This is a genomic window from Domibacillus antri (assembly GCF_001936625.1).
Lineage (GTDB): Bacteria > Bacillota > Bacilli > Bacillales > Domibacillaceae > Domibacillus > Domibacillus antri.
Genome location: NZ_MSDU01000008.1, coordinates 227,643 through 284,153, shown reverse-complemented (window position 1 = coordinate 284,153; position 56,511 = coordinate 227,643). Strand labels below are relative to the sequence as shown.

Annotated in this window: 67 protein-coding genes (2 of these 67 running past the window's edge); 57 read left to right on the top strand and 10 right to left on the bottom strand. The window is 45.2% G+C overall.

Annotation, left to right across the window (positions count from 1 at the left end; all coding sequences use genetic code 11):
* The 5 genes from BTO30_RS05595 to mtnN all read left to right on the top strand — a co-directional run.
* Positions 1–462: the 3' end of a peptidase U32 family protein gene (locus BTO30_RS05595; protein WP_075397725.1), read on the top strand. The gene continues 810 nt to the left of window position 1, outside the view; the window shows 462 of its 1,272 coding nt (coding positions 811–1,272); its start codon lies beyond the left edge, outside the window; it ends in the stop codon at positions 460–462.
* A gap of 4 nt (positions 463–466) precedes the next feature.
* Positions 467–1,102: a uridine kinase gene (udk, locus tag BTO30_RS05590; RefSeq protein WP_075397724.1), complete on the top strand. Its 636-nt coding sequence runs from the start codon at positions 467–469 to the stop codon at positions 1,100–1,102.
* A 107-nt stretch (positions 1,103–1,209) separates the two neighbouring features.
* Positions 1,210–1,686 carry a transcription elongation factor GreA gene (gene greA, locus BTO30_RS05585; RefSeq protein WP_075397723.1) on the top strand — a complete coding sequence of 159 codons (477 nt, stop codon included), beginning with the start codon at positions 1,210–1,212 and terminating at the stop codon, positions 1,684–1,686.
* Positions 1,687–1,795: 109 nt separating this feature from the next.
* Complete coding sequence (locus BTO30_RS05580; protein ID WP_075397722.1) at positions 1,796–2,398, top strand: DUF1510 family protein; 603 nt, start codon at positions 1,796–1,798, stop codon at positions 2,396–2,398.
* A 60-nt stretch (positions 2,399–2,458) separates the two neighbouring features.
* Complete coding sequence (gene mtnN, locus BTO30_RS05575) at positions 2,459–3,160, top strand: 5'-methylthioadenosine/S-adenosylhomocysteine nucleosidase (RefSeq protein WP_075397721.1); 702 nt, start codon at positions 2,459–2,461, stop codon at positions 3,158–3,160.
* Positions 3,161–3,298: 138 nt separating this feature from the next.
* Here the strand turns inward: mtnN and sigK are convergent, their stop codons facing one another.
* Together sigK and sda are read right to left on the bottom strand one after the other, a co-directional pair.
* Positions 3,299–4,063, bottom strand: a complete 765-nt coding sequence (sigK, locus tag BTO30_RS05570) for an RNA polymerase sporulation sigma factor SigK (protein ID WP_075397720.1) — start codon at positions 4,061–4,063, stop codon at positions 3,299–3,301.
* Positions 4,064–4,111: 48 nt separating this feature from the next.
* Positions 4,112–4,252, bottom strand: a complete 141-nt coding sequence (gene sda, locus BTO30_RS05565) for a sporulation histidine kinase inhibitor Sda (protein WP_075397719.1) — start codon at positions 4,250–4,252, stop codon at positions 4,112–4,114.
* A gap of 287 nt (positions 4,253–4,539) precedes the next feature.
* On the opposite strand from sda, the gene BTO30_RS05560 reads away from it, so the two are divergent.
* Genes BTO30_RS05560 through BTO30_RS05525 form a run of 8 tightly spaced genes read left to right on the top strand, consistent with a single transcriptional unit; the run spans position 4,540 to position 9,509 of the window.
* Positions 4,540–5,061, top strand: a complete 522-nt coding sequence (locus tag BTO30_RS05560; protein ID WP_075397718.1) for a YqeG family HAD IIIA-type phosphatase — start codon at positions 4,540–4,542, stop codon at positions 5,059–5,061.
* Positions 5,058–6,158, top strand: a complete 1,101-nt coding sequence (gene yqeH / locus BTO30_RS05555) for a ribosome biogenesis GTPase YqeH (protein ID WP_075397717.1) — start codon at positions 5,058–5,060, stop codon at positions 6,156–6,158. Before BTO30_RS05560 ends, yqeH begins: the two co-directional genes overlap by 4 nt.
* A gap of 17 nt (positions 6,159–6,175) precedes the next feature.
* The gene (gene aroE, locus BTO30_RS05550) at positions 6,176–7,018 is read left to right on the top strand and encodes a shikimate dehydrogenase (protein WP_075397716.1); all 843 of its coding nucleotides are present in this window, start codon (positions 6,176–6,178) and stop codon (positions 7,016–7,018) included.
* Positions 7,012–7,305, top strand: coding sequence for a ribosome assembly RNA-binding protein YhbY (gene yhbY, locus BTO30_RS05545; protein ID WP_075397715.1), 294 nt, complete (start codon positions 7,012–7,014; stop codon positions 7,303–7,305). Before aroE ends, yhbY begins: the two co-directional genes overlap by 7 nt.
* Positions 7,302–7,874: a nicotinate-nucleotide adenylyltransferase gene (locus BTO30_RS05540; protein ID WP_075397714.1), complete on the top strand. Its 573-nt coding sequence runs from the start codon at positions 7,302–7,304 to the stop codon at positions 7,872–7,874. Before yhbY ends, BTO30_RS05540 begins: the two co-directional genes overlap by 4 nt.
* Entirely contained in the window at positions 7,861–8,430 is a 570-nt protein-coding gene (gene yqeK, locus BTO30_RS05535; RefSeq protein WP_075397713.1) for a bis(5'-nucleosyl)-tetraphosphatase (symmetrical) YqeK, read from the top strand. Before BTO30_RS05540 ends, yqeK begins: the two co-directional genes overlap by 14 nt.
* Positions 8,431–8,781 carry a ribosome silencing factor gene (gene rsfS / locus BTO30_RS05530; RefSeq protein WP_075397712.1) on the top strand — a complete coding sequence of 117 codons (351 nt, stop codon included), beginning with the start codon at positions 8,431–8,433 and terminating at the stop codon, positions 8,779–8,781.
* Positions 8,778–9,509, top strand: coding sequence for a class I SAM-dependent DNA methyltransferase (locus BTO30_RS05525; protein ID WP_075397711.1), 732 nt, complete (start codon positions 8,778–8,780; stop codon positions 9,507–9,509). The genes rsfS and BTO30_RS05525 overlap by 4 nt, the downstream gene beginning before the upstream one ends.
* 54 nt (positions 9,510–9,563) lie before the next feature.
* On the opposite strand, the gene BTO30_RS05520 is transcribed toward BTO30_RS05525, so the two are convergent.
* Positions 9,564–10,406, bottom strand: a complete 843-nt coding sequence (locus tag BTO30_RS05520) for a pyrroline-5-carboxylate reductase dimerization domain-containing protein (RefSeq protein WP_075397710.1) — start codon at positions 10,404–10,406, stop codon at positions 9,564–9,566.
* Positions 10,407–10,492: 86 nt separating this feature from the next.
* Between BTO30_RS05520 and BTO30_RS05515 the strand changes: the two genes are divergently transcribed.
* The 3 genes from BTO30_RS05515 to BTO30_RS05505 all read left to right on the top strand — a co-directional run bounded on the left by BTO30_RS05515 (position 10,493) and on the right by BTO30_RS05505 (position 13,934).
* Positions 10,493–11,122, top strand: coding sequence for a helix-hairpin-helix domain-containing protein (locus BTO30_RS05515; RefSeq protein ID WP_075397709.1), 630 nt, complete (start codon positions 10,493–10,495; stop codon positions 11,120–11,122).
* 87 nt (positions 11,123–11,209) lie between these two features.
* Entirely contained in the window at positions 11,210–11,626 is a 417-nt protein-coding gene (locus tag BTO30_RS05510) for a deoxycytidylate deaminase (protein ID WP_075397708.1), read from the top strand.
* 16 nt (positions 11,627–11,642) lie between these two features.
* Positions 11,643–13,934: a DNA internalization-related competence protein ComEC/Rec2 gene (locus BTO30_RS05505; protein ID WP_075397707.1), complete on the top strand. Its 2,292-nt coding sequence runs from the start codon at positions 11,643–11,645 to the stop codon at positions 13,932–13,934.
* 41 nt (positions 13,935–13,975) lie between these two features.
* On the opposite strand, the gene BTO30_RS05500 is transcribed toward BTO30_RS05505, so the two are convergent.
* Positions 13,976–14,107, bottom strand: coding sequence for a YqzM family protein (locus BTO30_RS05500; RefSeq protein WP_075397706.1), 132 nt, complete (start codon positions 14,105–14,107; stop codon positions 13,976–13,978).
* A gap of 171 nt (positions 14,108–14,278) precedes the next feature.
* Here BTO30_RS05500 and holA point away from each other — a divergent pair, with 171 nt between their 5' ends.
* A complete protein-coding gene (gene holA / locus BTO30_RS05495) occupies positions 14,279–15,298 on the top strand; it encodes a DNA polymerase III subunit delta (RefSeq protein ID WP_083632313.1) in 1,020 nt (339 codons plus the stop codon).
* 28 nt (positions 15,299–15,326) lie between these two features.
* Here holA and rpsT read toward each other — a convergent pair whose 3' ends face one another.
* Positions 15,327–15,581: a 30S ribosomal protein S20 gene (gene rpsT / locus BTO30_RS05490; protein ID WP_075397704.1), complete on the bottom strand. Its 255-nt coding sequence runs from the start codon at positions 15,579–15,581 to the stop codon at positions 15,327–15,329.
* Between the two features lie 180 nt (positions 15,582–15,761).
* On the opposite strand from rpsT, the gene gpr reads away from it, so the two are divergent.
* The 35 genes from gpr to BTO30_RS05310 all read left to right on the top strand — a co-directional run bounded on the left by gpr (position 15,762) and on the right by BTO30_RS05310 (position 49,332).
* Positions 15,762–16,763 carry a GPR endopeptidase gene (gpr, locus tag BTO30_RS05485; RefSeq protein WP_075397703.1) on the top strand — a complete coding sequence of 334 codons (1,002 nt, stop codon included), beginning with the start codon at positions 15,762–15,764 and terminating at the stop codon, positions 16,761–16,763.
* A 58-nt stretch (positions 16,764–16,821) separates the two neighbouring features.
* Positions 16,822–17,910 carry a stage II sporulation protein P gene (spoIIP, locus tag BTO30_RS05480; protein ID WP_075397702.1) on the top strand — a complete coding sequence of 363 codons (1,089 nt, stop codon included), beginning with the start codon at positions 16,822–16,824 and terminating at the stop codon, positions 17,908–17,910.
* Positions 17,911–18,001: 91 nt separating this feature from the next.
* A complete protein-coding gene (gene lepA, locus BTO30_RS05475) occupies positions 18,002–19,831 on the top strand; it encodes a translation elongation factor 4 (protein WP_075397701.1) in 1,830 nt (609 codons plus the stop codon).
* Positions 19,832–19,896: 65 nt separating this feature from the next.
* Entirely contained in the window at positions 19,897–21,033 is a 1,137-nt protein-coding gene (gene hemW / locus BTO30_RS05470) for a radical SAM family heme chaperone HemW (RefSeq protein ID WP_075397821.1), read from the top strand.
* A gap of 90 nt (positions 21,034–21,123) precedes the next feature.
* The gene (gene hrcA / locus BTO30_RS05465; protein WP_075397700.1) at positions 21,124–22,158 is read left to right on the top strand and encodes a heat-inducible transcriptional repressor HrcA; all 1,035 of its coding nucleotides are present in this window, start codon (positions 21,124–21,126) and stop codon (positions 22,156–22,158) included.
* Between the two features lie 34 nt (positions 22,159–22,192).
* The gene (gene grpE, locus BTO30_RS05460; RefSeq protein ID WP_143331915.1) at positions 22,193–22,786 is read left to right on the top strand and encodes a nucleotide exchange factor GrpE; all 594 of its coding nucleotides are present in this window, start codon (positions 22,193–22,195) and stop codon (positions 22,784–22,786) included.
* Positions 22,787–22,824: 38 nt separating this feature from the next.
* Positions 22,825–24,657: a molecular chaperone DnaK gene (gene dnaK / locus BTO30_RS05455; RefSeq protein ID WP_075397699.1), complete on the top strand. Its 1,833-nt coding sequence runs from the start codon at positions 22,825–22,827 to the stop codon at positions 24,655–24,657.
* 129 nt (positions 24,658–24,786) lie between these two features.
* Positions 24,787–25,902 (top strand): molecular chaperone DnaJ, encoded by a 1,116-nt coding sequence (dnaJ, locus tag BTO30_RS05450; RefSeq protein WP_075397698.1) that lies wholly within the window; start codon positions 24,787–24,789, stop codon positions 25,900–25,902.
* Between the two features lie 24 nt (positions 25,903–25,926).
* A complete protein-coding gene (gene prmA, locus BTO30_RS05445; protein WP_075397697.1) occupies positions 25,927–26,871 on the top strand; it encodes a 50S ribosomal protein L11 methyltransferase in 945 nt (314 codons plus the stop codon).
* Positions 26,872–26,888: 17 nt separating this feature from the next.
* Positions 26,889–27,638 (top strand): 16S rRNA (uracil(1498)-N(3))-methyltransferase, encoded by a 750-nt coding sequence (locus BTO30_RS05440; RefSeq protein WP_075397696.1) that lies wholly within the window; start codon positions 26,889–26,891, stop codon positions 27,636–27,638.
* 5 nt (positions 27,639–27,643) lie between these two features.
* Positions 27,644–28,975, top strand: coding sequence for a tRNA (N(6)-L-threonylcarbamoyladenosine(37)-C(2))-methylthiotransferase MtaB (gene mtaB, locus BTO30_RS05435; protein WP_075397695.1), 1,332 nt, complete (start codon positions 27,644–27,646; stop codon positions 28,973–28,975).
* 135 nt (positions 28,976–29,110) lie between these two features.
* Positions 29,111–29,794 (top strand): deoxyribose-phosphate aldolase, encoded by a 684-nt coding sequence (gene deoC, locus BTO30_RS05430; protein ID WP_075397694.1) that lies wholly within the window; start codon positions 29,111–29,113, stop codon positions 29,792–29,794.
* Between the two features lie 109 nt (positions 29,795–29,903).
* Positions 29,904–30,077, top strand: a complete 174-nt coding sequence (gene rpsU / locus BTO30_RS05425) for a 30S ribosomal protein S21 (RefSeq protein WP_039238310.1) — start codon at positions 29,904–29,906, stop codon at positions 30,075–30,077.
* Between the two features lie 14 nt (positions 30,078–30,091).
* A complete protein-coding gene (locus tag BTO30_RS05420; protein ID WP_075397693.1) occupies positions 30,092–30,538 on the top strand; it encodes a GatB/YqeY domain-containing protein in 447 nt (148 codons plus the stop codon).
* 238 nt (positions 30,539–30,776) lie between these two features.
* On the top strand, positions 30,777–31,493 hold the full coding sequence (locus tag BTO30_RS05415; protein WP_245796340.1) for an NfeD family protein: 717 nt from the start codon (positions 30,777–30,779) through the stop codon (positions 31,491–31,493).
* Between the two features lie 16 nt (positions 31,494–31,509).
* Complete coding sequence (gene floA, locus BTO30_RS05410; RefSeq protein ID WP_075397692.1) at positions 31,510–32,505, top strand: flotillin-like protein FloA; 996 nt, start codon at positions 31,510–31,512, stop codon at positions 32,503–32,505.
* Positions 32,506–32,520: 15 nt separating this feature from the next.
* Complete coding sequence (locus tag BTO30_RS05405) at positions 32,521–32,868, top strand: hypothetical protein (protein ID WP_075397691.1); 348 nt, start codon at positions 32,521–32,523, stop codon at positions 32,866–32,868.
* Positions 32,869–32,918: 50 nt separating this feature from the next.
* A complete protein-coding gene (locus BTO30_RS05400; RefSeq protein ID WP_075397690.1) occupies positions 32,919–33,212 on the top strand; it encodes a YabP/YqfC family sporulation protein in 294 nt (97 codons plus the stop codon).
* A complete protein-coding gene (locus tag BTO30_RS05395; RefSeq protein WP_075397689.1) occupies positions 33,205–34,332 on the top strand; it encodes a sporulation protein YqfD in 1,128 nt (375 codons plus the stop codon). Before BTO30_RS05400 ends, BTO30_RS05395 begins: the two co-directional genes overlap by 8 nt.
* A gap of 25 nt (positions 34,333–34,357) precedes the next feature.
* Entirely contained in the window at positions 34,358–35,347 is a 990-nt protein-coding gene (locus tag BTO30_RS05390) for a PhoH family protein (RefSeq protein ID WP_075397688.1), read from the top strand.
* On the top strand, positions 35,331–35,801 hold the full coding sequence (gene ybeY / locus BTO30_RS05385) for an rRNA maturation RNase YbeY (protein ID WP_075397687.1): 471 nt from the start codon (positions 35,331–35,333) through the stop codon (positions 35,799–35,801). The genes BTO30_RS05390 and ybeY overlap by 17 nt, the downstream gene beginning before the upstream one ends.
* Positions 35,779–36,156 carry a diacylglycerol kinase family protein gene (locus tag BTO30_RS05380; RefSeq protein WP_075397686.1) on the top strand — a complete coding sequence of 126 codons (378 nt, stop codon included), beginning with the start codon at positions 35,779–35,781 and terminating at the stop codon, positions 36,154–36,156. Before ybeY ends, BTO30_RS05380 begins: the two co-directional genes overlap by 23 nt.
* A 14-nt stretch (positions 36,157–36,170) precedes the next feature.
* Positions 36,171–36,569: a cytidine deaminase gene (locus BTO30_RS05375; RefSeq protein WP_075397685.1), complete on the top strand. Its 399-nt coding sequence runs from the start codon at positions 36,171–36,173 to the stop codon at positions 36,567–36,569.
* The gene (era, locus tag BTO30_RS05370; protein WP_075397684.1) at positions 36,562–37,470 is read left to right on the top strand and encodes a GTPase Era; all 909 of its coding nucleotides are present in this window, start codon (positions 36,562–36,564) and stop codon (positions 37,468–37,470) included. The genes BTO30_RS05375 and era overlap by 8 nt, the downstream gene beginning before the upstream one ends.
* A gap of 24 nt (positions 37,471–37,494) precedes the next feature.
* Entirely contained in the window at positions 37,495–38,274 is a 780-nt protein-coding gene (gene recO / locus BTO30_RS05365) for a DNA repair protein RecO (protein ID WP_075397683.1), read from the top strand.
* A gap of 283 nt (positions 38,275–38,557) precedes the next feature.
* A complete protein-coding gene (glyQ, locus tag BTO30_RS05355; RefSeq protein ID WP_075397681.1) occupies positions 38,558–39,448 on the top strand; it encodes a glycine--tRNA ligase subunit alpha in 891 nt (296 codons plus the stop codon).
* On the top strand, positions 39,441–41,513 hold the full coding sequence (gene glyS / locus BTO30_RS05350; protein ID WP_075397680.1) for a glycine--tRNA ligase subunit beta: 2,073 nt from the start codon (positions 39,441–39,443) through the stop codon (positions 41,511–41,513). Before glyQ ends, glyS begins: the two co-directional genes overlap by 8 nt.
* 98 nt (positions 41,514–41,611) lie before the next feature.
* Positions 41,612–42,250 (top strand): transcriptional regulator CcpN, encoded by a 639-nt coding sequence (ccpN, locus tag BTO30_RS05345; protein ID WP_075397679.1) that lies wholly within the window; start codon positions 41,612–41,614, stop codon positions 42,248–42,250.
* A gap of 21 nt (positions 42,251–42,271) precedes the next feature.
* Positions 42,272–43,084 carry a pyruvate, water dikinase regulatory protein gene (locus BTO30_RS05340; protein ID WP_075397678.1) on the top strand — a complete coding sequence of 271 codons (813 nt, stop codon included), beginning with the start codon at positions 42,272–42,274 and terminating at the stop codon, positions 43,082–43,084.
* A 237-nt stretch (positions 43,085–43,321) separates the two neighbouring features.
* Positions 43,322–45,133, top strand: coding sequence for a DNA primase (gene dnaG, locus BTO30_RS05335; RefSeq protein WP_075397677.1), 1,812 nt, complete (start codon positions 43,322–43,324; stop codon positions 45,131–45,133).
* Positions 45,134–45,168: 35 nt separating this feature from the next.
* Entirely contained in the window at positions 45,169–46,293 is a 1,125-nt protein-coding gene (rpoD, locus tag BTO30_RS05330; protein ID WP_075397676.1) for an RNA polymerase sigma factor RpoD, read from the top strand.
* A 97-nt stretch (positions 46,294–46,390) separates the two neighbouring features.
* Positions 46,391–46,924: a hypothetical protein gene (locus BTO30_RS05325; protein ID WP_075397675.1), complete on the top strand. Its 534-nt coding sequence runs from the start codon at positions 46,391–46,393 to the stop codon at positions 46,922–46,924.
* A 128-nt stretch (positions 46,925–47,052) separates the two neighbouring features.
* Entirely contained in the window at positions 47,053–47,424 is a 372-nt protein-coding gene (gene cccA, locus BTO30_RS05320; RefSeq protein WP_075397674.1) for a cytochrome c550, read from the top strand.
* 95 nt (positions 47,425–47,519) lie between these two features.
* Positions 47,520–48,236, top strand: a complete 717-nt coding sequence (locus BTO30_RS05315) for a tRNA (adenine(22)-N(1))-methyltransferase (RefSeq protein ID WP_075397673.1) — start codon at positions 47,520–47,522, stop codon at positions 48,234–48,236.
* Positions 48,214–49,332 carry a Nif3-like dinuclear metal center hexameric protein gene (locus tag BTO30_RS05310; protein ID WP_075397672.1) on the top strand — a complete coding sequence of 373 codons (1,119 nt, stop codon included), beginning with the start codon at positions 48,214–48,216 and terminating at the stop codon, positions 49,330–49,332. Before BTO30_RS05315 ends, BTO30_RS05310 begins: the two co-directional genes overlap by 23 nt.
* 30 nt (positions 49,333–49,362) lie before the next feature.
* Here the strand turns inward: BTO30_RS05310 and BTO30_RS05305 are convergent, their stop codons facing one another.
* Entirely contained in the window at positions 49,363–50,319 is a 957-nt protein-coding gene (locus tag BTO30_RS05305; RefSeq protein ID WP_075397671.1) for a 4-hydroxy-3-methylbut-2-enyl diphosphate reductase, read from the bottom strand.
* A 65-nt stretch (positions 50,320–50,384) separates the two neighbouring features.
* Entirely contained in the window at positions 50,385–50,786 is a 402-nt protein-coding gene (gene vrrA / locus BTO30_RS17845; protein WP_083632311.1) for a VrrA/YqfQ family protein, read from the bottom strand.
* 111 nt (positions 50,787–50,897) lie between these two features.
* On the opposite strand from vrrA, the gene BTO30_RS05295 reads away from it, so the two are divergent.
* On the top strand, positions 50,898–52,211 hold the full coding sequence (locus tag BTO30_RS05295; RefSeq protein WP_083632310.1) for a DEAD/DEAH box helicase: 1,314 nt from the start codon (positions 50,898–50,900) through the stop codon (positions 52,209–52,211).
* Between the two features lie 15 nt (positions 52,212–52,226).
* The gene (locus BTO30_RS05290; RefSeq protein WP_075397668.1) at positions 52,227–53,129 is read left to right on the top strand and encodes a deoxyribonuclease IV; all 903 of its coding nucleotides are present in this window, start codon (positions 52,227–52,229) and stop codon (positions 53,127–53,129) included.
* On the opposite strand, the gene BTO30_RS05285 is transcribed toward BTO30_RS05290, so the two are convergent.
* Positions 53,119–53,385 (bottom strand): DUF2624 family protein, encoded by a 267-nt coding sequence (locus BTO30_RS05285; RefSeq protein ID WP_075397667.1) that lies wholly within the window; start codon positions 53,383–53,385, stop codon positions 53,119–53,121. The genes BTO30_RS05290 and BTO30_RS05285 overlap by 11 nt on opposite strands.
* 108 nt (positions 53,386–53,493) lie before the next feature.
* Here BTO30_RS05285 and BTO30_RS05280 point away from each other — a divergent pair, with 108 nt between their 5' ends.
* The 3 genes from BTO30_RS05280 to BTO30_RS05270 are packed head-to-tail and all read left to right on the top strand — an operon-like array spanning position 53,494 to position 55,537.
* Positions 53,494–54,258: a metal ABC transporter ATP-binding protein gene (locus BTO30_RS05280; RefSeq protein WP_075397666.1), complete on the top strand. Its 765-nt coding sequence runs from the start codon at positions 53,494–53,496 to the stop codon at positions 54,256–54,258.
* Between the two features lie 13 nt (positions 54,259–54,271).
* The gene (locus BTO30_RS05275; RefSeq protein ID WP_075397818.1) at positions 54,272–55,102 is read left to right on the top strand and encodes a metal ABC transporter permease; all 831 of its coding nucleotides are present in this window, start codon (positions 54,272–54,274) and stop codon (positions 55,100–55,102) included.
* A gap of 18 nt (positions 55,103–55,120) precedes the next feature.
* Entirely contained in the window at positions 55,121–55,537 is a 417-nt protein-coding gene (locus tag BTO30_RS05270) for a Fur family transcriptional regulator (protein WP_075397665.1), read from the top strand.
* A gap of 12 nt (positions 55,538–55,549) precedes the next feature.
* Here the strand turns inward: BTO30_RS05270 and BTO30_RS05265 are convergent, their stop codons facing one another.
* The gene (locus BTO30_RS05265) at positions 55,550–56,164 is read right to left on the bottom strand and encodes a 5' nucleotidase, NT5C type (RefSeq protein ID WP_083632308.1); all 615 of its coding nucleotides are present in this window, start codon (positions 56,162–56,164) and stop codon (positions 55,550–55,552) included.
* A protein-coding gene (ispG, locus tag BTO30_RS05260) for a flavodoxin-dependent (E)-4-hydroxy-3-methylbut-2-enyl-diphosphate synthase (protein ID WP_075397664.1) crosses the window boundary here: on the bottom strand, positions 56,161–56,511 show its 3' portion. Its footprint extends 753 nt past the window's final position; only the last 351 of its 1,104 coding nucleotides appear in the window; its start codon lies off the right edge, out of view; its stop codon occupies positions 56,161–56,163. The genes BTO30_RS05265 and ispG overlap by 4 nt, the downstream gene beginning before the upstream one ends.

Sequence of the window (56,511 nt, the reverse complement as noted above, 5' to 3'; positions counted from 1 at the left end):
AAATCCATCCATTACATCGCAACGGTTGTCAGTGTGTACCGGAAAGTAATCGATGCGTATTGTGCCGATCCGGAAAATTTCAAAATTCAGCCTGAATGGTTAGAAGAGCTTGAAAAATGCGCCAACCGTCCGGCAGCACCGGCATTTTTTGAGGGAACGCCGGGCGCCGATGAGCAGCTGTTTGGTGTTCACGGAAAAAAAGCATCGCATGATTTCACGGGCCTTGTCGTGGATTACGATGAAGACACACAAATCGTCACGCTGCAGCAGCGGAACTTCTTCCGTCCAGGCGATACCGTTGAATTTTTTGGCCCGAACATGGATACATTTACGCAGGTAGTCGGTACGGTTGTCGATGAAGACGGGAATGAATTGGATGCTGCCCGCCATCCGCTGCAAATTGTCCAGTTTAAAGTGGACCGTCCTGTATCGAAAGACGACATGATGCGGAAAGGGCTGTGACACAATGAAGCAAAAGCCGATTGTGATCGGCGTCGCGGGTGGGTCTGGCTCGGGGAAAACGAGTGTTGCTCGAGCGATTCATGATCATTTTCAAGGCGGCTCCATTATGATGATCGAACAAGATTATTATTATAAAAATCAGTCTCACTTGACGTTTGAAGAACGACTGAAGCAAAATTATGATCATCCCTTTGCATTTGACAATGATTTATTGATCGAGCAGATGCAGGAACTGATGAACGGCCGTCCGGTTGAAAAACCGGTCTATGATTATGTACAGCACACCCGGTCGAACGAAACGGTCCCGCTTGAGCCAAAAGATGTCATTATTTTAGAAGGGATTCTCGTGCTTGAAGATGAGCGTCTGCGCGATTTAATGGATATTAAATTATTTGTGGATACAGATGCGGATCTCCGGTTTATCCGGCGTCTGACGCGTGACATTACAGAACGCGGCAGGTCGCTTGATTCGGTCGTGGATCAATATACAACGATTGTTCGTCCAATGCATAACCAATTTATCGAACCAACGAAGCGGTATGCGGATGTCATTATCCCAATCGGCGGTGAAAACAAAGTCGCCATTGATATAATCATTGCTAAAATCCAAACAATTCTTGAACAAAAAGATATTTTATAGTATGTTTTTATGAAACAGGCATATAATTGGGAAAACGCGCGACCTCTCAAAGAGGGCGCGCGCTCATATTTCAGTGCTTTTTTTGAACATTAAAGGAGTGGGAAAAGTTGTCGAACGAAAAAGTTTACCCGATGACACGGGAAGGAAAAGAAAAACTGGAACAAGAACTTGAACATTTAAAATCCGTAAAACGTAAAGAAGTGGTCGAGCGGATTAAAATTGCCCGCAGCTTTGGTGATCTTTCGGAAAATTCCGAGTATGATTCAGCAAAAGAAGAGCAGGCGTTTGTGGAAGGACGTATCGGTACAATTGAAACAATGATCCGCAACGCAAAAATCATTGAGGAAGATTCGTTGAATTCTGATATGGTTTCGCTTGGCAAAACGGTCACATTTATTGAACTGCCTGACGGCGAAGAAGAAAGCTATACAATTGTCGGCAGTGCGGAGGCAGACCCGTTTGAAGGTAAAATTTCAAATGATTCACCAATTGCTAAAAGCATGATCGGCAAACGCGTTGGTGATGAAGTGATTGTCCAAACACCAGCAGGCGAGATGAACGTGAAAATCGTTTCAATCGGTTAAGTAAAAAAAGCGCTTTAGGCGGATGAGCCTTTTGCGCTTTTTTACGTAAATTCTTTCTTCACATAAAGAAGACGTGTTAAAATGGATGCGTAACGAGGAGGAGAAAGCTATGGAACATACGTCGCGTGCTGAGCGCAAAACGAAGCGGAGAAAAACAAACCGCATTTTAAATACAGCCATCGCGGTTGTCGTGCTGCTCATTATTATTGTCGGATTTACCATTTTTGCAGGTGGGAATGACGAAGAACCAGCTGCTCCTGAAGAAACGAAGCCAGCAGAAGAGCAGACAGCTGATGTACCTGATGAAGTAGAGGAAGAAAATCCGGCTGAAACAGAAGAGCCAGTAGAAGAAAAAGCTGAAGAAGTTCGAGTGGTTACGGAAGGCACAGAGCCAAATGTCGAACAAGACATTGTGGATCCGAACTGGAAAGGCGTTGGAACTACCCAATCCGGTCCTCATACTTCTTCATTTGACACGGGTTCGACGGATTGGCAGGAAAAAGTCAATGCGCTGTCTTATGCAACGGGTATTCCTGTGGATAATATGACCGTCTGGTATATAAGCGGAAACGGTCAGCACGGAGCAATTGGTACGGTGTCGCCTAAAAACGATCAAAATGATGCGTACCGTGTCTTTATTGAATGGGTAGACGGAGAAGGCTGGAAACCGGTCAAAGTACAGAAGCTCGAACGAAATGACAAAGGACGCTGATGATTCCCCGCTTTGACGGCGGGTTTTTTTCGGCATAAAAACAAGAGGGAGCAAATCAAGATGAAAATAGGGATTATTGGTGCAATGGAAGAAGAGGTTCTCATATTACGTGACGAGATGGAAAAGAAAGAAGTCACCACCATTGCGGGAAGTGAATTTACAACAGGCTTGCTGCGGGGTGTTGAAGTTGTATTGCTTCGCTCCGGAATCGGGAAGGTGAACGCGTCAATGACAACTGCTGTATTAATTCATGCATTTAAACCGGATGTCATTATCAATACGGGTTCTGCCGGCGGATTGTCTCCTGAACTTCAAGTGGGGGATGTCGTCATTTCATCGGAAGTACGTCATCACGATGTAGATGTAACGGCATTTGGATATGAGTACGGCCAGGTGCCTCAGCTGCCGGCCGCATTTCAGGCAGACGAGCGTCTCGTTCAAATCGCGGCCGCTTGTGCGGAAAGCATACAAGAAGTAAAAACTGTGAAAGGGCTCATCGCGACAGGTGATTCGTTTATGAACGATCCGGTACGTGTACAGTCGATTGCAGAAAAATTTACTGACTTGCAGGCTGTTGAAATGGAAGCAGCCGCGATCGCCCAGGTAGCGTATCAATTTAACGTGCCATTTGTGATCATTCGCGCCCTTTCCGACATTGCCGGAAAAGAGTCCAACATTTCATTTGAGCAATTTTTGCCAAAAGCAGGACTTCATTCAGCGAATCTCGTGATGAAAATGACGGAAGAGCTGGGAAAAGAATAAGAAAACGATAACAAAGCACATGTTTTATGATAAAGTAATAGTAACAAATGAAGTGAACATAGAGGGAGTGTTGCAAGAATGGTCATGATGATTTTAGGATTGCTGCTGGCAACTGTAACAGGCGTTATGATTTCTGTGTCAATCGACTGATGATTGATGATGAGAAGGGTGCTCCAGAAGAGTTTCTTTTGGGCCCCTTTTTTGTTTTGCTGAAAGACGCTTAAATTCCTGCATCATTTTCGCCAGCGCCCGCTTTTCGATTCGGGACACATAGCTTCTTGAAATGTTCATCTCTGCCGCAATTTCACGCTGCGTTTTATCGCTGCCGGCGCCAATGCCATAACGGGCGGCAATGACAGCCATTTCCCGCGGATCTAACACAGCAAGGCAGCTTTTCATTTGTTCGATATCCATTTCAAGTGACAGACGTGCAGCGACGTCTTCATCTTCTGTTTTCAATAAATCGAGGAGGCTGATTTCGTTCCCTTCTTTATCCCGTCCGACCGGATCGTATAAAGATACGTCTTTTTTCGTTTTTTTCAGTGCGCGGAAGTACATGAGAATTTCGTTTTCAATACAGCGTGCCGCGTATGTGGCCAGTTTTGTTCCTTTTTTTCCGGAATAACTTTCAATGCCTTTAATTAAACCAATCGTGCCGATGGAAATGAGGTCTTCTGTATCTTCATTTGTTTTTTCGAATTTTTTGACGATGTGGGCAACGAGGCGCAGATTATGTTCAATGAGTTTTGTTCGGGCATGACGATCTCCCTGTTCAAGGAGTGCGAGATACTTTTTTTCTTCTTCAGCTGAAAGTGGATGAGGAAAGGCGTTATGCTTTACGTATGACACGAAAAAAACCGCTTCTTTCAATAAAAAAGAGAGAGCGGCGGCAAGTTCAATCATGATGATCCCCCCTTTTAACGCTTATCGTATGCGGGAGATCAGGTAATATTACATTTTTCGGTTTTTTTGCTGACGGATGATCCGTCGTTTCATTTCCTGTTCGATTAAAGCAATAAAGTCGTTGTTCAATTTTAGCTTTGTTGCTTTTTTATAAGAAGAAAGAAGCAATTTGTCTGATAGTGTATGCATCTATATTCATCTCCAAAAAGTAATAGTCCATCTTTTTTTATAGTGTATCAAAAAAACTATAATAGAACAATCGTTCGTTTTTCCACAATGGATCGTGGATAAGTGGCAGTTTTCAGTTTATAAATCGCCATAAACCGCTATTTATATAGTGTGAATTTGTGCATAACGTTATCCACAGAAAGGGAATGCGAAATTTGTCGAAAAGTTTTTGTGCTGATTATTGTTTTGTCTCCTATGAAAAAATGGGCTATGATAAGATAAGCAGACTGAAATTAGAGGTGTAAACTGTGCTGAAATTATTTTTGCCAAATGAGCAAGTGAAAAGCATACTGGAAATTGAACCGGAACGCTTAAAGCAAAAAGGAATTAAAGCGGTTATTACCGACTTGGATAATACGCTTGTCGCCTGGGATCGTCCGGATGCGACACCGGAGCTGTTAAGCTGGTTTAATAAAATGAGCGATGCCGGCATTAAAGTGCTGATCGTTTCCAATAATAATCAAAAGCGGGTGAGTTCTTTTTCTACTCCGCTCGATTTGCCTTACATTTTTGAGGCGCGTAAACCGATGGGGCGGGCGTTCAGAAAAGCGATTAAATTGTTGAACGTACAAAAACATGAAGCCGTTGTGATTGGAGACCAGCTGCTGACGGATGTCTTCGGAGGGAATCGGAGCGGTATTTATACAATCTTAGTCATTCCGATTGCGGCGACGGATGGCTTTTGGACACGGATTAACCGGAAAATCGAACGCCGGTTAATGAACTTTTTCCGCCGAAAAGGAATGATTCAATGGGAGGAAAGACAGTGAGTAATGAACAAATAACGTGCGAGGGCTGCGGCGTTGCCATTCAAACAGTCAATCCGGATGGTCTTGGGTATGCTCCGCTAACCGCACTGGAGAAGGAAGTTATTGTCTGTAAACGCTGCTTCAGACTGAAACATTATAATGAAGTTCAGGACGTCGAATTAACTGACGATGACTTTTTAAAAATTTTAAATACAATCGGAGATACTGAATCACTGATAGTGAAAATTGTTGATATTTTTGATTTTAATGGAAGCTGGCTGCCCGGTCTTCACCGGTTTGCCGGAAAAAATCCGGTCCTTTTAATCGGTAATAAATCGGATCTTCTTCCAAAATCAGTAAAACAAGAAAAACTCATTCATTGGATGCGCCATGAAGCAAGTCAGCTCGGTTTAAAGCCGGTGGACGTTCTTTTAACAAGTGCGGCGCAGGGCAAAGCAGTGCGTGATGCGGCTGAGGCTATTGAGCATTACCGCAACGGGAAAGATGTATACGTTGTCGGCTGTACGAATGTCGGCAAGTCAACGTTTATTAATCGAATCATTAAGGAAATTACCGGTGAAGGCGATCTTATTACGACCTCTCATTTCCCGGGTACAACGCTTGATATGATTGAAATACCGTTATCGGATGGTCATGTACTGGTCGACACGCCGGGTATTATTAATCATCATCAAATGGCTCATTTTGTAGACAAGGATGACTTGAAAGTCCTTTTGCCGAAAAAAGAAATTAAACCGAAAGTGTTCCAATTAAATGAGGAACAGACGCTGTTCTTCGGCGGCCTGGCCCGATTTGATTATATGAGCGGGGGACGCCGGTCATTTATCTGCCATGTGTCCAATGAGATTGAGATTCATCGGACCAAAATGGAAAAAGCGGATGAATTGTACAGAAACCATGCGGGCGAATTATTAAAACCAGCTGGAAAAGACGGTGAACCGCTTGAATTTGTCCGGCAGGAATGGACAATCAAAGAACCGAAAACCGATATTGTATTTTCCGGACTCGGCTGGATTACCGTAAACGAAGCGGGAGCCAAAGTGGCGGCATACGTGCCAAAAGGAGCAGCAGTTACACTTCGGAAGTCGTTAATTTAAAGGTGGGGGAAAGTCAGATGAAAAATTTGTACGGAGTGATCGGGGATCCCATTGCTCATTCTATGTCGCCGGCGATGCATAATGACGCCTTTTTATCACTTGGGATGGATGCGCATTATCAGCCATTCCTCATTAAACGTGAGGATTTACCAGTGGCCATTCCTGGAATGAAAGCAATTGGTATTTCCGGATTTAACGTAACGGTGCCGCACAAAACAGCGATTATGCCGCTGCTTGATGAAGTGGATCCGCTTGCGTCGGCAATCGGTGCTGTTAATACGGTTGTGCATGAAAATGGAAAGCTGATCGGTTATAATACAGACGGAGCAGGCTTCATTCGCGGTCTGCATGAGGAATATGGACAGCCTATCCTAGATAAACGTATTTTAATCATCGGAGCTGGAGGAGCGGCCCGGGCGATTTATTTTACACTTGGCCAACAGGGTGCAGAGTATGTCGATATTGCCAATCGCACACTTGATAATGCGGAACAGCTGAAAGCACGCTGCCCGTATCCGGTTGAAACATTTATTTTCACATTGGAAGAGGCGGAAGAAAAGCTTGCCGATTATGATGTGATCATTCAAACCACATCGATTGGAATGTCGCCAAAAATGGAGGAATCGCCGTTGCAGCTTCACAACATCCGCCCGGATGCCTTTTTATCAGACATTATATACAATCCAGCTGAAACGGCTATTATGAAAGAGGCAAAAAAACGTGGGGCCAATGTTCAAAATGGTTTAAGAATGTTTGCCTATCAAGGTGCGCTGGCCTTTGAAAAATGGACGGGCATACTTGCCGATCCAGACCGGATGGAGAAAATTGTACTGGACAAACTTGGAGGAAAAACATGCTGACAGGAAAACAAAAACGATTTTTACGAGCGGAAGCGCATCATTTGACACCGATATTTCAAGTAGGCAAAGGAGGCGTCAATGAGAATATGACAACGCAAATTGCTGAAGCGCTTGAAGTGCGTGAATTGATTAAAGTGAGTATTTTGCAAAATAATGAGGATGATAAACACGAGGTGGCGGAAGCACTGGCAAAAGGGGCAAAAGCAGAGCTTGTACAGCTGATCGGCCACACTGTTGTCCTTTATAAGGAATCAAAAGAAAATAAAAAAATTGTGCTGCCGAGATGAGAAAAGTCGGCATACTGGGCGGCACATTTAACCCCCCTCATGTCGGACATTTAATTATGGCGAACGAAGTGCTTTATGCGTTAAAGCTTGATGAAGTAAGGTTTATGCCAAATGCCGTCCCGCCGCATAAAAAACTGGATGGCAATGTGAGTGATGAGTCCCGCCGGCGTATGACTGAACTGGCGATAGAAGGAAACGATTCATTCCTGTTGGAAACGATCGAAATGAATCGATCCGGAACTTCCTATACAATTGATACGATGCGGGAATTAATACACAAAGAACCGGATACGTCTTTTTATTTTATTATTGGCGCGGACATGATCGAATATTTGCCAAAGTGGCATGAAATAGATGAACTGATGAAGCTTATCACCTTTGTTGGAGTGAAACGTCCCGGTTATTCGACGGACACTCCCTATCCGGTGATGCTGATTGAAACCCCGGAAATTCATTTGTCATCTACTGTCCTTCGCAAAAAAGCAGCGCATGGGGAACCGCTCTTATATTTATTGCCGGACGGTGTCATTCGTTATATAAAGGAGAATGGACTCTATGGAGCGGAATGATGCACTTCAAATAGTGAAGAAACATCTGACTGACAAACGGTATGAGCATACACTGGGCGTCATGGAGACTGCTGTTCATCTTGCTGAAACATATGGTGCAGATGTAAAAAAAGCAGAACTGGCGGCTATTTTTCATGATTACGCCAAGTTTCGTCCGAAAGAAGAAATGAAGCAATTAATCATTGATGAACAAATGGATGAGCGGCTCCTGCAATTTCATCATGAACTGTGGCATGCGCCGGTTGGAGCGCTGCTCGTTCAAAGAGAAGTGGGCATCACGGATGAAGAAATCCTGGCAGCCATTCGCTGGCATACGACGGGCCGTCCGAAAATGACTTTGCTTGAAAAAATTGTGTATCTGGCCGACTACATCGAACCAGGCCGCCGTTTCCCCGGAGTGGATGATGTGCGGGGGATCGCAGCCCATCATTTGGATGATGCGGTTCTTACGGCTGTGAAAAATACCATTTTCTTTTTAATGAGTAAACGGCAGCCGGTGTTTCCGGCAACAATGGATACGTATAATGATCTTATTCAGAATGGAGAAGATGTTTAATTGACAGAACAACAAACGATTTTACATGCAGTGACGAAAGCGGCGGATGATAAGCGTGCGGAGAATATTACCGCCCTTGATATGAACGGCATTTCCCCGGTGGCTGATTACTTCGTTATTTGCCACGGTAACTCCGATAAACAAGTACAGGCAATAGCACGTGAAGTAAAAGAAAAAGCAGAAGAACTCGGTGCGGACATTAAACGTATGGAAGGGTTTGACGAAGCCCGCTGGGTACTAATTGATATTGGCGATGTGGTTGTTCATGTTTTCCATCGTGATGAGCGCATTTATTACAATTTGGAACGTCTTTGGGGCGATGCACCGCATGTCGATGTGTTGACATCATGAGTTACAACCGGTTTGCGTCTGTGTATGATGCCCTTATGCAGGACGCTCCGTACGAGGAATGGACGGAAATTTTACGTTCAGAAACAAGAATTGGCCGGCTGCTTGATATCGGATGCGGAACTGGTGAACTTGCAGTGCGCTTTGCCCAAGCCGGATACGATGTGACAGGCATTGATCTGTCTGACGAGATGCTGGCGGTTGCCCGTGAAAAAGCGGATGCGCTGAAGCTGGATATCCCGCTGTTTCAGCAGGATATGAGAGAGCTTGAAGGGGTAGGGATGTTTCAAACGGCTGTTATTTTTTGTGATGCGCTTAATTATCTGCGAACGGAAGAGGATGTAAAAAAGACCTTTCAGTCGGTTTACAATCATCTGGAGGAAGACGGTTTATTTTTATTTGATGTTCATTCCACGTATAAAATAAACCACGTGTTTCAGGAGCAGACATTTGCTGATGCCGGTGCGGACATTTCGTTTATATGGAATGCGTTTCCCGGTGCAGAACCGGACAGTGTGGAACACGAACTGACTTTTTTTGTTCAGACGGATAACGGGTTATATGAACGATTCGATGAACTTCATCATCAGCGTACATTCCCGCCTGAACTGTATAAACAGTGGCTGGTAGAAACAGGCTTCACGATTGAAGGCATCACCGCTGATTTTACAAAACAGGCTCCATCTGAGAACACGGAACGAATATTTTTCAAAGCGAAAAAGAGCAGCTGAAAAAAGCCGCTCTTTTTTCTTTTGTAAAGATTTTGTAAAGCAGCAGGAATTTTGTTAGTCCTGTCGAAATGATTCATTAATGCCAAATATGGCAGAGGCCTCTTTTCTGTCTTCCGCCGCTTTTTGCTGCGTCATCCTGCAAAGCAATGAAAACAAGTCCCCTGCATGCTCTTCAATGACCGAAATTCCGCGGCAGGTTACACCCCCTTTTGCGGCAGTCCGTTGTGTCAATGTCTCCAGTGACCATCCATCCGTTTTTAACATTTCTCCAAGACCAATCATCATTTGCACCGCCATTTTTTCTGCCTGTTCATCGGTCAGTCCATACTTGATCGTTTCATCAGCGTACATTTTGGCCATTTTGGAGAAAAACGCCGGACCGCATCCTGTTAAATCAGAGGCCGCCCGAATGGTCTCGTCGTTCGTTTCAAATGCCGTCCCTGCTATTTTATCGAGAAGCCGTCCCACTTCATTCTTCCAGTCTATTCCGCATGATTCGCCAAAAGAATAGAGAATCCCGCCTGCAGAAATTGTATTTGTGACAGAAGGAATCACACGGGCACATGAACAAGGAAGAACGGATTCCATCTGTGCAGTGGATACGGCACTTGCCGTTGATATTACGCAATGATAAACCGAAACGTATTGTGAAAGGAACTCGAGAAGCGGTTTTAAATCAGGTTGACGGACAGAAACGAACAGCAAGCAGGCTTGTTCAGTGGTTTCTTCTATATTTTCACAAACGTGAATGCCCGGAAACGATTTTTGCAGCAGAAGTGCTTTTTCATGCGTACGATTGTAAACATAAATATTTTCAGGCGGTAAGGCCTTAGAACCGATAAATGATTCGGTCAACACAGTACCAATACTTCCTGTTCCGATGATACCGATGTTCATATTGCATTCTCCTTTCCTGTTCATCTTTTAACTGTACGTATGAAAAAAACAATTATTCCAACCGAAGCGGAGGATGATTAATAAATATGAAAGAGTTGATTGACAAGTATAAAATTCCGGCAGGCGGCGTTTTGGCTGTTCTCCTATTCTGGCTGTACGGCTTGACAGAAGAAGAAGCGGTACCGCCTGCACCTGTGCCAATTGAAGAAGCCGTTGTCATGAAAGCGGAAGAGGAGGTGCCAGCAGAAATTGTGCCTGTTGAAGTAGCTGTTGATGTAAAAGGAGCAGTGGAGATGCCGGGCATTTATTTGATGACAAGTGATAACCGGGTAAACGATGCCATCAATAAAGCGGGCGGTTTGACGGAATCAGCAGACCCGGCAGCAGTGAATCTGGCGCAAAAAGTGCAGGATGAAATGGTTATTTACGTACCGGCTAAAGGAGAAGAAACACCGCCTGTCATTGCTTCCGCTGCACCGGGAGGGAGCGGACGGGCCATGTCCGGCGGAGAGGAACAAAGTCCACTGATTAATATAAATACAGCGGATGTATCCCGCTTACAGGAATTGCCGGGTATCGGCGAAGCGAAAGCAAAGGCGATCATCGATTACCGGGAAACAGATGGACCCTTTGCGGCCTCAGAAGATTTAAAAAACGTGTCCGGAATCGGTGATAAAACGTTTGAAAAGCTCGAACCGCTCATTACCGTAAAGTAAAAATCCATTTGACGGATTACGGATGATGCCGATAAACTAAAACAAAAACCGGTGTGGATCGGGATGGACAGAAAAGAGGATTTTTTTATGGAAAGAAAAAGCTGGGATGATTATTTTTTAAATATTGCGGAAGTAGTAGCGACGCGGTCGACATGCAACCGATTAAATGTCGGATGTGTCATTGTGAAAGATAAACACATTGTGTCAACAGGCTATAACGGCTCGATTCACGGGCACGAACATTGTGATGAAGCGGGCTGCTTATTGTCGGATCAAGGCCGCTGTATACGCTGTCTGCACGCGGAACTAAATGCGGTGCTTCATGCCGAGCGCGATAAGCTGAAAGGAGCATCAGCTTATGTGACACATGAACCGTGTGAAAATTGTGCAAAAACATTGGCACAGGCTGGTGTTGCGCGAATTGTCTATCGCAACGCTTATCCGAATAAATGGAACAGTTACTTTTTAAAAGATATTGATGTGATGCATGTACCTTCTTCTTAACGAAAGGATGGTGTAAATGGCGTCTCTTCGGATCGGTGCTGCAGCACTTGCGTCAAGCTTATTTGTGCTGCATACACCGGTGCTGATCGCAATGTTTTCGTTTGTATTGACTTTTATACTATGGATTGGCGCCGGCCGGCGTGACCGCCTTCTTATGACCGGTGCACTGCTTCTATTTTACGCAGCTGCCATGTTTCATGAAGCGCGTCATGCCTCAAACTTCACCGGTGAAGAATCGGAATGGACGGTTATCTTTTCCGATGATGTGAAGATAGATGGCGACTGGCTAAGTGCCGGTGTAAAAGAGGTGCAGACCGGTGAAAAGCTGCGCCTGTCGTACCGGCTGAAATCGAAGGAAGAAAAACAGCAGCTCTCCTCCATGATATCTCCTGGTTTAACATGCCGGATCAAGGCACAGTCAGAAAAGCCGAACGAAGCCCGCAATAAAGGCGAATTTAATTACCGGGCTTATTTATCCACTGTTCACACGTTCTTTATTTTGACCCCTGAATCCATCTCCAGTGATGCATGCATCATGAATGATTCCCTCCGTTATGCGCCGGCCAGGTGGCGCATTGCCGCACTAGAGCGAATTCATAAACAGTTTCCGGAACCGCTTAATTCCACGGCGGCTGCGCTTTTATTTGGTGATCGCACGTCGAGTAATGAAGATGTCAATGAAGATTATGAACGGCTCGGTATTATCCACATTTTATCGATTTCAGGTCTGCATGTGACATTACTGACAGGATTGCTTTTTTGGATGCTCATTCGGGCCAGTATTACACGTGAAAAGGCTCGAATGATTATTTTAATCATACTGCCCCTTTATGCGCTGTTAACCGGCGCCTCTCCGCCTGTCGTCCGTGCCTGTCTTATGACGGGTGCCATAATGGCTGCTGCTTCTTCAAACGTGCGTCTTAAGCCGGCATCAGCGCTTGGAGCGGCGTTTCTCCTCATGCTGCTCCTGAATCCGTATCAAGTGTTTCAAGCGGGCTTTCAATTATCCTATGTGGTCACTTGGGCGCTCGTGTTATCTGCCGGTGTCATATTAAAGCAGTGCAGAAATGCTATTGAATTATCACTTGCCGTCTCTGTTTTATCACAAATGGCCGCGATGCCGATATTGATTTATCACTTTTCCGAGTTATCGATCATTGCCCCGATCGCCAATCTGCTGTTCGTCCCTTTTTACTCTGTTGTTATGCTGCCGGCACTGCTCGCCGCCTTTAGCCTTTCATTTATCCTGCCTGTGAATCTGCTGACCGATTCAGCGAATATATTGCTGAAAATGATGAATCGTTTCGCTGCGGAAATGGCGGACATTCCGATGGCGGTTCTCGTTACCGGACAGCCTGATAGTCAAATCATGGTGCTGATTGCTGCCATCTCGATCCTTTCATTTTTAATATGGGAAAAGACGAAAAAAGTTCGATTCAGTCTCGTGTTATGCGGTTTGCTGTTTGGAATCACGATAGGATTGAACCGGTTTTCCGCAGAGGGAGAAGTGACATTTATCGATGTTGGTCAGGGAGATAGTATTTTCATTCGGCTGCCCTATGGGAAAGGAACCTATTTAATAGATACAGGGGGGCGCCTTTCTTTTGAAAAAGAGCCATGGGCGGCGCGATCAGGCGGTTTTTCTGTCGGGAAAGATACGATTGTTCCCTTTTTGAAACGAAATGGAGTGACAGAGCTGGATAAACTCATTTTGACCCATGCTGATTATGATCATGCAGGTGCTGCAGCGGAAGTTCTCTCTGCTATTCCCACAGATGAAATGATAATTTCACCGGGTTCAGGAGGTGAAGATGTAATGAAAGAAATATTGAATGCGGCTGCCGCTAAAAAGATGACCGTGCGTGAAGGAATGGAAGGAGAAACATGGAGAGTAGGGAGTTCGATGTTTCAAATTTTAGCGCCGGATGACCGCGAATATGAAGGCAATAACGATTCACTCGTTCTATATGCGGCGATAGGGGGAAAAAAGTGGCTTTTTACGGGCGATTTTGAAGAAGCAGGTGAGCAGGAATTTCAGAAAAAATACAACGTTGATATTGACTGGCTGAAAGTCGGTCATCACGGCAGCCGTACTTCTACATCATTGCCTTTTATCGAAGCCATTCGGCCGGAATTTGCGGTCATTTCTGCGGGTATCGATAACCGGTACGGCCATCCGCATAAAGAAGTGCTTGAACATTTATCAAAAGCCGGGGTAAAGGTGTATAGAACGGATCAGCATGGCAGTATTACGTATACTTTTATTGGAGGGAAGGGAAGTATTTCGAGCGCGCTGCCGCCAAAATAAAAAAACCCGCCCGGATTTAGGCAGGTTCTTTCATACCACGATCACCCAACCAGCTGAATAACAGTGGCAAGGACAAACATTGCGGAGAAGAAGACGAATGAGACAACAAAGCCTACTCCAGAGTCAACCGCGTCGTTGCGTTTAGATTGTACATTTTTTTCAAATTCGTTCACAGTTACCCCTCCTATTTCATTTTAAGTATAGACAATCAATAGTGAAAAATCCAGACTCTGCGGCGTATTTCCAATCATCCGTACAAAAAATGTTCACAATTCTTCTGTACCTTGCGTTATGAAGTTTGTTTTTCTAAAATGAAGAAAGATAAAATGAATGGAGTCGAACTTATGGAAGTACTAAAGGAATTAAAAAGCGGCCGGTTTCGTTCATTGTATTTACTGTACGGACCGGAGCAGTATTTTATTGAAGAAGCGCGGCATCTGTTAATGAAAAAAGCGATTGCCGGCGAGGATGCCGAGTTGAATATAACGTCATTTGATATGACGGAAGTGCCGGTTGAAGCCGCGATTGAAGAGGCAGAGACATTGCCTTTTCTTGGAGATAGAAAGCTTGTGTTTATTCAAAATCCGCTTTTTTTCACTGCGGAAAAATCAAAAATCGATCATGATCTAATCAAGCTGGAGCAATATTTACAGGACCCTTCTCCATTTACGATTCTCGTCTTTCAGGCTCGTTTTGAGAAATTGGACGAACGGAAAAAAATAACGAAACTGATTAAAAAGCAAGCGGGTATTTTAGAAGCAAAAAAGCCGGCAGAGAAAGAATTATCGGGATGGATTCAAAGTAAGGCGGCCGAAGAGGGCGCGGTCATTGGAGAATCCGCTGTTCACCAGCTGTTAAACATTGCCGGGTTCAATTTGTCGGTACTGGCTATGGAAATTGGTAAACTTGCTCTCTATGCGGGCGAAGGAGGAGAAATTACAGAAGAACATGTCACAAGTCTGACAGCACGGACGCTTGAAAGTGATATTTTCCGGCTTGTTGATCAAATTGTCACAGGCAGGTGGCAGGAAGCTTTTCGTATTTTCTATGACTTAATCCGTTTAAATGAAGAGCCGCTCAAAATTCTGGCCATTGTCGCCGGCCAATTTCGTCTCATTTACCAGGTGAAAGAGCTTTCGAAAAAAGGGTACGGACAGCAGCAAATGGCCGGCCAGCTGAAAGTTCACCCGTTTCGAGTCAAGATCGCGTCCGGGCAAAGCCGTTCTTTTACGGAGACACAGCTTGCTTCCATCATACAGCTGCTGGCGGAAAGCGATTATGAAATGAAAAGCAGCGGGATGGAGAAAAAAATGATTATGGAAATGTTCTTTTTCCGTCTGCAGACGATGATGAAGGCAAAATAAAAAAGTGTCCGGGAGGGACACTTTTTTATTAGTTAGCGAGCTTCTTCATAAGACGGCTCTTTTGACGGTTGGCAGCATTTTTATGGATAAGTCCTTTTGCTGCTGCTTTATCAAGCTTGCTGACTGCTTCAACAAGCAAGTCTTTTGCGTTTTCATCGTTATTAGCAACTGCAGTTTCGAACTTTTTCACAGCAGTACGCATTGTTGATTTCACGTGCGCGTTGCGGGCAGTGCGAGTTTGTGCAGTTTTTGTGCGTTTGATGGCAGATTTAATATTTGGCATTCCTGTCACCTCCTAAAATGGATCGAAGTTTTATTCGTACCCGATTATCATTCATTTATTGAAGTAAAGAACAAGTGATATTCTAACAAAGGAATGAAAGAAATGCAATAGCAATCCTGTGTAAAGGAATAAACTTTTACACTCTTGCACATACTACGGCAAAAAAGAGGTGTGTGTGGAATGGAAAAATGGTCAGTGAGAACCGATTTGGCGCTTGAGTCAGCACTGATAGCTGAGCAGGAACATGGCGGAAAACTGGACGGAATTATGTCATCAGAAGAACAGCGGGACAATACACTGGTGACGACCGTAACCATTAGTGAAGAAGGAGAGCGGATCACAGGCAAACGGCAAGGCCTTTATGTGACGGTTGAATCCACGGATTTACGTGGTTCGGATTCATCCCGCCACGCGTCCATCAGCCGTGTTACAGCAGACGAAATCAGAAGGTTTATCGATTCTGCTGGAATTCATCAAGATGCTTCTTGCTTAATTGCCGGTCTCGGGAATGATCTTGTGACGCCGGATTCACTCGGCCCGCGTGTTACCGACCGGCTTATTGTGACAAACCATTTGTTTAAACTTCACCCGGAACATGTGCAGGAGGGATACCGTCCGGTCAGTGCTATTTCACCCGGTGTTATGGGCATGACCGGAATCGAGACGGGCGATATATTGCTCGGGCTGATTGAGCGGGAGAAACCCGATTTTTTAATTGTCGTTGATGCACTGGCGTCCCGATCAATTGAACGGCTGAATGCGACTATTCAAATGACGGATTCGGGTATTCAGCCCGGTGCGGGTATTGGAAACAGACGAAAAGAAATAAGCCGACGAACTGCAGGCATACCCGTTATTGCAATCGGCATTCCGACCGTGATTGACGCGGCAACGGTCACACGTGATGCGGTCGAGCTTGTCATGGCGCATCTTGAAGAAAAAAGCGGCCGCGGTGATGAAGAATGGAAGCGGGCCTTTTTAGGGAATATCGGTCTGCTGTCGGATGAAGAAAAGCGGCAGCTGATCCATGATGTTCTCACACCGGCTGGTTTGAATATGATTGTGACACCGAAAGAAGCCGATTTATTTATTCATGGGGCCGCAGCCGTCATTTCCAGTGCGTTGAATGAAGCACTTCACAATCGTCCGCCGGAGGAAACGCGTTCTTTTTTTGCAGGCTGAAAGTCGGTCTGCATTTTTTTTGTGTGCATATAAATAGAGGACAAGACGTGAAAAGGGGATGGCGCGTATCCTTCTGCAAAAAAAATCAAACGCTGCTGTCTGGATCGCCCCGGCATGCGCGGCGCTCATTGTCATGCCTTTTTGGACAGCAGGTTTTTTTACGGTCATGCCGTTTTCGTATCATTTTTCATCTGAGTCCATGAATAAAGCGGCGGCGGAAATTCCTGTCTCATCCTTTTACCGGCTGCTTGCTTTCGAAAACAAAACATTTGAACAGTCATCTTATATGGAAGAAGTGGACACCATGCAGTGGGTGGATGCGGCGTTTCATGCGGCCGCCAGTATCAGCCTGCGCGACCCTCGGACGTTTCTTGGAAAAGAGCTGCCCGGCTTTTCGATTTACGATGGGCGCATTTTAATCGCCGGAGAAGGGACAAACTATACGAATATGCCCATTGAATCAGCAAAACCTGATCCAGAATCCATTTCGCAGCCGCCGGTAAGAGAAGAACCGGAGCAGACACCCGCTGTTTACGAGAAAAAAATTTTGCTTTATTTTACACACACGTCAGAAGCTTATACGCCTGAAAATGGACAGGCCCCGGTGCGCATCGTTGAAGTGGGCGACATGATTGCCAAAAAAATAGAAGAACATAAAATTGGTGTATCCGTCAATAAAACCGATATCGGTGCGATTTTAAATCAAAAAGGGAAGAAGTACAGCGCCTCATATGAAGAGTCAAGAGCGGTTGTTGCTTCAGCACAAAAGCAGCTTCCTTCCCTCGAATATTTGGTTGATATTCACCGGGACTCGCAGCCGAAAGACGTGACGACCGCTGTCATCAATGGCCAGTCAATGGCGAAAACCGTTTTTGTTATCGGGGGCGAGCACAGCGGCTATGAAGAAAATGCCCGGTTTGCAGCGGGGCTTCATGAATTGTTTGAGACGTATTATCCCGGGCTGTCACGAGGGGTTATTGTGAAGTCCGGCAGTCAGACGAATGGAAAATTTAATCAGGATTTATCAAAACGGGCCATTCTAATTGAGATGGGCGGAGTGGATAACACCCGGGAAGAATTGGAGAGAAGCGCGGAAGCATTTGCCGATATTTTATCCCGATATGTAAAATCGGAACAAATCGAATAACGCTCTCTTTCAATGTTCGTTGTCAATTGCATAGCGCGCTGATATAATCACAATAGTATACATGTGCCGATAACAGGAGTGAACTATGATAATGAATGATAACGGAAGACTAGAACGGCAGGAGCGGATCCGCAACTTTTCGATTATTGCCCATATTGACCACGGCAAATCGACGCTCGCAGACCGTATTTTAGAAAAAACACAGGCGCTGACCGCGCGTGAAATGAAAAATCAGCTTCTTGATTCCATGGATCTTGAACGGGAACGCGGAATCACCATTAAATTAAATGCTGTCCAGCTCACCTATACAGCAAAAGACGGAAATGAATATATTTTTCATTTAATTGATACCCCGGGACACGTCGACTTCACCTATGAAGTATCACGCAGTTTAGCAGCTTGTGAAGGGGCGATTCTCGTTGTGGATGCCGCCCAGGGCATTGAAGCGCAAACACTGGCGAACGTGTATCTTGCCCTTGATAATGATTTGGAAATTTTACCGGTCATTAATAAAATCGATTTGCCTGCTGCTGAACCGGAACGCGTGCGTCAGGAAGTGGAAGATGTGATCGGTCTTGACGCATCGGAAGCGGTTCTTGCATCGGCCAAAGCGGGCATCGGGATTGAAGAAATTTTAGAGCAGGTTGTTGAAAAAGTACCGGCGCCGACCGGCGATCCCGAAGCGCCATTAAAAGCCCTTATTTTTGACTCGCTCTATGATCCATATCGCGGTGTTATTGCGTACATTCGGGTTGTTGACGGCACGGTGAAAGTCGGCGACAAAATTAAAATGATGGCGACAGGAAAAGAATTTGAAGTGACCGAAGTCGGAGTCTTCACACCGAAAACAACCCCTCGCGATGAACTGACGGTTGGCGATGTCGGCTACTTAGCTGCAGCGATTAAAAATGTCGGCGATACGCAAGTCGGTGATACGATCACCTCTGCGAAAAACGGCGCATCAGAAGCATTGGCCGGCTACCGGAAGTTGAATCCGATGGTGTACTGCGGCCTTTATCCGATTGACTCATCGAAATACAACGATCTGCGTGAAGCGCTTGAAAAATTGGAACTGAATGATTCGGCGCTTCAATACGAGCCGGAAACATCGCAGGCGCTTGGTTTTGGTTTCCGCTGCGGTTTCCTCGGCCTTTTGCACATGGAAATTATACAAGAGCGGATCGAACGGGAATTTAAAATTGACCTTATTACAACAGCGCCGAGCGTTATTTACCAGGTGACGATGACCGATGGTGAAGAGCTCCGCATCGACAATCCGTCTGATATGCCGGACCCGCAAAAAATCGGACACGTGGAGGAGCCTTACGTAAAAGCATCGATCATTGTGCCGAACGATTATGTCGGTGCCGTAATGGAGCTGGCGCAAGGAAAACGCGGTATTTTTATCGATATGCAGTATCTCGATACAAACCGGGTCAGTGTCATTTATGAAATGCCGCTGTCTGAAATTGTCTATGATTTCTTTGACCAGCTGAAATCAAGCACGAAAGGCTATGCGTCATTTGATTATGAGCTCATTGGATACAAACAGTCGAAGCTTGTGAAGATGGACATTTTGTTGAACGCAGAGCAGGTAGATGCATTGAGCTTTATCGTTCACCGCGATTTTGCATACGAGCGCGGCAAAGTAATCGTGGAAAAATTAAAAGAACTCATCCCGCGCCAGCAGTTTGAAGTGCCGATTCAAGCGGCGATTGGAAATAAAATTGTCGCCCGTTCAACAATTAAAGCGATGCGTAAAAACGTTCTTGCCAAGTGTTACGGCGGGGACATTTCCCGGAAACGGAAGCTTCTTGAGAAGCAAAAGGAAGGGAAAAAGCGCATGAAGCAAGTCGGGTCGGTGGAAGTGCCGCAGGAAGCGTTTATGGCCGTTCTTAAAATGGATGACCAATCGAAATAAAATAAGGAAAAGGTGTCCGGAATTCGGGCACCTTTCCTTTATGTAAAATGGAAGGCGTGATCAGCATGACAAACGCAGCTTACATTCATATCCCGTTCTGCCATCATATTTGTCATTACTGCGATTTTAATAAAGTGTTTATGAAAAACCAGCCCGTGGAACAATATTTGCAAAGTCTTGATAAAGAAATGAGCATGGCGGACAAATCATCGGGCTACAAGTCGATTTTTGTCGGAGGCGGGACACCGACGTCGCTCGATGAAACGCAGCTGCATTATTTTGTTGAATCCATCTCACGGAATTTGCCGCTGGCTCCGGGTGCTGAATATACATTTGAAGCGAATCCGGGTGACTTAACACCTGCAAAAATGCGCATTTTAAAGGAAAGCGGTGTAAACCGGCTCAGCATTGGGGTACAGTCCTTTAATGATCATCATTTGAAAAAAATCGGCCGGACGCATACGAAAGAGGATGTGCTGCAAACGGTGCGCAGCGCTGAAAAAGCGGGTTTTGATAATTTGAGCATTGATTTAATTTATGGTCTGCCCGAGCAGACGGTGGAAGATGCTGTCGACTCGACCCGCCAGGCGCTGGCCCTTGGACTGCCCCATTATTCCGCCTATTCGCTCATTATTGAACCGAAGACCGTTTTTTATAATTTAATGAGTAAAGGCAAACTGCCGCTGCCGAAAGAAGAAGCGGAAGCGGAAATGTACGAAGCCGTTATGGAACAAATGGCTGCTGCAGGGCTGGAACAGTATGAAATCAGCAACTTTGCCCGTCCGGGATTTGAGAGCATTCACAATTTAACTTATTGGAACAACGACGAGTATTACGGATTTGGCGCCGGTGCACACGGATATGTTCATGGCGTCCGCTATGCCAACTTCGGTCCTTTGAAAAAATATATGGAGCCGCTGAAAGCAGGGGAATGGCCGCGTATAAGCAGTCAGGAAACGTCCAGACAGGAACGGATGGAGGAAGAAATGTTTCTCGGACTCCGAAAAATGGCCGGCGTTTCGATCTCCGCTTTTCAGGAAAAATATGAAAAAAACCCATTGGTGCTATTTAAAGAAGCCATTGGCTTGCTGACAGAGCGGGGCCTACTTGAAGTAAAAAACGACGTGATCCGGCTGACACATAAAGGGAAATTTCTTGGCAACGAAGTTTTTCAGTCTTTTTTAATTGAACCGGAAATGTGAGCGTACTCGTTGACAGCCCGCATCGTTTTTGATAATTTAAATGTAGATTTAGCACTCGTATATAAAGAGTGCTAACAGAGGTGATGAATCGTGTTGACAGATCGCCAACTTTTCATCTTGCAGATCATTATTGATGATTTCATTCGTTCGGCACAGCCGGTTGGATCGCGCAACCTTTCCAAAAAAGAGGATGTATTGTACAGCCCGGCCACGATCCGAAACGAGATGGCAGATCTTGAAGAGATGGGTTTTTTAGAAAAAACGCATACGTCATCAGGACGTGTCCCATCTGAAAAAGGATACCGTTACTATGTCGATCATTTGCTTTCTCCCGGATCGCTTGCACGGAGTGAACAAACAGCTATTCATTCGATATTCGCTGACCGGCAAAATGGAATTGAAAAAGCTGTTCAAAATGTGGCAACGATTTTATCGGAACTGACAAGCTATACATCGATCGTACTCGGCCCTAAATTTAATGACCATAAAGTGAAAAATCTGCAAATTATACCAATCGATCGTGAATCAGCTGTTGCCATCATTGTGACCGATACAGGACATGTTGAAAACAGACTTTTTTCTTTGCCTGAAGGAATAGAAGCAGCTGACATTGAAAAAATGGTCAACATTTTGAACGACCGCCTTACAGGGGTGCCATTATCAGACCTTCACAGGAAAATCTATCATGAAACGGCAGAGCTGATGAAGCGGCATATTCAAAATTACGAAGCAGTGCTGAAAATGTTTGCGGAAGCTGCGGGCGGCTCTGAACTTGGAAAACTGTTCATCGGCGGCAAAACGAATATTTTCAACCAGCCTGAATTCCGTGATATTGAAAAAGTGCGGCTCGTCATGGATATGATGGAAAAAGAAAACGAAATTTACGAACTTGTCCGGCCGACAAAAGCGGGAATCCGCGTCAAGATTGGCACAGAAAATGCAGAACAGGCGATGGAAGACTGCAGTTTAATTACAGCATCGTATTCAGTCGGTGATGAACCGGTTGGAACGATTGCGATTCTTGGTCCAAAGCGAATGGAATATTCCCGTGTGATTACGCTTGTTGACTTTTTAAGCCACGATATGACAAACGTGTTGACACGGCTTTATAATACGGGCTCTTAGCGCCATGAAAAGAAGAAACCTGGAGGTGGAATCAGTGGCAGAAGAACAAAAGCCATTGACAGAAGAAGAACCGGTTCAGCAGACTGAATCGTCTTCTGAAGAAGTAGAAGAAATAACAGAGAAGCCTGAAACAAAAGAAACAATTGAAGAAACAAAAGAAACAATTGAAGAAACAGAAGACAGCAAAGAAGAGCTTCTTCAAAAGCAGCTTGATGAAGCGGAAGACCGATATTTGCGCCTCCGTGCCGATTTTGATAACTTCAGACGCCGCGCGAATCTGGACCGCGAAGCGCAGGAAAAATACCGCGCGCAGCGTCTTGTGACCGACCTTTTGCCTGTGCTTGATAATTTCGAACGGGCTCTCCAGGTGACACCGGAACATGAAGAAACAAAATCCGTTTTGCAAGGAATGGAGATGGTGTATAAAACGCTTTTGACAGCCCTTGAAAACGAAGGAGTTGAGCCGATTGAAACAGTCGGTCTGCCGTTCGATCCGACCGTTCATCAAGCCGTTATGACGGAAAATGATGAAAATGCGGAACCAAATTCGGTTTTAGCGGAGCTTCAAAAAGGATATAAATTGAAAGACCGGGTTATCCGGCCAGCAATGGTGAAAGTGAATCAATAATTTTTATAGGCAACTGATTTCAGGAGGGAATTGAAAAGATGAGCAAAATTATTGGTATTGACCTTGGTACAACAAATTCATGTGTGGCGGTGCTTGAAGGAGGAGAAGCGAAAGTTATTCCAAATCCGGAAGGCAACCGTACAACACCATCTGTTGTCGCATTTAAAAACGATGAACGCCAGGTGGGGGAAGTGGCGAAACGCCAGGCAATTACAAATCCGAATACAATTATTTCTATTAAACGCCATATGGGAACAAACCATAAAGAAATCATTGATGGAAAAGAGTACTCACCGCAGGAAATTTCAGCCATGATCTTGCAGCACTTAAAAGCGTATGCGGAAGACTACCTGGGCGAAACAGTCAGCAAAGCGGTTATTACCGTACCTGCGTACTTCAATGATGCAGAGCGCCAGGCAACAAAAGATGCCGGTAAAATTGCGGGTCTGGAAGTAGAGCGTATTATCAATGAGCCGACAGCAGCAGCGCTTGCATACGGCATGGATAAAACAGATGAAGATCAAACGATTCTTGTTTACGATCTTGGCGGCGGTACATTTGACGTATCGATTCTGGAGCTTGGCGACGGCGTATTTGAAGTGCTGTCAACAGCCGGTGACAACCGTCTTGGCGGCGATGATTTTGATGAAGTGATCATCGATTACCTTGTGAATGAATTCAAAAAAGAAAACGGCATTGATTTGTCAAAAGACAAAATGGCGATGCAGCGCTTGAAAGATGCAGCGGAAAAAGCGAAAAAAGATTTGTCCGGTGTGACATCAACTCAAATCTCACTTCCATTCATTACAGCAGGAGAAGCGGGACCTCTTCATTTAGAAACAACACTATCCCGTGCTAAATTTGATGAACTTTCATCAAACCTTGTTGAACGTACAATGGGTCCTGTCCGTCAGGCGCTTCAAGATGCGGGTAAATCAGCTGCTGATATTGATAAAGTCATTCTTGTCGGCGGTTCTACACGTATTCCGGCAGTACAGGAAGCAATCCGTAAGCAAACGGGCAAAGAGCCTCACAAAGGCGTGAACCCGGATGAAGTGGTCGCAATGGGTGCCGCGATCCAGGGTGGTGTACTGACAGGGGATGTTAAAGACGTCGTCCTTCTTGATGTAACGCCGCTTTCTCTTGGTATCGAAACGATGGGCGGGGTATTTACGAAGCTGATTGAGCGCAATACGACAATTCCGACATCGAAATCGCAGGTGTTCTCAACTGCAGCTGACAACCAGCCGGCTGTTGATATCCACGTTCTTCAAGGGGAACGTCCGATGGCGGCGGACAACAAAACGCTTGGCCGTTTCCAATTAACGGACATTCCGCCGGCACCGCGCGGCATTCCGCAAATTGAAGTGACATTTGACATCGATAAAAACGGTATTGTAAATGTAAAAGCGAAAGATCTTGGCACGCAAAAAGAACAAAACATTACGATCCAGTCTTCTTCAGGTCTTTCTGACGATGAGATCGAACGCATGGTAAAAGAAGCGGAAGAAAACGCGGATGCGGACAAAAAACGCAAAGAAGAAGTGGAATTGAAAAACGAAGCTGATCAGCTTGTTTTCACAACTGAAAAAACAGTAAAAGAGCTTGAAGGAAAAGTAGACGAAGCGGAATTGCAAAAAGCAACAGAAGCAAAAGATGCGCTGAAAGAAGCAGTGGAAAAAGGCGACATCGAAGACATCCGTTCTAAGCGCGATGCATTGAATGAAATCGTTCAGCAGCTATCTATGAAGCTGTATGAAGAAGCGGCAAAACAGGCGCAAGAACAGCAAGGCGCGGAATCTGCACCAAAAGATGACAGTGTCGTTGACGCGGAATTTGAAGAGGTCGACGATTCAAAAGATAAAAACTAAGTATGGTTACACGAAAAAGTCAAAGTCAGCGGTTTTCCGGCTTTGGCTTTTTTCGTGAAACAATCCACCATATTTTCATGGATCTATGTTAAAATAGCGGTTATGTGAATGAAACGGGAGTGAGAAATAGTGAGCAAGAGGGATTATTATGATGTGCTTGGTGTCAGCAAAAGCGCGTCAAAAGATGAAATCAAAAAAGCATATCGGAAATTGTCCAAGAAATATCATCCGGATATTAATAAAGAGCCGGGCGCAGATGAAAAATTTAAAGAAATTTCGGAAGCGTATGAAGTGTTAAGCGACGATTCGAAAAAAGCGCAATATGATCAGTTCGGTCATGCAGGTCCGCAGCAGGGCGGCTTTGGCGGCGGATTCTCCGGTTTTGGCGGCGGTTTTGACGACATTTTCAGCACTTTCTTCGGCGGGGGATCACGCCGGCGTGACCCGAACGCACCGCGCCAGGGTGATGATCTTCAATACACAATGACCCTGACATTTGAAGAAGCTGCTTTTGGAGTGGAAAAAGATATTACCATTCCAAAAGAAGAAAATTGTTCCACATGCGGCGGCAGCGGCGCAAAACCGGGCACATCACCGGAAACGTGTTCACATTGTGCCGGAAGCGGGCAAGTAAACGTGGAGCAAAATACACCATTTGGCCGCGTCGTTAATCGCCGGACGTGCCCTCATTGCAGCGGCTCAGGCAAAATTATTAAAGAAAAGTGTACAACATGCTCCGGTCAGGGACGTGTAACCAAAAATAAAACGATTAACGTAAAGGTGCCGGCGGGAATTGATGAAGGACAGCAAATTCGTCTTTCCGGTCAAGGGGAAGCAGGTATTAATGGCGGTCCTGCAGGTGATTTGTACATCGTTTTCCGCGTTAGGCAGCATGAGCTGTTCGAACGTGACGGGGACGATATTTATTGCGAAATGCCGATTACATTCGTTCAGGCTTCACTAGGGGATGAGATCGAAGTACCGACAATACACGGCAAAGTGAAATTAAAAATACCGGCCGGGACGCAAAGCGGTACAACATTCCGTCTGCGCGGAAAAGGTGTGGCGAATGTACGCGGTTATGGAACCGGAGATCAGCATGTTCATGTAAAAGTCATTACACCGGTAAAATTAAACGAAAAACAAAAACAGCTTCTTCGGGAATTTGCGGAAGTAAGCGGCGAACAGCCGAATGAGGAAGATGGTTTTTTTGATAAAGTGAAGCGCGCACTAAAGCGTGACTAAATGGCAAGATGGGAGCTGGCACGAATGAAGTGGTCAGAAATTTGCATTGAAACAGTCAACGATGCAGTGGAGCCGATTTCGAATATTTTGCATGAAGCAGGTGCGAGCGGTGTCGTGATTGAAGATCGCGCGGAGCTGGATAAGAAAAGAGAAGGCGGCTTGTTCGGTGAATTGTATGAATTAAATCCCGATGATTATTCGGATGAAGGTGTTGCCGTCAAAGCGTATTTACCGGTCAACAGCTTTTTACAGGAAACGGTTGATGATATTACAGAAGCGGTGAAAAATCTTGCTTCTTATCAAATTGACACCGGTCATTTGCGCGTGTCGGTCAGTGAAGTGCATGAAGAAGACTGGGCGACAGCGTGGAAGCAGTATTACAATCCCGTCAAAATATCAGAAAAATTTACGATTGTGCCGACATGGGAAGACTATGAGCCGTTTTCAACGGATGAACTCATTATTGAATTGGACCCGGGCATGGCGTTTGGAACAGGCACGCACCCGACAACAGTCATGTGTTTGCAGGCGCTTGAGCGGTTTGTCAAAGCGGATGACCATGTAGTCGATGTTGGAACAGGATCAGGAGTTCTAGCAATTGGCGCTGCGCTGCTTGGTGCGAGCAAAGTAACGGCACTTGACCTTGATGAAGTCGCGGTATCCGCTGCCCGTCAAAATGTGGCGCTCAATAAAGTGGAAAAGATCGTTTCGGTATCAAAAAACAACTTAATTGACGGGCTTGATGATCAAGCGGATGTTGTTGTTGCGAATATTTTGGCGGAAGTCATTATATCGTTTACGAAAGATGTGGAAACAATCATGCGTCCGGGCGGTTATTTTATTGCATCCGGTATCATTGGACAGAAAAAAGAAGAAGTGAAACAAGCGATGACGGATGCAGGTCTCATTATTGAAGAAACGGTTGTAATGGAAGACTGGGTATGCATTGCAGCGAAAAAAGCAGAATAATAAAATGAGGTGCAGAAATGCAGCGATATTTTTTACCGGATCGGCCTGTTGATAATAAAATCACCATTGAAGGGGACGATTTTCATCATATTAGCCGGGTCATGCGGATGGAAGCAGGCAGCCATATTTATACCGTATTTCCAGACGGCCAGACCGCTGTTGCCGTGATTACAGCCATTCATGCGGCATCAGCTGACGCAGAGATAGAAGAATGGGTGGAGAAATCGGTCGAACTGCCTGTGGATGTCGTTATTTCGTGCGGTCTTGTGAAAGGCGATAAATTCGATTATATTATACAGAAAGGGACCGAACTTGGCGCTGCCGGGTTTGTTCCATTTGAAGCAAGCCGTTCAATCGTAAAATGGGACCAAAAAAAGGGCGCCAAAAAAACAGAACGGTGGCAAAAAATCGCAAAAGAAGCGGCAGAACAGTCGCACAGAAGCCAAATTCCAGCTGTTTCAGAACCTGTTTCCATTACCCGGGTTATTGAAAGCGGAAAAGATTTTGATGTAAAACTGTTTGCGTATGAGGAAACCGCAAAAACAGGCGATATGTCTGCTTTTTATGAAGCCCTCAGTGGACTCTCTGCAGGGAAACGAATCATGGTTGTAACCGGACCGGAAGGCGGTTTTTCGGATAAAGAAGCGGAGCAGCTGACGGCCGGCGGATTTACAGCGTGCGCACTTGGACCGAGAATTTTACGTGCCGAAACAGCACCGCTTTATGTGCTTTCCGCTGTTTCGTTTTATACAGAATTAATGAGGTGATTATAATGCCAACAGTGGCATTTCATACGTTAGGCTGCAAAGTAAACCATTATGAAACAGAGGCGATCTGGCAGCTGTTTGAACAAAATGGGTATGAACGGACCGATTTTGAAAAAACGTCGGATGTTTACGTAATTAATACATGTACCGTGACGAATACAGGTGATAAAAAAAGCCGGCAGGTGATTCGCCGTGCAGTTCGGAAAAATCCGGATGCGGTCATTTGTGTAACCGGCTGTTACGCGCAGACATCACCGGCAGAAATTATGGCCATTCCGGGTGTTGATGTCGTTGTCGGTACACAGGACCGAGTGAAAATGCTTGACTACATCGAGCAATTTAAACAAGAGCGCCAGCCGATCAATGCAGTCGGCAACATTATGAAAAACCGTGTATATGAAGAGCTGGATGTACCGGCATTTACAGACCGGACACGTGCGTCTCTTAAAATTCAGGAAGGCTGCAATAATTTCTGTACATTTTGCATTATTCCATGGGCACGCGGCTTAATGCGTTCACGCGATCCGGAAGAAGTGATCCGTCAGGCGAATCAGCTCGTTCAATCAGGGTATCAGGAAATCGTCTTAACCGGTATTCATACCGGCGGTTACGGATCGGATTTTAAAGATTATAACCTAGCCATGCTTTTGCGTGATCTTGAGGCGAAAGTGCCGGGATTGAAACGGATTCGTATTTCATCCATTGAAGCAAGCCAGCTGACTGATGAAGTCATCGATGTTATTGATCAATCGAACATTGTCGTCCGCCATTTGCATATTCCGCTTCAATCCGGATCGGATACTGTCTTAAAACGGATGCGCCGGAAATATACAATGGACTTCTTTGCCGATCGTTTGAATCGTTTGAAAGAAGCGCTGCCGGGTCTTGCTGTCACGTCGGACGTCATCGTCGGTTTCCCGGGCGAGACGGAAGAAGAATTTATGGAAACATATAATTTTATTAAAGAACACCGTTTCTCTGAACTGCATGTTTTCCCTTATTCAAAACGGACCGGTACACCGGCTGCGCGCATGGATGACCAGATAGATGAAGAAATTAAAAATGAACGTGTCCATAAACTGATTGCGTTATCAGATCAGCTGGCAAAAGAATATGCGGCTGAATTTGAAAACGAAGTGCTGGAAGTTATTCCGGAAGAGCCGTTTAAAGAAGGCGGCGAAGGGCTTTACAGCGGTTACACAGATAACTATTTGAAAGTCGTTTTTCCGGCAACAGAGGATATGGTCGGGAAAATTGTGAAAGTGAAAATAACGAAAGCGGGTTATCCGTACAATGAAGGTCAATTTGTCCGTGTGCCGGATGCGGTCAACGCGTAAATGTTGATGGGATCATAAAATATGGAAGAATAGCTGGCTAATGGCCGGCTTTTTTTCGTCCATTTTCTCGCCAGGTGTACCCGTTGATGATATGATAAAGAGGTACGGACAACTAACCTAAGGGGGACCTTATTGATGATTACCGATACATTTGGCGATATTGCCAAAACCATTGATCATACATTATTAAAAGCAGACGCCGCAAAAGAAGAGATCGAAAAGCTGTGTGACGAAGCAAAACGATACGGATTTTCGTCCGTTTGCATCAATCCGGCCCGTGTAAAACAGGCTGCTGATTTATTGCGCGGCTCCGAAGTAAAAGTATGTACAGTCATCGGCTTTCCACTCGGTGCTGCGGCGACAGAAGTAAAAGCATTTGAAACGAAAACAGCCATTGAACATGGTGCATCAGAAGTTGATATGGTGATGAATATCGGCGCCTTAAAGGATGGCGATTTTAACACAGTCGAAAAAGACATGAAAGCAGTTGTTGCATCTGCGCAGGGAAAAGCGCTAGTGAAGGTTATTATTGAAACGAGTCTTTTAACCGATAAAGAAAAGAAAAAAGCTTGTGAGCTAGCCGTTTCAGCAGGAGCGGATTATGTCAAAACTTCGACAGGCTTTTCAACCGGCGGCGCGACAGAAGAAGACGTCAAATTGATGCGGGAAACAGTAGGTCCGAAAATCGGTGTGAAAGCATCAGGCGGCGTTCGGTCGCAGGAGGATGCCATGACGATGATCAAAGCGGGAGCGACACGAATCGGCGCAAGTTCGGGCGTTGCGATTGTCACCGGAGTAGAAGGTGAAAGAGGTTATTAATTGTGCCCTGTTTGTAAAGAAATTTTCTTGACCGAACATGGTGCATGTATTATAATAGTTCAGTACATGGAATTTCCATCGTAATGTGTTCGGAGGGAGGGAAAGAGAAATGTCAAAAACTGTTGTTCGCAAAAACGAATCGCTTGAAGATGCTCTGCGCCGTTTCAAACGTACTGTTTCTAAAACAGGTACCCTGCAGGAATACAGAAAGCGTGAATTTTATGAAAAACCAAGCGTGAAACGCAAAAAGAAATCAGAAGCAGCTCGTAAACGTAAGTTCTAAGAGGAGGTTTTATGATGAGTCTTCTCGGACGTCTTAACGACGACATGAAGCAAGCGATGAAGAGCAAAGAGAAAGAAAAGCTGACAGTCATCCGTATGCTTAAAGCTGCATTGCAAAATGAAGGCATTAAAGCAGGCGGCCGCGACCTGACGGAAGAGGAAGAGCTGACAGTCCTTTCTCGCGAAGTGAAACAGCGCAAAGACTCCCTCCATGAGTTTGAAAAAGCAGGCCGCGAGGATCTTGTGGCGAAAATTCAGACTGAACTGACTTACGTGAACGAATATATGCCTGAACAGCTTTCAGAAGAAGAAGTTTCTGCCATTGTCGATGAAGCAATCGCAGAAACCGGAGCTTCTGTCAAAGCGGACATGGGCAAGGTGATGGGTGTTCTTATGCCGAAAGTAAAAGGCAAAGCAGATGGATCACTTGTGAACCGGCTCGTCCAGCAAAAGCTGTCGTAATGAAAAAGAACTGCCGCCTTTTTGGACGGCAGTTCTTTTTCATATGCGGACAAAAAATAGTGAAGAAAATCGTTTTTGTTATGCAATAAAATACATACTATGAAGTGAAAACAGCCGGCTGAAGTCAACATTCGACATGTAAATAGATAAATATCATTTTCGCGGCATTTTTTCTTTTTATTTTTGAAACTTTTTTCACTCCTATCCGTATAAATGAGAAAGAGCCGGCTGAAAGGCGGTGAAAACGATTCGATTCGCTAAATGGAGTGCCGTGCTGGCAGCTGTGCTGCTGCTTGCGGCCTATGATGAAGGCAGTCCGTTCGTACAGTTCGCAACAAATCCTGTCGTTGTGCTGATACTGTTGTCGATTATGCTGACCGGTTTTATTTTGGAATTATTTACACCCGGATTCGGGATTCCCGGCGCGGCGGGCACACTGTCATTGCTTATTTTTACAGCAGGCCATGTGATGTCAGGAGACGCCGGTATTTTAACAGTGCTGCTTATCGTATTGGGCGTTTTGTTTATTTTAGCAGAAGTCATTTTGCCTGGGGGTATTGTCGGCTTCATTGGATTTATCCTGTTTTCCGCCGGCGTGCTGTTTGCGGGCGCAAGCTTGATGTGGATGGCGGTTTCCTTGCTGATCGCGTTCTCTATTGCGACGGCGGCACTGATTTTGATGGTAAAGGTGTTGGGGAAAGAAATGAAACTTTTTAAAAAATTCATTTTAAGCGACTCAACCGATACAGCGAATGGGTACGTATCGAATGAAACGCGCACAGATTTAATTGGGAAAATAGGCAAAACAAAAACAGCTCTCCGGCCATCCGGAACCGTTGTGATTGATGGAGAGCGGATTGATGCGGTAACAGAAGGGGGGTTCATTGCAGCAGAAAAAGATGTGGCTGTTGTAAAAACAGAAGGGGTTCGTATTGTTGTAAGAGAACTCGAATAAAAGGAGGAAATCGTTTATGTTAGCAGGCAATACCGTTTTATTGCTTGTCGCCATTGCAGCGGCTATCATCTTGCTTAGTATTTTACTTACGCTTGTCCCGGTTATGCTGTGGGTATCAGCGCTTGCGGCCGGTGTCAAAATCAGCATTTTCACACTGGTTGGTATGCGGCTTCGCCGGGTTATACCGAGCCGTGTGGTGAACCCGCTCATTAAAGCATCAAAAGCGGGCTTAGATTTGTCCATCAATCAGCTCGAAAGTCATTACTTGGCCGGCGGTAACGTTGACCGTGTTGTCAATGCATTAATTGCGGCACACCGTGCAAATATCGAATTATCATTTGAGCGTGCGGCTGCGATTGACCTTGCGGGGCGCGATGTATTAGAAGCCGTACAGATGTCGGTAAATCCGAAAGTCATCGAGACACCGTTTATTGCCGGTGTGGCCATGAACGGAATCGAAGTAAAAGCAAAAGCACGTATTACGGTTCGGGCAAATATTGACCGTCTCGTCGGCGGTGCGGGTGAAGAAACAATTGTTGCCCGCGTCGGAGAAGGGATTATTTCCACAATCGGTTCAAGTGATCACCACAAGAAAGTTCTGGAAAATCCGGATATGATTTCACAGACTGTTTTAAACAAAGGATTGGATTCCGGCACAGCATTTGAAATTCTTTCGATTGATATTGCGGATGTGGATATCGGCAAAAATATCGGCGCCGAACTGCAAACAGAACAGGCCGAAGCGGATAAAAACATCGCGCAGGCGAAAGCGGAAGAACGTCGTGCGATGGCTGTTGCAAATGAACAGGAAATGCTTGCCCGCGTCCAGGAAATGCGTGCGAAAGTGGTTGAAGCCGAAGCGGATGTCCCGCGTGCCATGGGAGAAGCGCTTCGTTCAGGAAACATCGGCGTCATGGATTATTTGAATATCCAAAATCTTTCTGCTGATACCGACATGCGCGGGGCGATCGGCGATATGACAGGAAAGAAAAAAGAAAACGAAGGTAAGTAAAGGGGGGTCTGTGCCGTGGAAGGACTTATTTTTGTCATCATTGCCGGCTTGATCTCAATGTTTTTTAATAAAGATAAAAACAAGGACGAACAAAAAACAGCCCGAAAAAAATTAGAACAGCAGGCAAAAAAAATGGCGGACAATACAGAATGGAAAGCAAAAGAGCTCTCTGCTCCATCTTCCCATCCTGCACCAGCGCCTGCTCCAAAAACGGTTCAGAATCAGGAAACAAGACACCCCCGGCCGCGTCTGCCGGTGTCACGTCCAGTTCAACGTGTGGATGAATGGCGGGATCAGGATTTTTTAAACGGCATTATTTTGTCTGAAGTGCTTGGTCCGCCAAAATCAAAACGCAAAAAGTGATGAATGCCTCTTTCTTTTCATACGATATGATAAAGAAAGGGGCGTTTTTTATGAGAAGGAGAGCTGGTGCGGCATTTATGAGTAAACTGGCCGGACTGCCGGAAGATGCAGCCGGTCAAACACCGCGAATGACGATTATCGGAAATAAGCAAATTTTAATCCAATATCCCGAAAGACTGGAACAATTTACAGACCAAGTTGTCCGTATTCAACTTCCTGAAGCAAAAATATGCATAACGGGTAAGCTGCTTGAAGTAAAAGAGTTAATGCCGGCGGAGATTATTGTAGAAGGGACCATTGCAAATGTGCAATTTGACGTGAAACGGGAGAAACGATTTGGCTAAACTTTTTTTTTCAGGTGCAGTGACAGTCGTCGTCTCTGGTCCGGAAGCGTCGTTGTTTCCCGGCAGGCTGCATGAGCGCGGCGCGGTTCTTATCCACATTCATTATGAAAAAGATAACGTTGTCCGGTTTCAAATGCCGGTTCGCCATCTTGGATTGCTGCGTAAAGAAGCCCGTCATTTTACGGGAAACATTCGTCTGGAAAAAGGAACTGGACTGCCTTTTATCGTGCAGCGGGCAATCCGAAACTACCCTTTTTGGCTCTGTAGTTTGTGTTTCTTTTTCATCATTGTTATCCTTTCATCTATGATTATCCGGATCGATGTTACAGGTGCTGACGCTCAGACAGAAAAGCAAATCAGGACTCTATTAAAGCAAGAAGGGATTCGGGAAGGGGCCGTTCGTTTTCACAATATAAATGAGCGTGAATTATCACAAAATGTATTATTAAATGTACCTGATGTTACCCGTTTTTCACTAAAAAAAATCGGGGTAGTTTATAAGGCTGATGTTTCTGTCGGAAAATCAAAAAAAGAAACGGTTTCGGGCAGGCGTCATCTTATCGCTTCTAAGGCAGGCGTGATCCATGACCTGTTCGTCGAGTACGGTGTGGCAAAAGCGAGAAGAGGCGAATTTGTTGAAAAGGGTGACCGGCTGATTACGGGAACAAAAAAACATCCGGCCAGCGGTTCGGTCACAGCAGAAACGTGGTATAAAGTGACGGTGACACTTGGCAATGCCCCGCTAATGACGAGAAACGGTAAAAAAAGGATGGATATTTATGCGTCATGGAAGAAGAAGGAGTATGCAGTTTGGACATCTTCTCCTTCAAAAAAGCCAGTGCAGTCAGAGGAGAGGTTTTATCAGCTTCACTTTTTCTCTTACACATTGCCGGTGTCTATTCGGACGATGACACAATATGAATTGGAAAAAGTGAACACCGTTGAAACGGAAAGTGAAATCGAAAAAAGAGCTATGCAGACAGCTCGGACAGCCATGATGGCAAGGCTTCCTGAAAAGGCGCGTGTTCAAGGCGAAAACGTTTTACAGAAGCGGGTTGATAATGGTAAAGTAAAGATGATTATACACTTCCAAGTACTTGAAAATATTGCAATTAACTAACCTGGCAGCTAAGGAGAATCAGTGAATGCAGGAAGAAATGAAGACAGCAGCCGTCGCACTTGGCGACCAAAACGAAGCGGTTTTATTGTTTGGCGTATCCGACCGTAATTTAACGATTATGGAAGAAGAATTTCATGTTTCCATCGTCACGCGCGGTGACGCCGTCCACTTGAGCGGATTGGCAGAAAATGTGGAAAAGGCCCGCATAGTGGTCGAACAGCTGCTTGCTGTCATTCGCAAGCAAATTAACATTAGTGAACGAGATGTCATCAACGCTGTACAAATGGCGAAGAACGGCACGATTGAATATCTTGATGAATTATACGAAGAAGAAATTACAAAAAATGCGAAGGGCAAATCGATCCGTATTAAAACGCTTGGACAGCGTGACTACATCGAAGCGATTCGCAGTAAAGATCTCGTTTTCGGAATTGGTCCTGCCGGAACCGGAAAAACGTATTTGGCGGTTGTGATGGCCGTCCGTGCGCTGAAAAACAGCCGTGTAAAACGCATTATTTTAACGCGGCCGGCAGTGGAAGCGGGAGAAAGCCTCGGTTTTTTGCCAGGTGACTTAAAGGAAAAAGTGGACCCTTATTTGCGTCCCCTTTACGATGCACTTCATGATGTTCTTGGCGCAGAGCATACGGACCGGATGATTGAACGCGGTACAATCGAAATTGCTCCCCTTGCGTACATGCGCGGCCGGACACTTGACGATGCGTTCGTCATTCTGGATGAAGCCCAAAATACGACAAATGCGCAAATGAAAATGTTTTTAACCCGTCTCGGATTTGGCTCTAAGATGGTGATTACGGGCGACCGGACGCAGATTGATTTGCCGAAAGGGGCGGTATCCGGACTTGTTTCGGCTGAACGGATATTAGAAAATACAAGCGGCATTTCGTTTGTTTATTTGAACCAAAGCGATGTTGTCCGTCACCCGCTCGTGGCGAAAGTCATTAATGCGTATGAAAAAGCGGAAAAAGGAGACGACACGAATGGCACTCGACGTTGATTTTCTTGATGAAACAAACAGCCTGCCGGAAGATGCGGCCAAGCTGTCAGAAGATCTCCTCCAGTTTGCGGCGGAAAAGGAAAGCATTCCGGACGGCAGTGAAGTCTCGGTAACGTTTGTAACAAATGACCGCATACAAGAAATTAACCGGGAATACCGTGATAAAGATGCACCGACGGACGTCATCTCATTCGCGCTCGAAGAAATGGGCGAAGATGAGGTAGCGATTACCGGTGCGGATATGCCCCGTGTACTTGGAGATATTATTATTTCGGTCGAACGGGCAAAGGAACAGGCGGAAGACTATGGACACTCCTTTGAAAGAGAGCTCGGTTTTTTAACAGTGCACGGATTTCTTCATCTGCTTGGTTATGACCATATGACAGAAGAAGATGAAAAAGAAATGTTTGGCCGGCAAAAAGAGATTCTTGATGCGTTCGGACTTGAAAGATAAGCGGACATACAGCGCACGAAGGCTCACGGCTTCATTCCGGTTTGCCGGAAACGGATTGAAAATGGCTTTTCGGGAGCCGAATATGCGTATTCATCTCGCTGCCGGTGCCATCGTATCGGCAGCCGGTTTTATTTTATCGCTCTCGCGCATGGAATGGTGCATACTTATTCTTGTCATAGCGGGAATGCTGGCACTCGAAACAGTCAACACAGCGATTGAAAAAACGGTGGATCTCGTTACGGAAGAATACAAGCCGCTTGCGGGCATGGCAAAAGATCTCGCGGCGGGAGCCGTGCTTTTATTCGCCTGTGCAGCTGTCATCATTGGAATGATCATTTTTATTCCGAAATTATAAATGAGGTGATTGATATGGATCAGCAGCGATTAATTGAAGAAGCAAAAAAAGCGCGGGAACGTGCCTACGTTCCATATTCAACATTTAAAGTCGGCGCGGCACTGTTAACAAAAGATGGCCGTGTTTTTGGCGGCTGCAATATCGAAAATGCGGCGTACAGTGTGGTCAACTGTGCAGAGCGGACGGCCATTTTTAAAGCGTGGTCAGAAGGAGCATCAGAATACGCCGCCATTGCGGTAGTGGCCGATACGAAACGGCCGGTACCTCCGTGCGGTGCGTGCCGTCAGGTGATCTCAGAGCTCTGTCCGCCTGATATGACCGTTATTTTAACTAATTTAGAAGGCGACGTGCAGACGCTCACCGTAGCGGAACTGCTCCCTGGCGCTTTCTCACCGGAGGATTTGAATGGGTAATACAGCATATAAATCAGGATTTATTTCGATTATCGGCCGGCCAAATGTCGGCAAATCTACGTTTTTAAATCGTGTGATCGGGCAAAAAATTGCCATTATGAGCGATAAACCGCAAACAACCCGCAACAAAGTGCAGGGTGTATACACAACAGATACGTCTCAAATGATTTTTATCGATACGCCGGGTATTCATAAGCCAAAGCATAAGCTGGGCGATTTTATGATGAAAACCGCAACGAACACATTAAAAGAAGTCGATCTTGTCTTGTTTATGATCAATGCAGAAGAAGGATTCGGCCGCGGGGACGAATTTATTATAGAAAAATTGAAAGGCATTCAAACGCCGATTTTTCTCGTCATCAATAAAATTGACTGCATTCATCCGGATAAACTGATGGAATTGATTGACCAGTATAAAGATTTTCTTGAATTTGCGGAAATTGTGCCGATCTCAGCACTCGAAGGCAGCAACGTGGACCGCCTTATTCATCAAATTGAAGAGCAGATGCCGGAAGGGCCGCAATATTACCCGGCTGATCAGGTAACCGATCATCCGGAACGGTTTATCGTATCGGAATTAATTCGTGAAAAAGTGCTTCATTTAACGCGCGAAGAAGTGCCGCATTCGATTGCAGTTGTCATTGATAAAATTGCGAAACGCGACGACAAAGAGATGGTTGATGTCATGGCGACGATCGTCGTTGAACGTGATTCCCAAAAAGGGATTGTCATTGGACGAGGAGGCGCTTTGTTAAAAGAAGTCGGTAAACGGTCGCGCCATGATATTGAAAACCTTTTAGGCTCTAAAGTATTTCTTGAGCTGTGGGTGAAGGTGCAGAAAGACTGGCGTAATAAAGCGTCAAATTTACGCGACTTCGGCTTTAAAGAAGACGAGTATTAAGGCGCTTCATAAGGGGTTGAGGTCATGCTTGAAAAAGTGGAAGGCATTGTGCTCCGGACAAACGATTATGGTGAAACAAATAAAATCGTGACGATGTTTACACATGAAAAAGGCAAAAAAGCCGCTGTTGCAAGAGGCGCGAAAAAAACAAACAGCCGGTTGTCCGGAGTAACCCAGCCGTTTACACATGGTTTTTTTCTTATCCAGGGCGGCCGAGGCCTTGGCACTATGCAGCAAGGGGAAGCATTTTCGTCCATGCGCCGTATTCGGGAGGACTTAACGAAAACAGCATATGCTGCGTATATCGTTGAATTGACCGACAAAACAACCGAAGATGGCGAGGCGAATCCTCATTTATTTCATTTGCTGCAAAAAAGTCTCGATTACATAAATGAAGGAGTCGACCCTGCAATTGTAACAAATATTTTTGAAATGAAAATGCTCTCGCAGGCTGGAATGCATCCGGAAATGTCTGCCTGCGCAGTTTGCGGTGAAACAGAAGGGAAATTTGGTTTTTCGATTCGGGAAAATGGACTGATCTGCCACCGCTGTTTTGAACGGGACCCGCACTTTTTGCCGCTTACTCCGGCCGCCATTCGCCTGCTGCGGTTATTTTATTTTTTTGACCTTGAACGTCTCGGCAAAATCGATGTAAAAGAAGCGACAAAAAAAGAACTGCGCGCAGCCATTTCCATGTACTATGATGAATACGTTGGGCTTTATTTGAAATCACGCCGTTTTTTGGAACAAATGGAGCAATTTGATCATGCTTTTAATGGGAAAGAACAAAGGAATGATGATTGACAAAAAATCATTTTTACTATACTTTTTTAACATACGAAATGAAATAACAGCTGCGATGATGGAAAGAAGTACGCGATACATTCTTTTTAAGCGAACCCGGGATAGTGGAAGCCGGGGAAAAGAAAAGCGCGGAAAGGCACTCCGGAGCGGATAGCGGAAAAAAGAGGCCGGTTTTCAGGCAAGTAGGGTGGAACCGCGGGTATATATGACCCGTCCCTATGTACAAGGACATTATTGTACATAGGGACGGGTTTTTTGCTGCAGAAAAAAGGAGGAAACAGAGATGAATATTCAAGAAATGATTTTAACGCTGCAAAAGCACTGGTCGGATCAGGGCTGTATTTTAATGCAGGCGTATGATGTTGAAAAAGGGGCAGGGACGATGAGTCCGTATACATTTTTGCGGGCGATTGGACCGGAACCGTGGAATGTGGCGTACGTAGAGCCGAGCCGTCGTCCGGCAGATGGACGCTACGGTGAAAACCCGAACCGTCTGTATCAGCATCATCAGTTCCAGGTTATCATGAAGCCTTCGCCTGATAACATTCAGGAACTGTATCTTGATTCACTAAAAGCACTCGGCATTGATCCGCTTGAACACGACATCCGCTTCGTCGAAGACAACTGGGAAAATCCATCCCTTGGCTGTGCGGGGCTTGGCTGGGAAGTTTGGCTTGACGGTATGGAAATTACGCAGTTTACGTATTTCCAGCAGGTGGGCGGTCTCGAATGCAAGCCAGTATCCGTTGAGATTACCTATGGGATCGAGCGCCTTGCTTCGTATATTCAAGATAAAGAAAACGTGTTTGAACTCGAATGGACAAACGGGTTTACCGTTCATGATATTTTTTATCAGCCGGAATTTGAACATTCCACATACACATTTAAAACGTCTGATCCGGATATGTTATTTAACTTATTCGGCGTTTATGAAAAAGAAGCAAAACGCCAAATGGATGAGGGACTCGTTCATCCGGCATACGATTATGTACTGAAATGTTCGCATGTTTTTAATGTACTTGATGCGCGCGGGGCCATTTCCGTTACAGAGCGTACCGCTTATATTGGACGGATGCGCAATCTTGCCCGCCAGGTCGCCAAAACATTTTATGATGAGCGGGAAAAATTAGGCTTCCCGATTTTGAACCGGAAAGGAGACGAAACTCATGATTAAACAGGACATCTTACTCGAAATCGGATTGGAAGAAATGCCGGCTCGTTTTGTGACACAGTCTATGAATCAGCTTGGTGAGAAAGTACGTAAATTTTTAACGGAACAAAATATTGAGCATGGAGATGTGCAGCTGTACTCTACACCGCGCCGTCTTGCTGTCATTGTAAAAGATGCGGCGGAAGCACAGGCGGATGTAAATGAAGAAGCGAAAGGCCCGGCGAAAAAAATTGCGCAGTCTGAAGATGGAGAATGGTCAAAAGCGGCCATCGGTTTTGCAAAAGGGCAGGGCATGTCGGTAGACGATATTTTCTTTAAAGAAGTAAACGGCGTGGAATATGCCCATGTCAATAAATTTGTGAAGGGACGTCAAACGGCAGAGCTTTTGCCGGCGTTAAAAGATGTGGCGTTAAGTCTGACATTCGGCAAAAACATGCGCTGGGGCAGCAGTGAGATCCGTTATGTCCGTCCAATTAAATGGGTCATTGCTTTGTTTGGCAAAGAAGTGATTCCTTTTGAAATGGCTGGTGTACAGTCAGGGAATGAAACAAAAGGCCACCGCTTCCTTGGAACAACGGCCAGCGTGGCAGATGCTTCTTCGTATCAGGAAACATTAAAGAAGCAGTTCGTTATTGCAAGTCCGGACGAGCGGCGCAGCATGATTTTAGAAGGCCTGAAAACCCTGGAACAAGAAAACAGCTGGATCATTCCGGTTGATGAATCGCTGCTGGAAGAAGTCAATAATCTGGTTGAATATCCGACGGCCTTGGCAGGTTCATTTAATGAAGAGTTTCTTGCGCTGCCGGAAGAGGTTTTAATCACATCGATGAAAGAACATCAGCGCTACTTCCCGGTCAAAAACGCGGAAGGTACACTGCTTCCATACTTTGTTACGGTGCGCAATGGAAACAATCACGCAATGGTCAAAGTAGCCCGTGGTAACGAAAAAGTATTGCGCGCCCGTCTTGCGGATGCAGATTTCTTTTATAAAGAAGATCAAAAAGCGGACATTGATGACCTATTGAAAAAATTGGAAAAAATCGTTTATCATGAAAAAATCGGTACGCTTTCTGAAAAAGTAGCCCGCATTCGCCGTATAGCATCGGCACTTGGGGTTTTAACAAATGCGTCAGAGGATGTGAAGGCATCAACAGACCGTGCCGCACAAATTTGCAAATTTGACCTTGTGACACTAATGGTATACGAATTCCCTGAACTGCAAGGGGTGATGGGTGAAAAATATGCCCGTCAAAAAGGAGAAAAAGAAGAAGTAGCGGTAGCGGTGAACGAACATTACAAGCCGCGCTTTGCAGAGGATACGGTGCCATCCACCGAAACGGGTGCGCTCGTCAGTCTGGCGGACAAGCTGGATACGATTACGGCGTGTTTTGCCGTCGGAATTATTCCAACGGGTTCACAGGATCCTTATGCGCTTCGCCGGCAGGCAGCAGGTGTTGTTCAAACCATGATGGAACATGAATGGAACGTACCGCTAGCCGATGTCATTCAAGTGGCGGTAGAAGAGGTACTGAAGGATAACATTGGCGGCAAAGAGGCAGACACTTTACATGAGGAATTGACCGCGTTTTTTGCGCTTCGTGTGAAACACATTTTGCAGGAAAAAGGCATCCGCTATGATATCATTGATGCCGTTCTTGCGAAAAACAGCGGTACACTCAAAGAAACAGACGAAGCAGCGTCTGTTTTAATGAAACATAAAGAGGATGCCGGTTTTAAAGAAACGATGGAAGCGCTCAGCCGCGTTGTGAACATTTCCAAAAAAGCGGAAGGAAACCGCGATGTGGATCCCGCACTTTTTGAAAATGAAGCAGAAAAGCAGCTGTACAGTGCATATGCAGCTCTTGAATCGGCATGGCAGCAGGTTGATTCCATGAATGCCCGCTACGAATTGCTTGCCAGATTAAAACCAATGATTGAACAATATTTTGAAAACACAATGGTCATGGCGGAAGATGAAAAAGTGAAGCAAAACCGTCTTGCTTTCATGAGCCGTCTCGCTGCTTACATTCTTGAATTCGCTGACGTACCAGCCGTCATGGTAAAATAAACGTCTTTCCTTCACAACCCGGTGTGCATTTTGCTGAAATAGTATATAATAATGAATAAATCATATAACACATTGAAAATGGGATTTATTTTGACGGGATGGTGAGGACAATCGAGCTCAATAAACGGCAGGAAAAAATACTGGAAATCGTCAAAAAGAATGGACCGATTACCGGCGAAAATATTGCGGAACAACTCCATTTAACCCGCGCAACACTGCGTCCGGACCTGGCTATTTTAACGATGGCGGGGTTTCTGGATGCGCGTCCGCGCGTGGGCTATTTTTATACAGGAAAGTCGGGCACGCAGCTGCTTACAGAAAATTTAATGAAGCTGTACGTGCGTGATTTCCAGGCAGTCCCTGTTGTCGTAAAAGAGCAGTCAACCGTTTACGACGCAATCGTGACAATGTTTCTGGAAGATGTCGGTACACTTTTTGTGGTCGACGATTCCGTCTGTTTATCGGGTGTTTTATCGCGGAAAGATTTACTACGCGCCAGCATTGGCCAGCAGGATTTAAATACATTGCCGGTCAATATCATTATGACGCGTATGCCGAATATTGCGGTGTGCGAACGAGACGATCTTTTATTGGATGTCGCGAAAAATTTATTGGAAAAGCAGATCGACTGTGTGCCGGTCGTCAAAAAGACACAAAAAGGCTATGAAGTGACCGGCCGTGTGACGAAAACGACGATTGCAAGAGCGTTTGTCTCATTAACAGATGATGAACATTAACAGGAAGGCGGCATAAAATAAGTGAATGATCCCATTATTTATATTGTATCCGATTCGGTTGGTGAAACAGCTGAACTAGTAACGAAAGCAGCACTCAGCCAGTTTAGCGGCCCCCATGCGGTCATTAAACGGTTTCCTTACGTAGAAGATTCATCACACATTGATGAAGTCGTCAGCCTGGCAAAAGAAGATCAGGGCATTGTCGTGTATACGCTTGTGAAACCCGAAATCCGCCGCTATATGGTGCAGGCTGCGGAAGCGGAAAATATTAAAGTGTTCGATTTAATCGGCCCGCTGATGGATCAGCTTGAATCCATGTATTCAATGGAACCTTTGTTTGAACCGGGACTTGTCCGCCGCCTTGATGAAGAGTATTTCAAAAAAGTGGACGCGATTGAGTTTGCCGTTAAATATGATGATGGACGCGACCCGCGCGGTTTATTGAAAGCAGACATCATTTTAATTGGAGTTTCACGTACATCGAAAACGCCATTGTCACAATTTCTGGCTCATAAAAGGGTCAAAGTGGCAAATGTGCCTATAGTTCCGGAAGTGGACCCGCCGGAGGAGTTATTTTCCGTGCCGAAAGAGAAATGTATCGGGCTTAAAATCCGTCCGGATAAATTAAATCAAATTCGCCGTGAACGGCTCATTTCGCTCGGGCTTGATGACAACGCAAGCTATGCTGATTTGGAGCGGATCAATAAAGAACTGACATATTTTGAAGATATTACAGACCGTATCGGCTGTGATGTCATTGATGTAACAAATAAAGCGGTGGAGGAAACAGCCAATATTATCATGAGCATGTATCGCAGCCGAAAAAGTACATAATCACCCGATTATGTACTTTTCATTTTGATAAAAATGTTCTATAATAAAAAATTGTGATAAAAATGTGAGCGAAAAAGGTTTAGATACCCCTTCAAAAGAATAAACTAACTGTGCGAACTCGATTTTGAAAGCGACCATTTTCGCACGAAATTTACATGAACTTTCTTTTGAAAGAAGGATTCTAATCGAGCGTGTAGAATAAATACAAAATACGATTTTACAGCTGGTGATAAAACCATGGCAGCAAGGATTCCTGAAGAAACGATTCAGCTGATTAAACGAGGAGTTGACATTGCCGATGTAGTTGGCGATTATGTACAGCTAAAAAAACAGGGCCGCAACTATTTTGGTCTCTGTCCTTTTCATGGAGAAAATTCGCCTTCTTTTTCTGTCTCGCCTGAAAAGCAGATTTATCATTGCTTCGGGTGTGGCGCAGGAGGAAACGCGTTTACTTTTTTAATGGAAATTGATCAAATTTCATTTGTTGAAGCAGCTTCCAGGCTTGCGGACCGCGCAGGCGTGGCGATTGACATTACCGCTTCAGAAAACCTTCAGTCGCCCAAAACGAATGAATATGCCGATTTTCTCGAGGCGCATACGCTGATGGCGAAGTTTTACCGGCATTTATTGTTGAATACCGATGAAGGCAGTGAGGCCCTTCGTTATTTGCATGAACGCGGGTTTACAGAGGACGACATCGACCGCTTTCAAATTGGCTGGTCGCTGCCGCAGCATGAATTCAGCCTGAATGTATTGCAAAAACGCGGCTTTGACCCGGCCCGGATGGAAGAGGCCGGACTTTTGTTGAAAAATGAAGAAACCGGCCGGTACTATGATCGGTTTCGCGGGCGTATTATGTTTCCGCTGCATGATGAAAAAGGGCAGGTTGTCGGTTTTTCGGGCCGTAGTCTCGGTAATGACCAGCCCAAGTATTTGAATTCACCGGAGACGCCTATTTTTCATAAAAGCCGTCTTCTGTATCATTTCCATGCGGCAAAAACAGCCATTAAGCGGCAAAAACAGTTTATTTTGTTTGAAGGATTTGCGGATGTTATTGCTGCAGTCCGGGCCGGCTTTGATCAATCTGTTGCCGTGATGGGAACGTCACTGACAGAAGAGCACATTTACCTGTTAAAGAGGACGGCAAAGGAAGCGGTGATATGCTATGACGGAGATCAGGCCGGTGTAAATGCAGCTTTCAAAGCGGCTGATATGCTGGATAAACAAGGAATTACCGTTCATGTGACGCTGCTTCCGGACGGTCTTGATCCGGATGAGTTTATCAAGCGGAATGGATCTGACTCCTTTACAGCTTATGTAAAAGATGCATCGCTCACGTTAATGGCGTTTAAAATGGAATATTTGAAGCGCGGAAAAAATTTGCGTGATGAAGCGCAGAAGTTTCGCTATATTGAGGATGTGCTTAATGAAATCGCCGGTTTAAAAAAAGCTGTGGAGCGCGATCATTATTTACGCCGTCTTGCCAGCGAGTTTTCATTGTCGCTTCAAGCGTTACAGGAGCAGGAAAAAGCGTTCTTTCTGAAAAAGAGAACGGACCAGCCCGAACGTAAAGATCTAAATAAACATGCCCTCGTTCAGAAGGCTAGGCCTGTAAGGCAATATCCGCGCCATGAAACAGCGGAACGAAGGCTGATTGCCCATATGCTGCAAAGTCCTGACATCGCAGATCGTGTCCGGTTGATGATGGATGGAGAGCCGTTTACCATTGATGAGCATCAGGCGCTTTATACGTACCTTTTAGGGTATTACGAAAAAGCTGAGCACCCTGACACGGCCTCTTTTTTGATGGTTTTACAGGACGATCAATTGCGCCGTCTGGCCGTGGACATCAGCCTGATGACTGTAAATGAGGAACCAAGTGAAGAGGAACTGCTTGATTATGTAAAAGAAATTAATAAACAGCGCAGCCGCTTTCAGATTGAAGAGAAAAAAAGAGAGCGTGATGAAGCTGAAAAGCGGCATGATTACGTTGGTGCCGCACGTATTTTGAAGGATATTATTGCGCTTGAAAAATCGCTTTCCCGTTAAATGTTACGGCCAGGATGTTGGAAGGAGGGGGACTCATGACTGAAAAGTCAACACGTTCCAAAGAAACTGAATTGACACTTGATAAAGCAAAAGAACTGATTATTGAAACAGGTAAAAAGCGCGGTGAACTGACATATAATTATGTGGCGGATAAGCTGGCTTCATTTGAAGTGGACTCCGGGCAAATTGATGAATTTTACGAATCGCTGACCGAACAGGGCATTGATCTTGTTGATGAAGAGGATGGCAGTGAAGACGATCCGAATATACAAGAGCTTGAGAAAGAAAATGAAGAGTTCGACTTAAACGACTTAAGTGTACCCCCAGGTGTAAAAATTAATGATCCGGTCCGAATGTATTTAAAAGAAATCGGCCGCGTCGATTTATTGTCCGCTCAGGAAGAAATTGAACTTGCCCATCGCATTGAAGAAGGCGATGAAGAAGCTAAGCGGCGTCTCGCTGAAGCGAATCTGCGCCTTGTTGTCAGCATCGCGAAACGGTATGTCGGCCGCGGCATGCTGTTCCTTGATTTAATTCAGGAAGGCAACATGGGATTAATTAAAGCGGTTGAAAAGTTTGATTACCGTAAAGGGTTCAAGTTCAGTACGTACGCAACGTGGTGGATTCGTCAGGCCATTACACGGGCCATTGCCGATCAGGCACGGACAATTCGTATTCCTGTTCATATGGTGGAAACCATCAATAAGCTGATTCGTGTACAGCGGCAGCTTCTTCAAGATTTAGGACGTGAGCCGGCACCGGAAGAAATCGCTGAAGAAATGGATCTAACGCCGGAAAAAGTAAGGGAAATTCTAAAAATTGCCCAAGAGCCGGTTTCACTTGAAACGCCTATCGGCGAAGAGGATGATTCTCATCTCGGCGACTTCATTGAAGATCAGGAAGCAACATCGCCGTCTGAACATGCTGCATATGAGCTGCTAAAAGAACAGCTCGAAGATGTACTGGACACATTGACAGACCGTGAAGAAAACGTACTTCGTCTTCGCTTTGGTTTAGACGATGGACGGACACGAACACTGGAAGAAGTAGGTAAAGTATTTGGTGTAACGCGCGAACGGATCCGTCAGATTGAAGCAAAAGCACTACGCAAACTGCGTCATCCGAGCCGCAGTAAACGGCTGAAAGATTTTCTTGAATAAAAGAGCAGGCCGGGCTTTCTCCCGGCTTATTTTTATGTTCAAAAAAAGGATATTGTTCATTCGTCACGAATATTAATTAATTGAGGTGTGACGCAAGATGAAGAAAGAGAAAAAGGAAATCATCATTCATGAAATATTAGTCTGGAAAGAGAATCATATGCTGCCGCCGCATTATTGCGACTACTTACTTGCTCTTTATACGCAAGGAGAAGAATTTACAGAGTCAGGGTGGCGTGCGAGACGCCGGCGTATTCATCTGACAGCAGCATCTCTTGCCATTTTGCTCCTGCCTATTGCTGTATTTGTTCTTTATTTTACGGAATTGTCTTTCATTTTGCAAACAGTGATTTTGACAAGTTTTGTCGGATTCCTTCTGCTGACAGCGATCTATTTTTCCCGTAAAAAAATACTGGCACCATTGTTATTTATGGGTGCTTCGGTTATGCTTCTCCTCTTGTCACTGGAACTGAACACCCAATTTTTTAACGGAAATGTGTTCACGTTATACGGACTGTTATTTTTTAACTGTCTTCTCTGGCTTTATACAGGAATGAAACTTCGTCTTCTTTATTTTACGATTTCAGCTTTCCTCGGTTTTATCGTCATTCTTTCCTTCATAATCCAAGGATAAATTGTGTCTAAATTACGACAGACGAAAAAAATCTTATTCGTAAGCCTTTTCGCGAATGTGTTTTTCAAGTAAAATAATAGGTGTTTGTACTTTTAGGTTTGAATGTATACATAAAGGGAGGTAAAAAAATGAATCGTAATCCGATTATTCCATTCCTGCTGATCATGGTATTCGGCATCGGCTTGATGTTCTTCCTGTCACTTGACGGGCTGGACAACGCTAAAGAAATGGCAGAAGAAGAAAAACAGGCTGAAGAAGGCGGAGAAACTGCTGCTGGGGGAGAATTCGATCCTGAAGGCCACTATCAGTCTTCATGCATCGGCTGTCACGGCAGCAGCTATGAAGGCGGTGCCGGTCCTTCTCTTGTAGGGGTTGGCGAAAAGCTTTCTCCTGAAGAAATTCAGGACATTCTTGTAAACGGTAAAGGCGGAATGCCACCGGGTCTTGTTCCGGCTGAAAATGCGGAAGCAATGGCTGCATGGGTAGCTGAAATTAAATAATCAACAAAAAGAGGTCTTTGCCTTACACAAAGGCCTCTTTTTTGCGTTTATTGTGGTAAAATGAACAGGAATTTATAAAAAAGCGGTGAACATTTATGAACAGCAATCAATTATCTGAGCGGTTGGAAACAGTCGCTTCATTTATTCATCCGGCCGTTACATTTGCCGATATTGGCTCTGACCATGCGTATTTGCCCTGCTATGCCGTCAAAAAAGGAATCGTGACGCGCGCAATAGCCGGCGAAGTAGTAGAGGGACCATTTCAGTCTGCAAAACGTCAGGTGGCCTCTGAAGGGCTGTCAGGGCATATTGATGTGAGGAAGGGCAGCGGTCTTGAAGTGCTGGAACCCGGGGAAGTGGAATGCATTACCATTGCCGGCATGGGTGGTCCGCTTATTTCATCTATTTTAGCAGACGGGGTAGAGAAGCTTCCGGGCGTTAAGAAGCTTGTGCTGCAGCCCAATATCGCCGCTCACTCGGTCCGTTCATGGCTTGATGAAAATGGCTGGGCGATCGAAGATGAAGCCATTTTAGAAGAAGATGGCCAGCTTTATGAGGTGATTAGTGCCGTTTACGGTTCCAACAGGAAGCTGACAGAAAAAGAAATCTATTTCGGCCCTATCTTAATAAAGCGGCAAAATCATGCCTTCCGCTTAAAATGGCAGCGGGAATTTGAACAAATAAATTACGTGCTGCGCCAGCTGTCCGATGCGAGAGACAGTGAAGGAACTGCCCGCAAGAAAAAGGAATTGATGCAAAAACAGCAATGGATAAAGGACGTGATAAACAGTGAAAACACCGAACGGTCATGAAGTCATTCAGATGTTTGAGCAATTCTCGCCAAAAGCATATGCGATGGAGGGGGATAAAGTCGGTTTGCAGGTCGGCCGCTTAAATAAACCATGTAAGCGTGTCATGATTGCGCTCGATGTACTTGAAAGTGTCGTCGATGAAGCGGTTGCGGAAAAAATCGACTTAATTATCGCCCACCACCCCATCATTTATCGGCCGCTTCGTGCATTAGTAACCGACCAGCCGGCAGGGCGCCTCATTGAAAAGCTCATTAAACATGATATTGCGGTGTATGCGGCGCATACAAATTTTGATGTGGCAAAAGGAGGTGTGAATGACATGCTGGCCGGTGCGCTCGGTCTTGAAAAAACAGATGTGCTGGTCCCGACATATCGTGAAGATTTACGGAAGCTGGTTGTCTTTGTACCGGCTGATCATGCTGAAGCGGTCCGGAATGCGCTTGGAAAAGCGGGTGCCGGGTTTATCGGCCGTTACAGTCACTGTTCATTTTCACAATCAGGCACAGGCCGTTTTCAGCCGGAAGAAGGAGCGGCTCCGTTTATCGGTCAATCCGGAGTGCTGGAAACCGTTTCAGAAGAGCGGATCGAAACGATTTATCCGGCCCGTTTAGAAAAAAAGGTGCTGGGAGCCATGTTTAAATCACATCCATATGAAGAGGTGGCCTATGACATGTATCCACTTCACAATAAAGGGGAATCGCTTGGGCTTGGCCGGATCGGCTATTTGCCGGAAGCGATGACACTTGAACAATTTGCCCGCCATGCGAAAGAGAGACTAGAATCGGGCGGTGTCCGCGTTGTTGGTGATTTGAATCGTTCCGTCCAAAAAGTGGCGGTGCTCGGCGGTGACGGAAATAAATATTGGCCGGATGCGCTTCGAGCTGGAGCGGATGTATATGTGACCGGCGATTTTTATTATCACACTGCACATGATGCAGATACGGAAGGACTCGCTGTAGTGGATCCGGGACATAACGTCGAGAAAATCATGAAAAAAGCAACAGCCGCTGTTTTGAACGAAAAAGCCACTGCACAAAAATATGAGGTTTCCTTCATTGCCTCAGCTGTCCAAACCGACCCTTTTCAATTTATTTAAGAAAAAGCAGATCCGGCCGGATCTGCTTTTTTAACGGGAAGTTAATGTTGATTTTTTTACTTTGGGCAAAATTTTCTCAAGCGGTACTTTCCGTTCCCACACCCATGTCGATTCGTCTTCCGGATCAAACGCCTCTAAAAATTGAATCACTTCTTTAACGATAGGCGTTGGTGTAGATGCGCCGGCGGTCACCGCGGCTGTTTTTGCGTTTTTCAGCCAGTCAATTTGAATTTCAGAGACATCGGATACCCGGTACGCCGTTGTACCGGCGATTTCAATCGATACTTGCGCCAAACGGTTCGAATTGTTGCTTTTTGGATCGCCGACAACGATTAAGACGTCCGCATCACCAGCTTGCTCGGCAACGGCTTCCTGCCTTACCTGCGTCGCCAAACAAATCTCTTTATGCATTTCAGCGTGAGGGTATTTTTTCTGGATCGCTTCCATGATATCCATGACATCCCACTGACTCATCGTTGTCTGGTTTGTTACGATAATACGGTCAGACTCCAATGTTAATGAGGCTACATCTTCTGTATTTTCAACAAGATGAACGATATCCGGTGCGACTCCGACAGCGCCTTCCGGTTCCGGGTGTCCTTTTTTACCGATATAAATTACTTGATAGCCTTCCGTTTTTTTCGTTCGGATTAAATCGTGGGTTACGGTTACATCAGGGCATGTCGCATCAATGGTTGTTAAATTTTTTTGGCGTGCGATTTCCCGTACTTCAGGCGATACGCCATGCGCTGTATAAATAATGGTCCCTTCGTTCACCTGTTCAATAATTTCTTTCCGGTTTTTCCCGTCCAGTGTAATGATGCCTTCTGCTTCAAATGCATCGGTTACATGTTTATTATGGACGATCATACCGAGAATATATATCGGCCGCGGGAGTGTTTTATCGAGAGCGGCGTTCCGGGCAATGACCATTGCATCAACGACACCGTAACAGTAACCGCGCGGTGAAATTTTAATAATTTCCATGTATAATAGGCCTCCTCGTTTTTCTCATGTCTATTATAAAGGAGGAAGCCGTGAAAACAAAGTATTCAACTGATACGCCCCGGGAACCATGGTATTGACTCGGATGTTTTTTTTATTTCTGTTTTCACTTCTTGTTTTATTTCCTTTTTTGCTTCCTCTTTCACGGGCTCCCGCGGGGAAGTATCATCAGGGTCTGGAGCGGATTGAACGGCCCGGTAAAGTTTCCACATAGCAGGTAAATTTTTCACGTATGGTCCATACTGGTCAATCAGCGGTCTCATCTGCTCGGCTGCAGCCATCACCTGACGTGCTTGCTCAATCCAATTTCCTGACTTTGATATAGATGATGGTATCCGTGGGTTCGTCGGAAACGGCTGAGCAGGAGGATATGGGTAATGAAAGCGCCGGCTTATGTTTGGAGCATGTCGATACAGCAAAACAGTCACCCTTTCCTTTTTCTCTATCATATTCCGAAGTGGACGTGACGGTGAAGGGAAGGACTCTTTGCTTTATCGCTTCATTTAGTATATCATCATAACGTGCATAAACTATCGAACATGAAAGGGTGGAGAAGCCCAGTGGCAAACCATACATTTGAACAATACGGATTAAAACCGTTTATTTATAAAGGAATCAAGGCGCTCCGTTTCACAGAGCCGACACCAATTCAGCGAAATATGATCCCGCTTATTTTAAAAGGGGAAAGCGCCATCGGCCAGTCACAGACAGGAACGGGAAAAACTCATTCCTACGTGCTGCCTATTTTGAACCGGATTGATGTGAGCAAAAAAGAAGTACAGGCCGTCATTACAGCACCGACCCGTGAGCTGGCCACGCAAATTTATCTGGCATTCCAAAAAATCGCAAAAGAATCAGAAGAGGACATTGCTGTACGCCATTTTGTCGGCGGTACAGATAAAAAACGGGACATTGAGCGTTTGAAAACACCGCCGCATATTATGGTTGGGACACCTGGCCGCATCGCGGATTTGATTCATGACAATGCCGTTTCCGTTCATAAAGCCGGCATGCTTGTTGTTGATGAAGCGGATTTAATGCTCGATATGGGTTTTATTAATGATGTGGACCGCATTGCGGCAGGTATGCCGGAAAAGCTGGGCATGTTCGTTTTCTCGGCGACAATTCCGGAAAAGCTGAAGCCTTTCTTGAAAAAATATATGGAAAATCCGGAATACGTACACATTGAACCGAAACGCGTCTCGGCGGCGAATATTAATCACTTGCTCATTGCCGCGAAAAGCCGTGACAAAATCGATGTTGTACATGATTTATTAGAGGCGTTTAACCCGTATCTGGCTGTTGTGTTCACAAACACGAAGCAAAAAGCGGATGAAGTGGCAGATAAACTGACGGAAAAAGGCTTGAAAACCGGCCGTATTCACGGCGATTTGCCGCCTCGTGAGCGCAAAAAGATGATGAAGCAAATTCATGATTTGGAGTACCGCTACATCGTCGCGACGGATCTTGCCGCACGGGGGATTGATATTGAAGGCGTCAGCCACGTGATCAATTATGAGCTGCCATCTGATCTTGATTTTTATATTCATAGAGCCGGGCGGACAGCGCGTGCAGGAGCATCGGGGATTTGCGCAACTGTGTATACGCCTTCCGATGAGGATTCACTGGCAAGGCTTGAAAAACGGGATATTGTATTCAGCAACGGCGATGTTCGAAATGGAGAAGTTGTGGAAACAGCCGACCGGAACCGCCGGAAAAAACGGGAGAAGAAAGACAGCGTCGTGAACCCGAAGGTAAGGGCTGTTACGAGCCGTCCACAAAAAGTAAAACCGGGCTATAAGAAAAAGCGTAAAGCGGAAGTGGCCAAGATTGAAAAACGTCAGCGCCGCATTGATGCCCGCAATAAAAAGTAACAGGGAGTTTTTCTTATGTTGAAAATTGGATCACATGTCTCAATGAGCGGCAAAAAAATGCTGCTGGCAGCAAGTGAAGAAGCCCTTTCATATGGCGCAACTACATTTATGGTGTATACAGGCGCACCTCAAAATACACGCCGTAAACCGATTGAAGATTTAAATATTGAAGCGGGGCTTCGTCATATGGAGGCGAACGGCATTGATGAAATCGTTGTTCACGCCCCGTATATTATTAATCTTGGCAATACAACAAAGCCGGAAACGTTTCAGCTTGGCGTTGATTTTTTGCGGATGGAAATTGAACGTTCGACAGCGATTGGGGCAAAGCAAATTGTTCTTCACCCGGGTGCACATGTCGGAGCAGGAACAGAAGCCGGCTTAAAAAAAATTGCAGAAGGCCTGAATGAAGTATTGATGCGTGATCAAACTGTGCAAATTGCGCTTGAAACGATGGCGGGCAAAGGAACAGAATGCGGCCGCAAATTTGAAGAAATTGCGATGATTATCGATATGGTTGACCAAAATGACAAATTATCCGTCTGTTTTGACACATGTCACACTCATGATGCCGGGTATGATGTAAAAGAAGACTTTGATGGTGTGCTGGATCAGTTTGACCGTATTATCGGACTTGACCGGTTAAAAGTACTTCATATTAATGACAGCAAAAATGAACGCGGAGCAGCGAAGGATCGGCATGAAAACATTGGATTCGGTCATATTGGCTTTGATGCACTGAATTATATCGTGCACCATCCGCAGCTCACAAACATACCGAAAATATTAGAAACACCGTACATCGGTGAAGATAAAAACACAAAAAAACCGCCTTACCTTCATGAAATCGCCATGTTAAAAGCGAAAACATTTGATGAAGGCGTGCGGGACAAAGTACAAGCAGGCATTACAATTTAAGGAAATGTTTATATGGACGGAGGATGTCTTCCAGAACGGCCGCTTCTCGCTTGCCGAGAATACGCTCAGCCGTTTGGAACAACTCTGTCCGTTTTTGTTCTGAAAATAAATCTACTTGATGGGTGGAAAGCCAGTGAATGAATTCATCCGCCTGCTCATCATTAACGCTGACATGAAATCGGGCGGCCTGTTCAAGCAGTTCTTTTTTTGTGATGTTTTGCACGCGCTTGTTCACTAAATCATGAAGAGGCTGCATTCCCATTCTCCTTTCTTTAATCAGTTTCATTTACTTGATGGCCGTCATCCTGTATAATGAATCATATTTAAATCGTAATCATTCTTACTGTTAAAGGAGTCACATGAAATGGAACAAAAGACCGTCATCGATATTCGCGATGTGAATTTCAAGTATGACCGCGAAAATGTTCTCGAGGACATCCACTTGTCGGTGCCGCAGGGAGCGTTTGTCGGTCTCGTTGGTCCAAATGGGTCTGGGAAATCAACGCTTTTAAAAATTATTCTCGGACTTTTAAAAGTAAAGGAAGGGGAAGTTCAGTTATTTGGCATCCCGCAGCAAAAGTTCAAAGACTGGGATCGAATCGGGTTCGTTTCTCAAAAAGCAAATTCCTTTAATATAGGCTTTCCAGCGACCGTTTTTGAAGTCGTTATGGGGGGGTTAGCCAAAAAAGTCGGCCTATTCCGGCGTCCTGGTCAAAATGAAAAAGAAGCGGTTGTAAAAGCGGTAAAAGCCGTCGGTATGGAGCCTTATTTAAATCGTAACATTGGCGATTTATCCGGCGGACAGCAGCAGCGGGTGTTTATTGCAAGGGCGATCGTCTCCAATCCGTCCATTTTAATTTTGGATGAGCCGACAGTCGGGGTAGACAGCCAAAATGTCGAGTCGTTTTATCATATGCTCACGTACTTAAATGAAGAACTGGGGATGACATTATTGCTTGTAACGCATGATATTGGCACGATTACAGACAAAGTCACCCATGTTGCCTGTTTAAATAAATATTTGCACTTTCACGGCAGCATGAAGCAGTTTATTCAGCTGGATGAGCAGGAGCTGTCCCATTTATACGGGCACGGGATCCGGCTTCTTGATCATCATCACGATCATTGAAGGGAAAATCAGTATGATTGAAGCAATTTTTCAATATGAATTTTTACAAAATGCTTTTTTAGCCGGAGCCATTATTGGGGTGATTGCTCCGCTTCTCGGTGCGTTTATTGTCGTCCGCCGTCTTTCGCTGATCGCGGATGCACTCAGTCATGTGACGCTGTCAGGAATTGCGGCGGGACTATACCTTGGACAGGCTGTACCCGCGTTTGCAGCAGTCAATCCTCTTTATTTCGGAATGCTGTTCTCAGTCGGAGGTTCCCTTTTAATTGAACGGCTGAGAAGCGTGTATAAACATTATCAGGAGCTGGCAATTCCGATTATGATGTCAGGCGGGATTGGGGTCGGTGTCATTTTTATTTCGCTGGCTGATGGTTTTAATACCGATTTATTCAGTTATTTGTTCGGCAGTGTCAGCGCAGTAAGCAGGGGAGACTTGTATGCCGTCATAACGATCAGCCTTATTGTCCTTGTTACCATCTTTTTTTTATACAAAGAACTGTTTATTTTGTCGTTCGACGAGGAATATGCAAAAGCGTCCGGCATTCCAGCGGGTGCCGTTCATTTTGCGTTTATTATTTTAACAGCTCTTGTTATAGCGGTATCGATGCGTATTGTCGGTGTCCTGCTGGTCTCTTCCCTAATGACACTTCCGGTAGCGGCCGCAATCAGAATCGCCAAAGGATTTAAACAGACGATCTGGCTGTCCGTGCTGTTTGGGGAAACCGCCGTCCTGGTCGGACTTTTCAGTGCCTTTTATCTTGATCTAGCACCAGGGGGAACTATTGTCGTCACATCCATTATCATGCTGCTTGCCGTTATTCTATGGAAAAAAGAAAGGAACTAAACGGAAGGAGACTGCATCATGAATATGACAAAAGCCATAGAATTATTGAAAGAAAAAGGCTATAAACAAACAGGAAAAAGAGAAGACATGCTTTCGCTCTTTGCCCGTCACGATAAATACTTAACGGCGAAAGATGTGCTTGAAGAAATGAAAGAAGATTACCCGGGGTTAAGCTTTGATACCATTTACCGTAATTTAGCCTTGTTTACGGAAATGGATATATTAGAAGAAACAGAGTTGTCAGGGGAGCGTCATTTCCGCTTTGCCTGCTCACACAATCATCATCATCATCATTTTATTTGTCTGGCCTGCGGAAAAACGAAAGAAATTCATATGTGCCCGATGAATGAGATGGACGAGCTGTCCGGCTGTGAGATTTCCGGTCATAAATTTGAAGTATATGGACAATGCAGGGAATGTATAGAAAAAGCGTGATCAAATTGTTGATCACGCTTTTTTATATGCGGGCAAGGGGGTAATTTCATTCGTCTTGATCCACTGCTGAACGCAGGCATCTGCTTCATACCAATCATCGACGCGAATGACGTTTTCCGGAATTGGATCCTGGTTATAGGGGGTATTAAACAAAATAACCGGTATGCGCAGCTCTTCTGCAAGCATGACGGCATTGTCATGTTTATCCTCAAAAAAAATGTCGACTTTATTCCGTTTCGCCGCTTCTATTTTATTGTGGGAACCAATCAGCTCCAAATGATCATAAGTGATTTTTTTCTCTTGAAACCAAGTTTCGGTAATTTCCAGTAAGTGTCTGCGGCGGGCGCTGATAAACAATAAATGGAACTGCTGCTGCCATTTCGATAAAATGGCAGCAGCACCTTCCGCCAGAGGAGAAGACGAATAAATATCAGGCTCTGTTGCATCGAACCAGATACGCATCTTGTCGGGAGAAATGTTCAGCGCTTCAGCCAAATCATATTTTGTAATATCCTGTAAGGTAATATTTAACGAAAAAGCCTCATTGATAAAGGGAACGAGGCTGGCCGGACACGTTACCGTTCCATCAATATCAATGCCAAAACGCTTTTCTTTCAGCGGTCTCACTGTTCAACAGCAAGCGCTTGTTTACGGTAATGTTCTTCCGCAATCAAGTCGATTTCTTTCTTTAATTCTTCGACCATTGTTTCTTCCGGCACTTTCCGGACGGTTTTTCCTTTACGGAACAAAAGACCTTCTCCGCGGGCACCGGCAATGCCGATGTCCGCTTCACGTGCTTCACCCGGACCGTTTACGGCGCATCCGAGCACAGCGACTTTAATCGGCGCTTTGATGGTTGAAATGTATTCTTCCACTTCGTTTGCAATTGCAATTAAATCAATTTCAATGCGGCCGCAAGTCGGACATGAAATAAGTGTTGCAGCATTGGCAGCAAGGCCGAATGATTTTAACAG

Bases quoted from the DNA above. Each gene is read 5' to 3' on its own strand.
- BTO30_RS05275 (WP_075397818.1), top strand. From the start codon at position 54,272: ATGATTGAAGCAATTTTTCAATATGAATTTTTACAAAATGCTTTTTTA.
- BTO30_RS05420 (WP_075397693.1), top strand. From the start codon at position 30,092: ATGAGTCTTCTCGGACGTCTTAACGACGACATGAAGCAAGCGATGAAG.
- BTO30_RS05325 (WP_075397675.1), top strand. From the start codon at position 46,391: ATGAAGAAAGAGAAAAAGGAAATCATCATTCATGAAATATTAGTCTGG.
- sigK (WP_075397720.1), bottom strand. From the start codon at position 4,063: ATGATTGAACTTGCCGCCGCTCTCTCTTTTTTATTGAAAGAAGCGGTT.
- BTO30_RS05525 (WP_075397711.1), top strand. From the start codon at position 8,778: ATGAGTTACAACCGGTTTGCGTCTGTGTATGATGCCCTTATGCAGGAC.
- ccpN (WP_075397679.1), top strand. From the start codon at position 41,612: ATGGTGAGGACAATCGAGCTCAATAAACGGCAGGAAAAAATACTGGAA.
- vrrA (WP_083632311.1), bottom strand. From the start codon at position 50,786: ATGATAGAGAAAAAGGAAAGGGTGACTGTTTTGCTGTATCGACATGCT.
- BTO30_RS05510 (WP_075397708.1), top strand. From the start codon at position 11,210: ATGGAAAGAAAAAGCTGGGATGATTATTTTTTAAATATTGCGGAAGTA.
- ybeY (WP_075397687.1), top strand. From the start codon at position 35,331: ATGGCACTCGACGTTGATTTTCTTGATGAAACAAACAGCCTGCCGGAA.
- era (WP_075397684.1), top strand. From the start codon at position 36,562: ATGGGTAATACAGCATATAAATCAGGATTTATTTCGATTATCGGCCGG.
- BTO30_RS05520 (WP_075397710.1), bottom strand. From the start codon at position 10,406: ATGAACATCGGTATCATCGGAACAGGAAGTATTGGTACTGTGTTGACC.
- BTO30_RS05305 (WP_075397671.1), bottom strand. From the start codon at position 50,319: ATGGAAATTATTAAAATTTCACCGCGCGGTTACTGTTACGGTGTCGTT.
- BTO30_RS05515 (WP_075397709.1), top strand. From the start codon at position 10,493: ATGAAAGAGTTGATTGACAAGTATAAAATTCCGGCAGGCGGCGTTTTG.
- BTO30_RS05280 (WP_075397666.1), top strand. From the start codon at position 53,494: ATGGAACAAAAGACCGTCATCGATATTCGCGATGTGAATTTCAAGTAT.
- BTO30_RS05290 (WP_075397668.1), top strand. From the start codon at position 52,227: ATGTTGAAAATTGGATCACATGTCTCAATGAGCGGCAAAAAAATGCTG.
- holA (WP_083632313.1), top strand. From the start codon at position 14,279: ATGGAAGTACTAAAGGAATTAAAAAGCGGCCGGTTTCGTTCATTGTAT.
- deoC (WP_075397694.1), top strand. From the start codon at position 29,111: ATGATTACCGATACATTTGGCGATATTGCCAAAACCATTGATCATACA.
- BTO30_RS05390 (WP_075397688.1), top strand. From the start codon at position 34,358: ATGCAGGAAGAAATGAAGACAGCAGCCGTCGCACTTGGCGACCAAAAC.
- prmA (WP_075397697.1), top strand. From the start codon at position 25,927: ATGAAGTGGTCAGAAATTTGCATTGAAACAGTCAACGATGCAGTGGAG.
- glyQ (WP_075397681.1), top strand. From the start codon at position 38,558: ATGAATATTCAAGAAATGATTTTAACGCTGCAAAAGCACTGGTCGGAT.
- BTO30_RS05400 (WP_075397690.1), top strand. From the start codon at position 32,919: ATGAGAAGGAGAGCTGGTGCGGCATTTATGAGTAAACTGGCCGGACTG.
- BTO30_RS05285 (WP_075397667.1), bottom strand. From the start codon at position 53,385: ATGCAGCCTCTTCATGATTTAGTGAACAAGCGCGTGCAAAACATCACA.
- lepA (WP_075397701.1), top strand. From the start codon at position 18,002: ATGAATGATAACGGAAGACTAGAACGGCAGGAGCGGATCCGCAACTTT.
- yqeK (WP_075397713.1), top strand. From the start codon at position 7,861: ATGGAGCGGAATGATGCACTTCAAATAGTGAAGAAACATCTGACTGAC.
- BTO30_RS05315 (WP_075397673.1), top strand. From the start codon at position 47,520: ATGAACAGCAATCAATTATCTGAGCGGTTGGAAACAGTCGCTTCATTT.
- BTO30_RS05505 (WP_075397707.1), top strand. From the start codon at position 11,643: ATGGCGTCTCTTCGGATCGGTGCTGCAGCACTTGCGTCAAGCTTATTT.
- BTO30_RS05440 (WP_075397696.1), top strand. From the start codon at position 26,889: ATGCAGCGATATTTTTTACCGGATCGGCCTGTTGATAATAAAATCACC.
- recO (WP_075397683.1), top strand. From the start codon at position 37,495: ATGCTTGAAAAAGTGGAAGGCATTGTGCTCCGGACAAACGATTATGGT.
- gpr (WP_075397703.1), top strand. From the start codon at position 15,762: ATGGAAAAATGGTCAGTGAGAACCGATTTGGCGCTTGAGTCAGCACTG.
- cccA (WP_075397674.1), top strand. From the start codon at position 47,053: ATGAATCGTAATCCGATTATTCCATTCCTGCTGATCATGGTATTCGGC.
- rpsT (WP_075397704.1), bottom strand. From the start codon at position 15,581: ATGCCAAATATTAAATCTGCCATCAAACGCACAAAAACTGCACAAACT.
- yhbY (WP_075397715.1), top strand. From the start codon at position 7,012: ATGCTGACAGGAAAACAAAAACGATTTTTACGAGCGGAAGCGCATCAT.
- BTO30_RS05375 (WP_075397685.1), top strand. From the start codon at position 36,171: ATGGATCAGCAGCGATTAATTGAAGAAGCAAAAAAAGCGCGGGAACGT.
- floA (WP_075397692.1), top strand. From the start codon at position 31,510: ATGTTAGCAGGCAATACCGTTTTATTGCTTGTCGCCATTGCAGCGGCT.
- dnaG (WP_075397677.1), top strand. From the start codon at position 43,322: ATGGCAGCAAGGATTCCTGAAGAAACGATTCAGCTGATTAAACGAGGA.
- aroE (WP_075397716.1), top strand. From the start codon at position 6,176: ATGAAAAATTTGTACGGAGTGATCGGGGATCCCATTGCTCATTCTATG.
- BTO30_RS05380 (WP_075397686.1), top strand. From the start codon at position 35,779: ATGCGTTCGGACTTGAAAGATAAGCGGACATACAGCGCACGAAGGCTC.
- mtnN (WP_075397721.1), top strand. From the start codon at position 2,459: ATGAAAATAGGGATTATTGGTGCAATGGAAGAAGAGGTTCTCATATTA.
- BTO30_RS05540 (WP_075397714.1), top strand. From the start codon at position 7,302: ATGAGAAAAGTCGGCATACTGGGCGGCACATTTAACCCCCCTCATGTC.
- BTO30_RS05580 (WP_075397722.1), top strand. From the start codon at position 1,796: ATGGAACATACGTCGCGTGCTGAGCGCAAAACGAAGCGGAGAAAAACA.
- rpoD (WP_075397676.1), top strand. From the start codon at position 45,169: ATGACTGAAAAGTCAACACGTTCCAAAGAAACTGAATTGACACTTGAT.
- dnaK (WP_075397699.1), top strand. From the start codon at position 22,825: ATGAGCAAAATTATTGGTATTGACCTTGGTACAACAAATTCATGTGTG.
- BTO30_RS05270 (WP_075397665.1), top strand. From the start codon at position 55,121: ATGAATATGACAAAAGCCATAGAATTATTGAAAGAAAAAGGCTATAAA.
- sda (WP_075397719.1), bottom strand. From the start codon at position 4,252: ATGCATACACTATCAGACAAATTGCTTCTTTCTTCTTATAAAAAAGCA.
- mtaB (WP_075397695.1), top strand. From the start codon at position 27,644: ATGCCAACAGTGGCATTTCATACGTTAGGCTGCAAAGTAAACCATTAT.
- spoIIP (WP_075397702.1), top strand. From the start codon at position 16,822: ATGGCGCGTATCCTTCTGCAAAAAAAATCAAACGCTGCTGTCTGGATC.
- udk (WP_075397724.1), top strand. From the start codon at position 467: ATGAAGCAAAAGCCGATTGTGATCGGCGTCGCGGGTGGGTCTGGCTCG.
- hemW (WP_075397821.1), top strand. From the start codon at position 19,897: ATGACAAACGCAGCTTACATTCATATCCCGTTCTGCCATCATATTTGT.
- glyS (WP_075397680.1), top strand. From the start codon at position 39,441: ATGATTAAACAGGACATCTTACTCGAAATCGGATTGGAAGAAATGCCG.
- rpsU (WP_039238310.1), top strand. From the start codon at position 29,904: ATGTCAAAAACTGTTGTTCGCAAAAACGAATCGCTTGAAGATGCTCTG.